58 protein-coding genes are annotated in these 52,287 nt (G+C 38.5%); 28 read left to right on the forward strand and 30 right to left on the reverse strand.

Going from position 1 to position 52,287, the window contains the following annotated elements; genetic code table 11:
• Positions 1 to 608: 608 nt before the first annotated feature.
• Genes SPI61_RS04000 through SPI61_RS04010 form a run of 3 tightly spaced genes read right to left on the reverse strand, consistent with a single transcriptional unit; the run spans position 609 to position 2,666 of the window.
• Positions 609 to 1,031 (reverse strand): hypothetical protein, encoded by a 423-nt coding sequence (locus SPI61_RS04000; protein ID WP_321136828.1) that lies wholly within the window; start codon positions 1,029 to 1,031, stop codon positions 609 to 611.
• A gap of 8 nt (positions 1,032 to 1,039) precedes the next feature.
• On the reverse strand, positions 1,040 to 1,648 hold the full coding sequence (locus SPI61_RS04005; protein WP_321136829.1) for a response regulator transcription factor: 609 nt from the start codon (positions 1,646 to 1,648) through the stop codon (positions 1,040 to 1,042).
• 1 nt (position 1,649) lies between these two features.
• Complete coding sequence (locus SPI61_RS04010) at positions 1,650 to 2,666, reverse strand: hypothetical protein (protein ID WP_321136830.1); 1,017 nt, start codon at positions 2,664 to 2,666, stop codon at positions 1,650 to 1,652.
• Positions 2,667 to 2,781: 115 nt separating this feature from the next.
• Between SPI61_RS04010 and SPI61_RS04015 the strand changes: the two genes are divergently transcribed.
• From SPI61_RS04015 to SPI61_RS04030, 4 genes are all read left to right on the forward strand, one after another.
• Positions 2,782 to 3,714 (forward strand): ABC transporter ATP-binding protein, encoded by a 933-nt coding sequence (locus tag SPI61_RS04015; RefSeq protein ID WP_321136831.1) that lies wholly within the window; start codon positions 2,782 to 2,784, stop codon positions 3,712 to 3,714.
• Positions 3,715 to 4,725, forward strand: a complete 1,011-nt coding sequence (locus tag SPI61_RS04020) for an ABC transporter permease (protein ID WP_321136832.1) — start codon at positions 3,715 to 3,717, stop codon at positions 4,723 to 4,725.
• Entirely contained in the window at positions 4,712 to 5,758 is a 1,047-nt protein-coding gene (locus tag SPI61_RS04025; RefSeq protein WP_321136833.1) for an ABC transporter permease, read from the forward strand. Before SPI61_RS04020 ends, SPI61_RS04025 begins: the two co-directional genes overlap by 14 nt.
• 1,055 nt (positions 5,759 to 6,813) lie before the next feature.
• Positions 6,814 to 7,098, forward strand: coding sequence for a hypothetical protein (locus SPI61_RS04030; RefSeq protein WP_321136834.1), 285 nt, complete (start codon positions 6,814 to 6,816; stop codon positions 7,096 to 7,098).
• Positions 7,099 to 7,241: 143 nt separating this feature from the next.
• Here SPI61_RS04030 and SPI61_RS04035 read toward each other — a convergent pair whose 3' ends face one another.
• The 6 genes from SPI61_RS04035 to SPI61_RS04060 form a co-directional block, all read right to left on the reverse strand.
• On the reverse strand, positions 7,242 to 7,472 hold the full coding sequence (locus tag SPI61_RS04035) for a Veg family protein (protein ID WP_321136835.1): 231 nt from the start codon (positions 7,470 to 7,472) through the stop codon (positions 7,242 to 7,244).
• Between the two features lie 186 nt (positions 7,473 to 7,658).
• Positions 7,659 to 7,796, reverse strand: coding sequence for a hypothetical protein (locus SPI61_RS04040; protein WP_321136836.1), 138 nt, complete (start codon positions 7,794 to 7,796; stop codon positions 7,659 to 7,661).
• A gap of 10 nt (positions 7,797 to 7,806) precedes the next feature.
• Positions 7,807 to 8,247, reverse strand: a complete 441-nt coding sequence (locus SPI61_RS04045; RefSeq protein WP_321136837.1) for a hypothetical protein — start codon at positions 8,245 to 8,247, stop codon at positions 7,807 to 7,809.
• A 10-nt stretch (positions 8,248 to 8,257) separates the two neighbouring features.
• Positions 8,258 to 9,241, reverse strand: a complete 984-nt coding sequence (gene msrB, locus SPI61_RS04050) for a peptide-methionine (R)-S-oxide reductase MsrB (protein ID WP_321136838.1) — start codon at positions 9,239 to 9,241, stop codon at positions 8,258 to 8,260.
• 620 nt (positions 9,242 to 9,861) lie between these two features.
• The gene (locus tag SPI61_RS04055) at positions 9,862 to 10,443 is read right to left on the reverse strand and encodes a chromate transporter (protein ID WP_321136839.1); all 582 of its coding nucleotides are present in this window, start codon (positions 10,441 to 10,443) and stop codon (positions 9,862 to 9,864) included.
• Entirely contained in the window at positions 10,440 to 10,949 is a 510-nt protein-coding gene (locus SPI61_RS04060) for a chromate transporter (protein WP_321136840.1), read from the reverse strand. The genes SPI61_RS04055 and SPI61_RS04060 overlap by 4 nt, the downstream gene beginning before the upstream one ends.
• Before the next feature lie 390 nt (positions 10,950 to 11,339).
• Between SPI61_RS04060 and dnaA the strand changes: the two genes are divergently transcribed.
• From dnaA to SPI61_RS04175, 23 genes are all read left to right on the forward strand, one after another.
• Entirely contained in the window at positions 11,340 to 12,668 is a 1,329-nt protein-coding gene (gene dnaA / locus SPI61_RS04065; RefSeq protein WP_321136841.1) for a chromosomal replication initiator protein DnaA, read from the forward strand.
• A 181-nt stretch (positions 12,669 to 12,849) separates the two neighbouring features.
• Positions 12,850 to 13,938 (forward strand): DNA polymerase III subunit beta, encoded by a 1,089-nt coding sequence (dnaN, locus tag SPI61_RS04070; protein ID WP_321136842.1) that lies wholly within the window; start codon positions 12,850 to 12,852, stop codon positions 13,936 to 13,938.
• The gene (locus SPI61_RS04075; protein ID WP_321136843.1) at positions 13,938 to 14,150 is read left to right on the forward strand and encodes an RNA-binding S4 domain-containing protein; all 213 of its coding nucleotides are present in this window, start codon (positions 13,938 to 13,940) and stop codon (positions 14,148 to 14,150) included. The genes dnaN and SPI61_RS04075 overlap by 1 nt, the downstream gene beginning before the upstream one ends.
• Positions 14,140 to 15,177 carry a DNA replication/repair protein RecF gene (gene recF / locus SPI61_RS04080; protein ID WP_321136844.1) on the forward strand — a complete coding sequence of 346 codons (1,038 nt, stop codon included), beginning with the start codon at positions 14,140 to 14,142 and terminating at the stop codon, positions 15,175 to 15,177. The genes SPI61_RS04075 and recF overlap by 11 nt, the downstream gene beginning before the upstream one ends.
• Positions 15,178 to 15,182: 5 nt before the next feature.
• The gene (gene gyrB, locus SPI61_RS04085; RefSeq protein WP_321136845.1) at positions 15,183 to 17,087 is read left to right on the forward strand and encodes a DNA topoisomerase (ATP-hydrolyzing) subunit B; all 1,905 of its coding nucleotides are present in this window, start codon (positions 15,183 to 15,185) and stop codon (positions 17,085 to 17,087) included.
• 9 nt (positions 17,088 to 17,096) lie between these two features.
• Positions 17,097 to 19,511 carry a DNA gyrase subunit A gene (gene gyrA / locus SPI61_RS04090; protein WP_321136846.1) on the forward strand — a complete coding sequence of 805 codons (2,415 nt, stop codon included), beginning with the start codon at positions 17,097 to 17,099 and terminating at the stop codon, positions 19,509 to 19,511.
• Position 19,512: 1 nt separating this feature from the next.
• The gene (locus SPI61_RS04095) at positions 19,513 to 19,803 is read left to right on the forward strand and encodes an STAS domain-containing protein (protein ID WP_321136847.1); all 291 of its coding nucleotides are present in this window, start codon (positions 19,513 to 19,515) and stop codon (positions 19,801 to 19,803) included.
• Positions 19,796 to 20,140, forward strand: a complete 345-nt coding sequence (locus tag SPI61_RS04100) for a hypothetical protein (RefSeq protein WP_321136848.1) — start codon at positions 19,796 to 19,798, stop codon at positions 20,138 to 20,140. The genes SPI61_RS04095 and SPI61_RS04100 overlap by 8 nt, the downstream gene beginning before the upstream one ends.
• Entirely contained in the window at positions 20,141 to 21,100 is a 960-nt protein-coding gene (locus SPI61_RS04105; RefSeq protein WP_321136849.1) for a SigB/SigF/SigG family RNA polymerase sigma factor, read from the forward strand. It begins immediately after the preceding gene.
• Positions 21,101 to 21,102: 2 nt separating this feature from the next.
• Positions 21,103 to 22,296 carry a triphosphoribosyl-dephospho-CoA synthase gene (locus SPI61_RS04110; protein ID WP_321136850.1) on the forward strand — a complete coding sequence of 398 codons (1,194 nt, stop codon included), beginning with the start codon at positions 21,103 to 21,105 and terminating at the stop codon, positions 22,294 to 22,296.
• Positions 22,297 to 22,312: 16 nt separating this feature from the next.
• Positions 22,313 to 23,110: a sulfide/dihydroorotate dehydrogenase-like FAD/NAD-binding protein gene (locus SPI61_RS04115; protein ID WP_321136851.1), complete on the forward strand. Its 798-nt coding sequence runs from the start codon at positions 22,313 to 22,315 to the stop codon at positions 23,108 to 23,110.
• Complete coding sequence (locus SPI61_RS04120) at positions 23,107 to 24,456, forward strand: NAD(P)-dependent oxidoreductase (RefSeq protein WP_321136852.1); 1,350 nt, start codon at positions 23,107 to 23,109, stop codon at positions 24,454 to 24,456. The genes SPI61_RS04115 and SPI61_RS04120 overlap by 4 nt, the downstream gene beginning before the upstream one ends.
• 42 nt (positions 24,457 to 24,498) lie before the next feature.
• Positions 24,499 to 25,041, forward strand: a complete 543-nt coding sequence (locus tag SPI61_RS04125) for a DUF5317 domain-containing protein (RefSeq protein WP_321136853.1) — start codon at positions 24,499 to 24,501, stop codon at positions 25,039 to 25,041.
• Positions 25,031 to 26,272 carry a CapA family protein gene (locus SPI61_RS04130; RefSeq protein WP_321136854.1) on the forward strand — a complete coding sequence of 414 codons (1,242 nt, stop codon included), beginning with the start codon at positions 25,031 to 25,033 and terminating at the stop codon, positions 26,270 to 26,272. The genes SPI61_RS04125 and SPI61_RS04130 overlap by 11 nt, the downstream gene beginning before the upstream one ends.
• Positions 26,247 to 27,167: an RluA family pseudouridine synthase gene (locus SPI61_RS04135; protein ID WP_321136855.1), complete on the forward strand. Its 921-nt coding sequence runs from the start codon at positions 26,247 to 26,249 to the stop codon at positions 27,165 to 27,167. Before SPI61_RS04130 ends, SPI61_RS04135 begins: the two co-directional genes overlap by 26 nt.
• Positions 27,157 to 28,080 (forward strand): diacylglycerol/lipid kinase family protein, encoded by a 924-nt coding sequence (locus SPI61_RS04140; protein ID WP_321136856.1) that lies wholly within the window; start codon positions 27,157 to 27,159, stop codon positions 28,078 to 28,080. Before SPI61_RS04135 ends, SPI61_RS04140 begins: the two co-directional genes overlap by 11 nt.
• On the forward strand, positions 28,073 to 28,636 hold the full coding sequence (locus SPI61_RS04145) for a GNAT family protein (protein WP_321136857.1): 564 nt from the start codon (positions 28,073 to 28,075) through the stop codon (positions 28,634 to 28,636). The genes SPI61_RS04140 and SPI61_RS04145 overlap by 8 nt, the downstream gene beginning before the upstream one ends.
• Before the next feature lie 24 nt (positions 28,637 to 28,660).
• Complete coding sequence (locus SPI61_RS04150; protein WP_321136858.1) at positions 28,661 to 28,912, forward strand: hypothetical protein; 252 nt, start codon at positions 28,661 to 28,663, stop codon at positions 28,910 to 28,912.
• A gap of 155 nt (positions 28,913 to 29,067) precedes the next feature.
• Complete coding sequence (mgtE, locus tag SPI61_RS04155) at positions 29,068 to 30,438, forward strand: magnesium transporter (RefSeq protein WP_321136859.1); 1,371 nt, start codon at positions 29,068 to 29,070, stop codon at positions 30,436 to 30,438.
• 57 nt (positions 30,439 to 30,495) lie between these two features.
• Positions 30,496 to 31,887: a cysteine--tRNA ligase gene (cysS, locus tag SPI61_RS04160; protein ID WP_321136860.1), complete on the forward strand. Its 1,392-nt coding sequence runs from the start codon at positions 30,496 to 30,498 to the stop codon at positions 31,885 to 31,887.
• On the forward strand, positions 31,884 to 32,273 hold the full coding sequence (locus SPI61_RS04165; protein ID WP_321136861.1) for a Mini-ribonuclease 3: 390 nt from the start codon (positions 31,884 to 31,886) through the stop codon (positions 32,271 to 32,273). The genes cysS and SPI61_RS04165 overlap by 4 nt, the downstream gene beginning before the upstream one ends.
• Positions 32,257 to 32,970 (forward strand): 23S rRNA (guanosine(2251)-2'-O)-methyltransferase RlmB, encoded by a 714-nt coding sequence (gene rlmB / locus SPI61_RS04170; protein WP_321136862.1) that lies wholly within the window; start codon positions 32,257 to 32,259, stop codon positions 32,968 to 32,970. The genes SPI61_RS04165 and rlmB overlap by 17 nt, the downstream gene beginning before the upstream one ends.
• Positions 32,942 to 33,469, forward strand: a complete 528-nt coding sequence (locus tag SPI61_RS04175; protein WP_321136863.1) for an NYN domain-containing protein — start codon at positions 32,942 to 32,944, stop codon at positions 33,467 to 33,469. The genes rlmB and SPI61_RS04175 overlap by 29 nt, the downstream gene beginning before the upstream one ends.
• Before the next feature lie 42 nt (positions 33,470 to 33,511).
• Here SPI61_RS04175 and SPI61_RS04180 read toward each other — a convergent pair whose 3' ends face one another.
• From SPI61_RS04180 to SPI61_RS04230, 11 genes are all read right to left on the reverse strand, one after another.
• Positions 33,512 to 34,042: a hypothetical protein gene (locus SPI61_RS04180; RefSeq protein WP_321136864.1), complete on the reverse strand. Its 531-nt coding sequence runs from the start codon at positions 34,040 to 34,042 to the stop codon at positions 33,512 to 33,514.
• A gap of 343 nt (positions 34,043 to 34,385) precedes the next feature.
• Entirely contained in the window at positions 34,386 to 36,347 is a 1,962-nt protein-coding gene (locus SPI61_RS04185; RefSeq protein WP_321136865.1) for a lipase/acyltransferase domain-containing protein, read from the reverse strand.
• A 520-nt stretch (positions 36,348 to 36,867) separates the two neighbouring features.
• Positions 36,868 to 38,814, reverse strand: coding sequence for a lipase/acyltransferase domain-containing protein (locus SPI61_RS04190; RefSeq protein ID WP_321136866.1), 1,947 nt, complete (start codon positions 38,812 to 38,814; stop codon positions 36,868 to 36,870).
• A 330-nt stretch (positions 38,815 to 39,144) separates the two neighbouring features.
• Positions 39,145 to 39,414, reverse strand: coding sequence for a DUF2700 domain-containing protein (locus SPI61_RS04195; protein WP_321136867.1), 270 nt, complete (start codon positions 39,412 to 39,414; stop codon positions 39,145 to 39,147).
• A gap of 13 nt (positions 39,415 to 39,427) precedes the next feature.
• Positions 39,428 to 39,949, reverse strand: a complete 522-nt coding sequence (locus SPI61_RS04200; RefSeq protein ID WP_321136868.1) for a GNAT family protein — start codon at positions 39,947 to 39,949, stop codon at positions 39,428 to 39,430.
• Between the two features lie 19 nt (positions 39,950 to 39,968).
• Entirely contained in the window at positions 39,969 to 40,811 is an 843-nt protein-coding gene (locus SPI61_RS04205; protein WP_321136869.1) for an amidohydrolase family protein, read from the reverse strand.
• 309 nt (positions 40,812 to 41,120) lie between these two features.
• Positions 41,121 to 41,678, reverse strand: coding sequence for a LemA family protein (locus tag SPI61_RS04210; protein ID WP_321136870.1), 558 nt, complete (start codon positions 41,676 to 41,678; stop codon positions 41,121 to 41,123).
• Between the two features lie 10 nt (positions 41,679 to 41,688).
• Positions 41,689 to 42,639 (reverse strand): DUF3137 domain-containing protein, encoded by a 951-nt coding sequence (locus tag SPI61_RS04215; RefSeq protein WP_321136871.1) that lies wholly within the window; start codon positions 42,637 to 42,639, stop codon positions 41,689 to 41,691.
• Between the two features lie 310 nt (positions 42,640 to 42,949).
• Positions 42,950 to 43,471, reverse strand: coding sequence for a GNAT family protein (locus tag SPI61_RS04220; protein WP_321136872.1), 522 nt, complete (start codon positions 43,469 to 43,471; stop codon positions 42,950 to 42,952).
• 10 nt (positions 43,472 to 43,481) lie between these two features.
• Complete coding sequence (locus SPI61_RS04225) at positions 43,482 to 44,102, reverse strand: class I SAM-dependent methyltransferase (protein WP_321136873.1); 621 nt, start codon at positions 44,100 to 44,102, stop codon at positions 43,482 to 43,484.
• Positions 44,103 to 44,822: 720 nt separating this feature from the next.
• Positions 44,823 to 45,581 carry an EFR1 family ferrodoxin gene (locus SPI61_RS04230; protein ID WP_321136874.1) on the reverse strand — a complete coding sequence of 253 codons (759 nt, stop codon included), beginning with the start codon at positions 45,579 to 45,581 and terminating at the stop codon, positions 44,823 to 44,825.
• A gap of 257 nt (positions 45,582 to 45,838) precedes the next feature.
• On the opposite strand from SPI61_RS04230, the gene SPI61_RS04235 reads away from it, so the two are divergent.
• Positions 45,839 to 46,036 (forward strand): hypothetical protein, encoded by a 198-nt coding sequence (locus tag SPI61_RS04235; protein WP_321136875.1) that lies wholly within the window; start codon positions 45,839 to 45,841, stop codon positions 46,034 to 46,036.
• 54 nt (positions 46,037 to 46,090) lie between these two features.
• On the opposite strand, the gene SPI61_RS04240 is transcribed toward SPI61_RS04235, so the two are convergent.
• The 10 genes from SPI61_RS04240 to SPI61_RS04285 form a co-directional block, all read right to left on the reverse strand.
• On the reverse strand, positions 46,091 to 46,822 hold the full coding sequence (locus SPI61_RS04240; RefSeq protein WP_321136876.1) for a hypothetical protein: 732 nt from the start codon (positions 46,820 to 46,822) through the stop codon (positions 46,091 to 46,093).
• Positions 46,823 to 46,831: 9 nt separating this feature from the next.
• Positions 46,832 to 47,011 carry a hypothetical protein gene (locus SPI61_RS04245; protein ID WP_321136877.1) on the reverse strand — a complete coding sequence of 60 codons (180 nt, stop codon included), beginning with the start codon at positions 47,009 to 47,011 and terminating at the stop codon, positions 46,832 to 46,834.
• Entirely contained in the window at positions 47,011 to 47,250 is a 240-nt protein-coding gene (locus tag SPI61_RS04250; protein ID WP_321136878.1) for a hypothetical protein, read from the reverse strand. The genes SPI61_RS04245 and SPI61_RS04250 overlap by 1 nt, the downstream gene beginning before the upstream one ends.
• An 11-nt stretch (positions 47,251 to 47,261) precedes the next feature.
• Complete coding sequence (locus SPI61_RS04255; protein ID WP_321136879.1) at positions 47,262 to 47,465, reverse strand: helix-turn-helix transcriptional regulator; 204 nt, start codon at positions 47,463 to 47,465, stop codon at positions 47,262 to 47,264.
• Between the two features lie 23 nt (positions 47,466 to 47,488).
• The gene (locus tag SPI61_RS04260) at positions 47,489 to 47,830 is read right to left on the reverse strand and encodes a hypothetical protein (protein WP_321136880.1); all 342 of its coding nucleotides are present in this window, start codon (positions 47,828 to 47,830) and stop codon (positions 47,489 to 47,491) included.
• A gap of 353 nt (positions 47,831 to 48,183) precedes the next feature.
• Entirely contained in the window at positions 48,184 to 49,011 is an 828-nt protein-coding gene (locus tag SPI61_RS04265) for a hypothetical protein (RefSeq protein WP_321136881.1), read from the reverse strand.
• 17 nt (positions 49,012 to 49,028) lie between these two features.
• Positions 49,029 to 49,538, reverse strand: a complete 510-nt coding sequence (locus SPI61_RS04270; RefSeq protein WP_321136882.1) for a DNA-deoxyinosine glycosylase — start codon at positions 49,536 to 49,538, stop codon at positions 49,029 to 49,031.
• 48 nt (positions 49,539 to 49,586) lie between these two features.
• The gene (locus tag SPI61_RS04275) at positions 49,587 to 50,423 is read right to left on the reverse strand and encodes a metallophosphoesterase (protein ID WP_321136883.1); all 837 of its coding nucleotides are present in this window, start codon (positions 50,421 to 50,423) and stop codon (positions 49,587 to 49,589) included.
• 212 nt (positions 50,424 to 50,635) lie between these two features.
• The gene (locus SPI61_RS04280) at positions 50,636 to 51,781 is read right to left on the reverse strand and encodes an HAD family hydrolase (RefSeq protein WP_321136884.1); all 1,146 of its coding nucleotides are present in this window, start codon (positions 51,779 to 51,781) and stop codon (positions 50,636 to 50,638) included.
• A 407-nt stretch (positions 51,782 to 52,188) separates the two neighbouring features.
• The coding region (locus SPI61_RS04285; RefSeq protein WP_321136885.1) for an IS3 family transposase at positions 52,189 to 52,287 on the reverse strand (99 nt) is incomplete at its 5' end.

Here is a 52,287-nt window from a genome sequence, read left to right on the forward strand (position 1 = left end):
AAATTATTGAATAATTTTAATTTTTGTCTAAATCGCGTCTAACGCTTGTTTCGTTTTATTCGCTCGTTGCGGTGTGCAATAGCACACCTCATTCGCGAAAAAACTGTACTGCGCGTTATACATCGATTTATCCTAAAAATTAAGAAGTATAGAGGGGAGGTTCTGCCTCCTCTTTTTCATGCTCTATAATATCTATGGGGTAGTAAAACTCTCCATTGATATTTTTATGTAAAAAAATATATCTATGCAAATATATAAGCAAAAATCTTTTCATTAAAAAATTTATGAAAAATGAGCCTTCCAATAATTCCCAATAAAAAAAGGAGATATTTCTATCTCCCCACATATCACTTAATTTTTCGATAAAATTGATGAATAACACGAAGTGCAGAATTTTTACTGCCCGAGGCGTACTGGCAAGTACGTCGAGGGTTGAAAAATTCGAACGAGTGTTAGTCGCAATTTTAGCAAAAATTAATCTATGTATAGAAAAACCCGCTTGTTATAGTAATAAATACATAACAAGCGGGAAAATCAAAAACAAAACAATAGGAGTACACTATTATTATATAATCCCGTTTCGTTTTTTTGTTTACATAAAAGTTACATTATTTGAATACAAAGTAGTCAAGGTCCGGGAAAGCGCTTTCGAGCTTGTTTAGAGCGGACTCGGAAAAAGAGTAGAGGTTTCTAAAATCATTTATTTGATAGATGTCCTCACCGTCTTTTGTGAAGATGATGTTATAGATCGGGTATTCCGAAAGGTAGCAGATGAGTTTTACTTTTTTATCGTCATCGAGTTCATCTTGCCAGATTTCCCATTTCGAAAATCCCTCATTATCTTCTCCCACTTTTTTCGCAGTTTCCGTTTTTAAAAGGTCGTAGCCGTTGTAAAATGCATCGTCGTCTTTAAACTGTTCCTCCGGAAATGCGACTTTGTAGCCGTCCGATTCCTCGACGAGAAATCTCACCATTTGACATCTCAAATCCACTTCTTCACTGATATATGTGTGTGCATAAATTTTACTCATTTCATCACCTATAGTTTTCCTTTCAAATATTTTACCGCAAGTTCGGTTCTGTCACGCGTGCCGGTCTTTAAAAGTATTTGCGACACATGGTTTCTCACCGTGCCTTCGCTTAGAAAAAGTTTTTCACCGATTTCTTTGTTGTTCATTCCGTCCGCCAAAAGCTCCAAAACGTCGAGTTCTCTTTTGGTAAGATTTTCCGGTTTTTTCTCCGCGACTACATTTATCGCAATTTTATAAACGTCGGGGTCAAACACGATTTTTCCGTTGTAAACCGCTTCGATTGCGGGTTTTAAATCCTCAATATTGTCTTTAAGTACATAGCCTTTTGCGCCTTTTTCGACTGCATTTTTTATATATTCCTCTTCGCTGAAAGTTGTGAGAAGAAGAATTTTTGCGTTTTTATCACTCTCAATTATTTTTTCCGTCGCCCAAATTCCGTCATATTCGTCCATTCTTATGTCCAAAAGAACCACGTCGGGATGAAGTCTTTTAAATTCCTCAAGTGCCTCTTTTCCGTTCGACGCTGTTCCGACAACTTCAATTCCCATTGCCCCGAGAATTGTCACAAGACTTTTCACGACGATTTTGTCGTCATCAACAACTATAACCCGCATCATATCACCTCTTTTTCGGATAGCTCATTATAATTTTAAATCCGTCTTTTGTATCTATGTCAAAATATCCGCCGCGCGCTTGCGAAAATCTCTCCATCGAGATAATTCCAAGACCCGGCGTAAATTCGCTCGGCGCCTCGCCGTCGCTGTATAAACTGATTCTAAAAAATCCGGGCTCTTCGACGATTTCGAGTCTTGCTTCCTTCGAGTCGGAGTGATTTATAATATTTGTCACGCCCTCTTTTAAAAGCTCGACAAGCTCTCTTTTTGTGGCTTTGTCCATGCTCTTTTCCGTGATTTTGTATTCGAGCGACACGCCGTTTTTTTGAAGTTCATCCTTTAAAATCTCCGCTTCATTCAAAAGGCTTATATTTTCATCCGAAAGTGTGTGGAGCGTTTTTCGAATTTCCTTTAATCCACCTTCGAGCCTTTCAATTGTGCCGTCAATTTCGTCGTAGCCGTGCTCAATTTGAAACGCCTTTAATTCCAAAATCGTGCCGGTCAAAGTGTGCCCGATGATGTGGTGAAGACTTCCCAAAAGATTCTTTCTCTCCTCGACTTTAATTCTCTCGTCGTAGATATATCTTTCTTCGCGCCTTGTCTTTTCAATGAGTCGCTTTTGAAGCGCCTCCTTGTCCTTTCTTATTTCCACATTTTTTATATATTCATCGAGTTTAAAAATTCTTTCGAATGAAACCGCCGTAAATCCCGCCGCTAAATATATAAAGAGTTCATAAAACTCCGGTTTTATAAAAAATAATATAATAAACGACAACAGCTCGAGCGGTCTTGAAAGGAAGTTCATTCCGATAAGAACGAGTGCATATGCGGAGTTGACATCGTTTTTCAAGATTAAATAAGTCGCCAAAAGAAATGCGGCACCTCTTACAATTTCTATCTTTTTATTTTTGAACGGTTTAAAAAGTGCAAATAAATATGATGCAAGAATCGCAGCTATCGAATTTAGATTTAAAAAGCACAGATAGATGCACAGTGCCGTAATTGTTCCGAAATAAATCATGAGCGCCTCCAATTAAATTATATCAAATAAAATGACATTTGTCATGGTATGAAGTGATGATATTCATAAGATTTTCATGGTCATTGTTGGTAAAATTAAATTAAGGAGGACAATTATGGAATCAGTAGTTGAAATTAGAAATTTAATTAAGAGATATAAGGAAAAACTTGCATTAAACGGTTTAAATCTGACCCTTAAAAAGGGTACAATACTAGGGCTAATCGGTCCGAACGGCAGCGGAAAGACGACGGCGATAAACTGTCTTTTGGGACTTTTAAATTACGACTCGGGCGATATAAAGGTCTTCGGTGGCGAGCTAAAAACAAACAGCTATGACAAAAAACGCCGAATCGGAGTTGTGCCGCAAGACATCGTGGTTTTTAACAAGCTCACGGTAAGAGAAAATATCAGTTATTTTTGCAGTCTTTATGTCGACGACTCTAAAATGATTAAAACTTTGACCGAAGAAGCGATGGAATTTACGGACATAAAAAAATATGAAAATTATTTTCCTAAAAAGCTCTCGGGCGGTTTAAAAAGAAGGCTTAACATCGCGTGCGGCATCGCGCATAAACCGGACTTTCTCGTGCTTGACGAACCGACTGTTGCGGTCGACGCCGAAAGCAGAAGTTTTATTTTAAATCAAATAAAAAATCTTCGTGATCAAGGTGTTTCCGTAATCTATACCACACACTATATGGAAGAGGTGGAGGAGATTGCGGACGAAATCGTAATCATAAAAGACGGTCAAAACATCGCAAGCGGCTCGCTTTACGATTTGCTTTCAATGATTGATGAAAAGGAAAAAATTCGCGTCGACTTGGGCGACAAAGGCGAGCTCAAAAATGAATTTTTAAAACTCGAAAATATAAAAAATGTCGATTTTAAAGATGCAATTTACGAGATTTCGTTCCAAAATGAAGAGAACAATATGAGAAAGATGATTGAGTATTTGGACAAAAACAATTTGGTCTACAATCATATTTACTCCGAAAAACCGCGACTCAATCAAATCTATCTCGAACTCACGGGAAAGGAGCTGGGATAAATGATGTACGGTTTAAAAAACTACTTTCGCTCTAAAGGCAATGTGTTTTGGAGTTTTGTGTTTCCGATAATTTTAATAACGATAATAAACACAATGTTCAGCCAAAAGGATGTCGCGATAAAAATAGCGAGTGAAAACCCTGAATACACTGCATTTTTTAAAGAGCTTGATCATTTTGAATTCGTCGAAACGACTGACCCCAAAAATGATATAATGGACAAAAAGCTCGACGTCTTTATCGACAAAAACGGCGAGATGATGAGTAAAAGAAAGGATATGAACACCTTCGTCACAAACTATTTTATGAGCACGTACGACAGGCTTTTGGAAGACCCGGCGGCAACGGCGGAGGTATTAAAGGGCCTCGAAAAAGTTAAAAATCCGACCGATAATTTAAGATTTATCAAGATGCAAACGCTCTTTTCAATCCTCATTATGACCGCGTTTTACTCCGCATACGGCGGACTTGACGTGTCGGGACTCTTAAATCCGATAAACAACGACATCGCACAAAGAATTTTGATGGCGGGGAAGTCGAAGGCAAAAATTCTCATGCAATTTTCGCTCTCGAACCTTTTAATCTCGGTGCTTCCGGTAATCGTGTCGACCCTCTATGCGGTCTATGTGCTTAAAATAGATTTAATAACAGAACCGCTTCTAACGATTGTTCCGATTGCGGTAATAGTGCTTTTCGGCTTTTCTTTCGGACTTTTCTTCGGCAGTTTCAACGCCGGCGACTTCACAAATGCACTCATACTTGTTTTCATGCTCGCAATGAGTTTTATGTCCGGAATGAGCGGCAACAATATAATAATCACGGTTCTTCAAAAAGTTCCGTTTCTTCTTAAAATAAACCCGCTGTTTATGGCTGTAAAAAATCTCACATTCATAAACACCGGCGTAAGAAGTTCATTAAATTTGACGGAAATGCTTGCAATTGTCGCGATTTCATTTGTTCTCATAACAATCGCCGCAATAAGACTCGGGAGGAAACGCTATGACAGTATTTAAAACAATTCTTATCCTACTGAAAAGAAATTTTATCTACGCAATTCTGTCGCTTACGTCGATATTTATAATGATTCCTTTTCTCACGGACAACTCAAACGACACACTCGGCTTGAACTTCAACTCATGCTATGTCGGAGATATTGAAAATGCGACTTATGAAGAAAAAAATCTTATAAAATATCTCGAAAAATACAATATAAAAAAGGAAAATTACGACAGCGATGAAACTTTGATTGCAAACAAAATGCGCGCCTACTCAATCATAGTCGACCTCACAAAACCCGAAGGTGAGGATAGAGTATCCGTAAACTCGAGCCTTTTAAATCTCGAAGTGCACCAATTTCTTGGCTATCTAAACTACTACAACGACTTTGACAAGGCAAACGAACTAATGAAAAAAGAAGTTCCTATGAAAATCATCGGCAAAGCGGACTCCGAAAAAAAAGAAGTCTTAAATGCATTTCTCATGTATCAAATTTCGCTATTTATAATGATGCTTTCGGGAAAAATACTCTCGCTCATATACAACGAAGATTTAAAAAAGAGACAAATAGTCTCCTCAATCACTCCGAAAAAATTCACACTAAACGTCATACTCGGAATGCTTTTGATTTTATTTGTCGCAGTTTTAATAACAATGGGAGCGTCGTCAATCTTTGTAAAATATGGCACAAAAGACTTTATGTACAGCTTTATAAACTTTATGTTCTTTGGAATTTCGATGATTTCACTTGCAAATCTCATTTCAAAAGTTTCAAAAAATACAAAAATCGCAGACAGCTTCGCAAGCTCAATAACACTCATACTTGCCTTCACATCGGGTGCTTTCATTCCACCGCAATTTGCAAATGAAAATGTTATAAAATTCGGAAAACTCTTTCCGGAATACTACGCCATCCAAAATGTCTATGAAGGAAAATGGTCGAACTTAGCTATAAAGAACATTGCAATCATGCTCCTCTTTGCAATCATATACTTTACAATTTCAATATATTATGAAAAATTCTTCCAAAAAGGCAAGAAAAATTTGTAAGAAAAAAGCACCCTCGCTAGATGGGGTGCTTTTTTCGTATTATGTTTAAAACAATAGGAGTACATTCGTGAAAAACACGAATATCATGAAAAAAAATATATAGATTATGATTAATCCATAATCCATTAACAATAGGAGTACATTATTAGTATACCTCCACTAAAGCGAAAAATAGTAACAAAATAGTTAAATTTTATATATTTTTAATCGTTTTTTCATATTCTTTTACAATTATGAGACCAAAAACTCTCTATTTCAGAAATTGATTAATAATTTAAAAATAAAACTATAAATTCAATTTTAATTTTTAAGAAATAAATACAACACGCGGATTTTTGTTACTATTTTGTAACCAATTAAAATTAATTGAAATGTAAAATAAAGCTGTACTCCTATTTGTTATGTAGAAATATTTGTCTCATAGAATATTTCGACCATAAGATTTTTTTCATGATATTGTAGGCAAACTCGCCTACAAACTGTACTCCTATTATTAAACATATTTGGAAAAAGCCATCTTTAACGAGATGGTTTTTTTCATTTTGTAAAATTGTTTTATTTTTGTAACCAAAACCGCCTCCACATATGCTAATATATAGTTGTACTCCTATTGTTTTGTTTTTGATTTTCCCGCTTGGTGGGTAGAACTTGGTTCTCCATCAAGCGGGTTTTTCTATATATAATTTCTAATTTTTGCTAAAATTGCGAATAACACTCGTTCGAATTTTTCTACCCTCGACGTACTTGCCAGTACGCCTCGGGCAGTAAAAATTCTGCACTTCGCGTTATTCATCAATTTTATCGAAAAATTAAAGTGGAGGGGAGATATTAATATCTTCTCTTTTTTGAGAGATTTATAGAATATTAATTTTCAATAAATTTTATTTTTTAGTATAATGTATTTTGTTTATTCTTTTGAGTTAATTGCATTTTTTTACATAGATACATATATCGAAGGTTTCTCCTACATAAATATCATAGGACCGCTAAAAATAATTTGCATATAATTGTATTTGGGTATATAATATATATAAGAATCAATCAGGAGGTATATTATGAAAAAGTTATTTACAACTATCGGAGTAGTTTTGGTTTCTGCGCTCTTAATTGTATTTTTAAAGAAAGGGACTTCTGTAAAAGTTGTTTCAAATGACAAGGAACAATTAAATTTAAATTCTGACATTGCATCCATTGAAACTTCGATAGACAAAGAAGAAGCTGAAGAATATGAAAAAATATCCGAAAAATTAGAAGACCAAATCAAAAAAAGCAGAAACGAATTTAAAGAGTACGAAAAAGTTTCCAAGGGTTTGGAAGAGCAAATAAAAAACAACAGATAAAGATAAAAAAAAGACTCGAATGCATGCCACTCGAGTCTTTTACTATTTTAATTATACATAATTCCTGAGTCCGATATTCTCCTAAAATTCTCACAAAAAAATCCGGGAATTTCCGGATTTTGGTAAAACTTATATAGCGAGAGTTAAAGCCCCATGATCTTTACTCTCTCACAAAGCACGTCGCTATAAGAGTAACTTATAATGCTTTGGTCTTCGTTATTTAAATAAACTTCCACTGTGAACACGCCGGGATACGCATTTACAATTTTTCCTTCTTTCTTCACGAGTTTGTTCCTTCCGTGGTCGGACTCGAGTTCAACCGTTTCCCCTACTAAAGCGGCAATCTTTTTCTTAATATTCATTATATTTTGCATAATATCCTCCCGTAAATTTATTTACTCTTATCATTTAATTGTTTTTACATATATATCTTATCACATTTTTCTATTTTTGTCAATCCTATATATCATGATTAATAAATATTATTGAATTTTAATAACACTTTTGATATAAAATATTGTAAAATTACATTAAAAAAGTGGGATATGGTTCCCACTTTTTTACCACCAGCCTTTTTTTCTGCTAGGCTTATTCTTTTTGTCATAACCGAAAATTTTTCTTGCAAGGAAGATTGAAATCAATCCCTTTATGAGTCTTACAATAAATATGTCGTTATTTTTTCTTTTTCTACCAAACATAGTTTCCTCCTTATTTCTTTTTTCTGTCTCTGAGCGGTTTGTTGTTCAGTTTCGGGTCCAAATCCTGCTCTATTTTTCCGGAGATTAATTTCGTCGTGTTCCAAATTGTCAGAAGCACAACTATCACCGTCACAAAGTCATAAATATATGACAAATCTAAATGTTTATAAACAAAAATCGATAACACAATTCCCACAATTGCCGAGATAAACGCCGTTATAGTTCCGGCATTTATAACTCTCACTCTCGTGAGCGGATTTTGAAGCGTCACTGTTTTAAAAGCGATGCCGTCGCCGTTTGTCTTTTTGAAAATCAGCCCGCCTGCAAGTATCGCCGCATATGTTAAAAGTACGAGTCCGCGTCCCTTTTCATTGTCGGTCTCGCCGAACGGAACGAATATAACCATTATAAAATAAACAACTACAAGAGCTATAAGTAATTTTTTTGCCATAATAATCGAGCTACTCCACGAGTGGAATATAATCCTCGTAACCCTCCTCTTTCATTTTTTCCAAAGGTATAAATCTTAGTGCAACGCCGTTTATACAATATCTCAAACCGCCTTTTTCAATCGGTCCGTCGTTAAAAACGTGACCCAGATGATTGTCGCCGCCGCTGCTTCTGACTTCAGTTCTTCTCATTCCGTGCGAATTGTCTCTGTTGTAATTGACATTTTTCGAAAGTATCGGCTTTGAAAAACTCGGCCAACCGCAACCTGAATCAAATTTTTCACTCGATGAGAAGAGCGGCTCTCCAGTGAGCTTGTCGACATAAATTCCTTGTCTATGTTCATCGTTTAATTCACTTGTGTTCGGATGCTCCGTTCCGTTTTCGCGCATAACTCTGTAGGATATTTCATCGATATTTTCTTTTATCTCCTCCTCGGACGGATTTTTGTAATCCGTTTCGTCCAAAGGAGTGTAAGCAAGTTCAAGATTTATATGACAATATCCTCCCGGATTTTTCGTAAGATAATCCTGGTGATATTCCTCCGCCTTTATAAAATTCTTCAAAGGAATAACCTCGACTGCGATTTCCCCGTGAATTTTTTCTTCATATGCAAAAATCTTTTTAATAATTTTTAAATCATTATCCGTAGTGTAATAAATTCCTGTTCTATACTGCCTTCCAATATCGTTTCCCTGTCTGTTCAAGCTCTTTGGGTCTATAATTCTAAAATAATGTAGTAAAATTTCTTCGAGCGACAAAAATGAAAAATCGTATAATATCTTTATCGTTTCCGCGTGATCGGTCTCTTTCACTCGTCTATAACTCGTGTCTATTGAATTTCCATTTGCATATCCGACAGTAGTTTTAATGACACCCGGAATTCTCTTAAAATAGCCTTCCATGCCCCAAAAGCAACCACCGGCAAGATATATTGTCCTATAATTATTTATGCCTGACACATATATCACCTCTCTTAATAAGTTATACCCATCCATATTTCATTTAAACGAAAAGAGTGTTTTTATGCGTTTTTATTGATTTAAAAATCAATTTTTGAATTCGTTTTTTTAAACTTCAATAGATTTTTAATTCGTTTTTCAAATTTTCAATTTATCTATAAAACGATTTTTTAATTTTTAATCTATTTAAAAATCGTTTTTTCAAATTCGTTTTTTAAAATTTTCAATCAATCTATAAAACGTTTTTTAAAATATGTATTAAAAAAAGCCACCTTCTCGCATAGGTGGCTTTTTTTAGTAGGAGTTAGGCCCATCTAGCTTGAGCCTAATATCATGAAAAAAATTTAGTGTCCGGGGTTTCCCCCGTAAACAAAATAATAGGAGTACATTTATTATTATACCCCGTGAATCGTGTTTTGTGATTACAAATACATTACACTTGCAAAACAATTATTTTAATAAATTAATGCATGAAAAAAGTCGCCCTCTCGCATAGGCGACTTAATTCAATAGGAGTTAGGTTCATCTAGCTTGAACCTAATATCATGAAAAAATTTAGTGTGGGGGTAAATCCCCCATAAACAAAACAATAGGAGTACATTTATTATTATACCCTGTGAATCGTATATTGTGATTACAAATACATTACACTTGCACTATTTTTCAATTTTTTTATTTTTCTCCTCTTTTTCGGGCTCATATTTTTTAAAGAAAAATCCAATCGTACCGACTGCAATAAGCGTTATAATCGGGTGAATCTCAAAGATTACAGTCATAACAACCGTGAGAGCCATAAGCAAAACTGTTATAAAATTCTTTTTTATATTTTTTAAAAGATCTATAAAACTCATCAAAATCAAAGCAAGAACCGCCGGCTTTGTGCCTTCCATAAATTTTAAAACATAGACATTTTCCTTATATTTATTAAAAAGCGTAGATAGAAAAAGTATCGATAGAAAACTCGGAAGCACAACTCCGACAAATGCGACAACTGCACCGATATTTCCCGCAATCTGTCCCGCCTGTGCGATTGAAAGATTTACCGCAAGCGCACCCGGAGCGGTTTGTGCGACGACAAGGCTGTCCATAAATTCCTCTTCGGTTGCGAGCTTTCTTCCGACAAGTTCGCGCTTCATGACGAGTATCATTCCATACCCGCCGCCGAAACTTATAATTCCGATTTTAAAAAACACGAGGAAAAGCTTTACCAATTTTTTGAAATCATAATTTTTCTTCATAATAAAATATTTGCTCCTCCCATCAAAAATATAACCAATATCGGATGCACTTTATCGGTCATCAAAAGAAGCATCGATACCACGAAAAAAGAAATATTTTTTAAATCGAGTGCTGATTCTTTTCCCAAAAGAAAAACTGCAGCAAGCACAAATCCCAAAACCGCAGGTTTAAGTCCGTCAAAAATTCTAACTTTTGTAGGATGGTCCTTGTATTTTGAAAGCGTTTTCATAAATATCAAAAGTATCAAAAGGCTCGGAAGTGAAACTGCGATTGTTGAAACGAGTGCTCCCAAAAATCCACCGTTGTCCTTTCCGATAAATGTCGCCGCGTTTATTGCAAAGCTGCCCGGAGTCATTTGCGAAATCGTCATAATTTCAAGAAATCTGTCGTTTGTAATTATGCCCGTCTTTATAAACTCTTTTTGAAAAAGAGGAAGCATCGCATAGCCTCCGCCGAAGCTGAAAAGTCCAATCATGAAAAACTTTTTAAATAATAACCATAGCATATAATCACCGCTTTTATTATAGTTAAATAAAAATTTTGTGTCAAATAAGAGCCTGTGGAAATGCGAATTTAAATTTCAAATTTTTTCACCAAAATATGATTTTTTGCTTGTAAAAATATACCGAATATGTTATAATCATTGTGGAATATGTTGAAGATTTATATGATTTTCGGTGGTTATCAACAAGCTTTTTGTGGAAAACTGTGGATAACTTCCCGATTTTTTGTAAAATCATTATAAATATTTAAATTTCAACTATAGTAAGCATTTTTAATCAAAAAATATATACGTGATTTACAGATTTTTAACGTGTATTTAAAACTTTAGTGAGATGGGATGTGGAAAACTTTTAACACATGTTGAAAAGTTTTCCACAGGTGTGGATAAGATATGAAAGCAAGTCAAATTTGGTATTTAGTTTTAAAGGAAATAGAGAAGAATTATTATTTGAGTAACACCAGCTATTTAAGTTTCATTCAGGTGCTTACTCCTATTTGTGTTAAGGATAATTTTTTGGTCATAATGGGTCCGAATCTTTTTACAATAAATATTGTCAATAGAAAGTACGCGGACTTTATCGATTCATGTGTCAAGGCTGTCAATCCGGAATTGTCATTTTTACTTATTTCTCCGGAAGAAGCTGAAAATTATGAAGCTGAAGAATATGAAAGAAGGCTTCCCGAAGAGAATCTTGAAAGACCGCAATTAAATCCGAAGTTCACATTTGAAAATTTCGTCGTGGGTAAATCGAATTCCTACGCGCACGCGACTGCGTTTGCGATTTCGCAAAATCCGGGCAGAGCTTTCAACCCGTTTTTTATTTACGGCAAAAGCGGCCTCGGCAAAACGCATTTGATTCAGGCGATTGCGCATGAGATTTTAAAAAATAATCCGAACTACAAACTTTGGTATGTTTCGGCGGAGCAATTTACAAATGAACTCGTCCATTCCATTAAGTCCGGAAAAAATGAAGTTTTCAGACAAAGATACAGAAATCTGGACTGTCTTATGATTGACGACATTCAATTTCTCGAGGATAAAGAAGGCATCCAAGGCGAGTTTTTCCACACATTCAATCAGCTTTTCAGTAACGGATCCCAAATCATCATCGCATCAGACAGACTTCCAAGGGAAATAAAATCCCTTTCGGACAGACTAACAACTAGATTTGAATCAGGAGTTGTAGTTGATGTTGTGATGCCCGACATCGAAACGAGAGTTGCGATTCTTCAAAGTTTGAACGAGCTCGAAAAGTATGAAATTCCTGATCATATAATCGGACTTTTGGCATCAAACGTGGACACTTCAATAAGAGAACTCGAGGGTTCTTTGAGACGTGTAAACGCATATGCGGTTTTGGGAAATGAGAAGCCGAGCGAAGAGATTGTAAACAGAGTTTTGGAGCAGATGAAACTCGAAAAAGTTAAAAATGCTCCAATTGAGCCGATTACAATAATAGAAAGAGTGGCAAAGGAGTTCGACGTGAAATCGGAGGACATAAGGGGCAGAAGAAAGACAAACGACATCACGCTTGCCCGACATGTTTCGATGTATATCACGCGCGAGCTCACAAATCTAAGCTATCCGGGAATCGGATATGAATTCGGGCGTGACCACTCATCGGTAATTTACGCCTGTGATAAAATAAAAGAACTGACAACGAAGGACAAGGCGTTAAAACGACGTATTGACAAGCTTATAAAAGAAATCAAAAAATAATTATAAACATGTTTTTTTTATTTTTTGCAAGTTATAAACATGCACTTTGTCCGTTTTATGTGGTTTGAGGTTGTTTTGCACACTATTAACAGCCCCTACTACTAATACTATTTTGTATATATATTAATAAGCCCCGAAAATCTTCGGGGAATTCTTAAATTTTTAAATCGAGGTGACAATTATGAAATTTAAGGTAAAAACAAGCGATTTGGTTGAATCCATAAGAATTGCAACCAGAGGTGTTTCAAAAGCCGCCGGCTCAAATGTTTTGGAGGGTATTTTATTTGAGGCGAAAGACAAGATTTTGACACTTTATGCAACGGATTTGAGAATTTCCATAAGAACCGTGCTTCCATGCGAGGTATATGAGGATGGAATTTTCGTTTTGAATTCGAATTTAATTTCCGAAATCGCACGAAAGATGCAAGGCGAATACTGCGACGTCACAATTGACGAAAATATTTGCGAAGTTAAAAGCGGCAGAAGCGTTTTGAAATTTGCGGCTCTTGAGTCGAAGGATTTCCCACCGTTTCCGACTCTTGCAGAAGAGGGCTCTTTAAAAGTCAAGGGAGAAGATTTTGTAGAACTTATTCAAAAGTCGAAAGTTTCAGTGTCTCTTGACGAAAACAGATTGATTTATACGGGAATAAAGTTTGAGTCGAAGGACGGATTTTTGACTGCGACCGCTCTTGACGGCTACAGAATAAGTCTTACGAGAAAAAAGACGGACGACAACACCGATATTCACTTTATCGTTCCGTCGTCAACTTTGTATGACGTTGAAAAGCTCATAACCGACGGCGATGATGTTCTCATAAGAACGAGTGAAAGCCATGCGATGATAACTTTCGGAAGAACCGACATTTACACAAGGCTTTTTGAAGGCGAATTTTTCGATTTCAAACCGCTCATTTTAACCGAAGGAAAGACCGAAGTCACAATCGACAGAAAGGCATTTTCGGACGCTTTGGATAGAGCGATGATCATCGCAAGGGGAAATATAAATATGGTTAGGCTCACAATCACCGACGGCAATATGAATCTCATGAGCAAGGGCTCAATCGGTGAAACAAACGACGATATCGAAATCGAAAAGACGGGAGACGATCTTTTGATTGCGTTTAATCCAAGATATCTTCGTGACGGAATCAATATTTTCGAAGACGACAAAATCAAATTGCTGTTTACGGAAAGCACGAATGCGGCGACGATTTATGGAGTGAAAGACGTTGTCTTTACTTATATAGTGCTTCCGGTGAGGTTGCAATAATGGATATAAAAGTAAAAGAAAACACGGAGCTTAAGAATCTTTTGAAGCTGGCAAATCTCGTTTCATCGGGCGGTGAGGCGAAATATGCCATTTTGGAAGGAGAGGTCACTTTAAACGGCGAAGTGACAAATGTTATAAGAAAGAAACTTAAAAACGGCGACATTGTCGAGTTTAACGGAGAGATTCTTAAAGTTGTAACAGATGGAAATTAAAGAGCTTGTGTTATATAATTTCAGGAATTTTCACTATGAAAAGGCAAAACTTTCTGGCGGACTCAATTTAATTCTTGGAAAAAACGGAGTCGGAAAGACGAATTTTCTCGAGGCTCTCAGTTTTATTTATTCAGGCAAGGGTTTCGGCGATCCCGCAAGCGAGGTGCTTATGCACAGCGCTGAAAAAGGCGGAGTCATGGCGGAGTTTAAGGAAGGTATACGGGATTTAAGAAAAGTTTTATATGTAGAAGAATCCGGGTTCAAAAGGGAGATGAACAACAAGCCGGTTGGCAGAATTTCAACTTTCAGAACCCACAACATAGTTCAATTTCTCCCGTATGACACGCTTTTAATTGACGGCAGCCCGGAAATCAGAAGAAGATTTTTTGATGAAATTATTTCAACGGTAAGTGCGGAGTACGAGAAAAACTTGCGCGATTATTATAAAGTTTTGAAATTTCGAAATAATTATCTCAAAACTTATTCAAACCCGTTTAAATTTTTGGATGCACAGGATGAAGTTTTCGTGGATTTAAACAAAAAGATTGACGAGACGAGAAAGAAATACATCGAACTCATTTTAAAACGCGCAAAGGTTCATCTTTATGAAATTGAAAATTCGTGGGATTTGAATTTGAATGTGGAAAATTCTTGGGATATAAATGAGCCGATGAAATTTAGAGAGAGTGTAAAAAATGAAGATTTGAGACGCCATGTCACCACTTGGGGCGTTTCAAAGGACGACATCTTGATAGATTTCAACGGAAAATATGCAAAATATACGGCAAGTCGCGGACAAAAAAGAGCAGTTGTGATTGCTCTGAAGCTCGCAAGTTTAGATTTATACAACAAGCTTTCAAAAAAGGAGACGATTCTTCTTTTGGACGATTTGTTGTATGAGTTTGATTTTAAAAGGGATAAAAGCGTGGCGGAAAAAATAAGAGATTATCGCGCTTTTGTGACTTCAACAAAGGAAGTCGAATCGGATAATGTTATTTTAATAGAAAAAGGAAAGGTAATTGGTTAAAATTTATGGCGAATAGTGAATATAAAGCGGAATCCATCCAGGTTCTGGAAGGTCTTGAACCGGTACGTTTAAGACCGGGCATGTATATTGGTTCCACTTCTGAAAGAGGTCTTCATCATTTGGTTTATGAAGTTGTCGACAACTCAATCGATGAAGCGCTCGCAGGAAGATGTGACGAAATAAAGGTTACTTTAAATAAAGACGGTTCAGTTACAGTCGTTGACGACGGTAGCGGTATACCTACGGAAATTCACCCGAAAACCGGAAAGAGCACGGTTGAAACGGTTCTTACAATTTTGCATGCGGGAGGAAAATTTAACAACGACGCATACAAAGTTTCCGGCGGACTTCACGGAGTCGGGGTCAGTGTTGTAAACGCTTTGAGTGAATGGCTCATTGCGACTGTTAAACGTCACGGCAAAATTCATGAACAACGTTTTGCAAGGGGCAAGGCGATAAGTGAACTTGAAATTTTAGGAGATACCGAAGAAACGGGAACTACAATTCAGTTTTTACCGGACAAGGATATTTTCGACACGGTAGAATTCGACTTCGACACTCTTGAAGACAGAATGAGAGAAATGGCATTTTTAAACAAGGGAGTTAAACTTGTTTTAAGAGATGAGCGCGGCGACAAGGAAAGGGAAAAGGTTTTTAAATACGACGGCGGAATTATTGAAATGGTCAAGTATTTAAACAAATCAAAGAACCCGATTGTCGAAGATATAATTTATATTGACGAAGAAAAAGACGGTCAGGAAGTTGAAATTGCGCTTCAATACACCGACGGATACAGCGAAAATATTATTTCTTTCGCAAATAATATCCACACTCCTGAAGGCGGAACGCACCTTTCGGGTTTCAGAACTGCGCTTACGAGAATCGTAAATGATTACGGCAGAAAAAATAAAATTTTAAAGGACAATGAGCCGAATCTTTCCGGAGACGATGCGAGAGAAGGTTTGACCGGAGTTATAAGTGTAAAACTTCCGCAACCGCAATTTGAAGGACAAACAAAGGCGAAACTCGGAAACAGCGAAACATCCGGAATTGTGAATGCAGTTGTCGGAGAAAAGCTCGCGCAATATTTCGAAGAAAATCCAAGAGTTGCAAAACTCATTTTGGACAAAGCGGTAAAGAGCCAAAGGGCGAGAGAAGCCGCAAGAAAGGCGAGAGAAGTTTCAAGAAACAGGTCGATTCTCGAGTCGACTGCTCTTCCGGGAAAACTTGCCGAATGTCAATCGAATGACAACAGCATAACGGAAATCTTCATAGTCGAAGGGGACTCCGCAGGCGGTAGTGCAAAGCAAGGTAGGGACAAACACTATCAAGCGATTTTGCCGCTCAGGGGAAAAATCATGAACGTTGAAAAGGCGAGACTTGACAAAGTTTTGGGATATCAGGAAATTAAATCCATGATCACCGCTTTCGGAACGGGTATCGGTGAAGACTTCGACATTGAAAAGTTGAGATATGGAAAAATCATCATCATGACGGATGCTGATGTCGACGGTGCGCACATCAGAACTCTTCTTCTCACATTCTTCTTCAGATATATGCCTGAACTTATAACCGGTGGACACGTTTATATTGCACAACCGCCGCTATATAAGGTTACAAAAGGAAGAAACGAAAAATATTGTTACTCGGACAAAGAGCTCGATGAATATTTGGATGAAATCGGACGTGAAGGAATTACTCTCCAACGCTACAAAGGTTTGGGGGAAATGAACTTCGACCAACTTTGGGACACCACAATGGACCCTGAAAAGAGAGTTCTTTTGAGAGCAAATATTGAAGATATGGGATACAGCGACGAAGTTTTTTCTATGCTGATGGGGGACAAAGTTCAACCTAGACGCGAATTTATAGAAGAAAACGCCAGATATGTAAGCAATTTGGACGTTTAGGAGATAGATATGAAGAATGTTATTGATGTAAAAGTTGAAAAGGAGATGAAAAAGAGTTATCTCGAATATGCGATGAGTGTTATTGTCGCAAGGGCACTGCCTGATGTTCGAGATGGCTTGAAACCTGTTCACAGACGTATTTTGTACTCTATGGAAGAACTCGGTGTCACAAATGACAAGCCGTACAGAAAGAGTGCGAGAGTTGTCGGGGATGTACTCGGTAAGTACCATCCTCACTCAGATACAGCGGTCTATGATGCAATGGTTCGTCTTGCACAGGATTTTAATACGAGATATTTGCTTGTTGACGGTCACGGAAACTTCGGCTCCGTAGACGGCGACGGCGCTGCTGCAATGCGTTATACGGAAGTGCGTATGACAAAACTCACGCATGAAATGATAAGGGATATTGAAAAGGAAACTGTCGATTTCAGTCCGAACTTCGATGAAAGTTTGAAAGAACCTGACGTGCTTCCTTCGCGTTTCCCGAATCTTTTGGTAAACGGCTCTTCGGGTATTGCGGTCGGTATGGCGACAAACCTTCCGCCGCACAATCTTTCGGAAGTGATTGACGGACTCGATTATATGATCGACAATCCGGACTGTACACTTGAAGATTTGATGCAATTTATAAAGGGACCGGATTTTCCGACGGGTGCGACAATTATGGGAAAAGGCGGCATAAAGGACGCTTATTCAACAGGAAGAGGGCTCATCACACTTCGTGCAAAAGCGGAAATCGAAACCACTTCGAGGGGAAGAAACAGAATTGTCGTCAAGGAAATTCCTTATCAAGTAAACAAGTCGAAACTCATTCAAAAGATTGCTGAACTTGTAAGAAATAAAGAAATTGACGGCATCACGGATATCAGAGACGAGTCCGACAGACAAGGCATGAGAATTGTCATCGAACTCAGAAAAGATGCAAATCCGAAAGTCACATTAAATCTTCTTTACAAGAGAACGCAAATGCAAACCACATTCGGCGTTATAAATCTTGCGCTTGTAGACGGCGAGCCGAAAACGCTCACTTTAAAAGAATTGATGTACTATTATTTGGAACATCAAAAGGAAATCGTCACAAGAAGAACCATATTCGACCTCAAAAAAGCGGAAGCACGAGCACACATCGTCGAAGGTCTTTTGAAAGCGCTCGATTATATCGATGAAATTATTAAACTCATCAGAGCTTCAAAGGATGACGCTGAAGCGAGAAGCGGTCTTATGAGCAAGTTTGAATTTACTGAAATTCAAGCAAATGCAATTCTTTCAATGCAACTTCGTCGTTTGACGGGTCTTGAAAAGGACAAGCTCACGGCGGAATATGAAGATTTAATCAAGAGAATCAACAGATTCAATGAAATTTTATCTTCGGAAAGAATTCTTTTGGGAATCATCAAAGATGAATTAAATGAAATTAAAGAAAAATACGGCGACGAAAGAAGAACCGACATCGTTCTTAACGAAGGCGAAATCGACGTTCTAAATCTTATCGCCGACGAATCGGTTGTAATTACAATAACCGACAGAGGATATATAAAGAGAGTGAACGAAAACACTTACAAGGCTCAAAAGAGGGGCGGCAAAGGCGTCAAGGGACTCACGACAAATGTCGAAGATGTTGTTGACGATTTATACACTCTCACAACCCACGACGAGGTTTATTTCTTCACAAATCTCGGCAAGGTTTACAGTCTTCGTGCATACGAAATTCCGGAAAGCGGCAGAACTGCAAAGGGCACTGCAATTGTAAATCTTCTTCAAATTTCGGGCGGCGAAAAAATCACGCAAATAATTCCGATAAAGAAAAATGAAGAAAGAGAATTTATGACATTTGTCACAAAGAACGGAATTATAAAGAAGACTGAACTCGCGCAATACGAAAACATAAGACAAAGCGGACTCATCGCGATAAATCTCGATGAAGACGACGATTTGATAAGCGTTTATTTGACAAATGAAGAAGACGAAATCATTTCCACAACGAGAAAAGGAAAGGCGATAAGAATTAACGGCAAGGACGTGCGCCCGACGGGCAGATCCACAAGAGGAGTTAAACTTATTACGCTTGAAGACGGCGACAGTGTCGTTTCGTCGCAAGTTGTAGGAAAGGGTGCAAAGCTTCTCACAATCACCGAAAAAGGCTACGGCAAAATGACCTCAGAGGAAGAGTACACAACTCAATCAAGGGGCGGCAAGGGAATTTTGACCCACAGAATAAACGAAAAGACCGGCGCACTTGTGACGGCACTTGTGGTTTATGATGAAAAAGATTTACTATTGATTTCATCGAGCGGTGTCATTATAAGAATTTCCGCAAAGGAAATCGCAAAGTCTTCTCGTGCGACAATCGGTGTAAAACTTATGGACATCGGCGAAGAAAAGATTGTTTCTGCAATTCAAACCGATGAAACGGAGGAATAAAATGGAAGTTTTAAAAAAGGACGGCATATTTTATCTGAGCGGGGAATTTGATATTTTCCACGCCGGCAATGTAGAAAGCAAAATCATGGAAGATTATGACGGTAAATCCGATTTGATTCTCGATTTCGGTGGGGTCACATTTATGGACTCAACCGGGCTCGGCATTCTTATTTCAATGCTCAAGGAGCTTGAAGAAGACGGAAATATGATTCTTGTAAAGAATGCAACTGACAGAATCAAGAAGGTTTTTGAAATTACAGAATTGGATAAGGTGTTTGGAATCAATGATTAATCAAGGAAAAGAAATTTGTCTCAGTGTACCGGCGGAACCGGAGTTTGTTATGAGTCTCAGACTCTTTTTCTCCGGGCTCGGCACAGTTGCCGGATTCGACGTCGAAGAACTCGAAGCGATGAAACTTGTCATAAGTGAAATGCTCGTTATGTCGGTTAAAGATGAACAGGAAACGGTCGATTTTAAATTTGAACTTGGGAACGGGGAACTTTCCCTTCGCGCAAATGTTACTTTCGACGATAGGGACGATTTGAGCTTGAAGATTATGGAAGCTTTGAGCGAAGAACTTACAACGGACGATGTGGAGACGGTAGTTAAATTTATAAAGGAGGCTTAGATGGCGGAAGAAAAAAAGACTGATAAGAAAAATAAAATAGATGTCGATAAGTCCGAAACCATCAAGCAAAATGAAAAAAAATCTTCAAAAAAAACAAGCGAAAAAAATGAAGATGTGAAGGATACAACTCTTTCAGAATCAAGCGATGAAAAAATTGATAAAAAGAATGAGAAGAAAAGAAAAAAGCAGGAAGAGATAAAAGAAAAATTTATCGAATACCAAAAGACAAAGGACAAGGCGCTCAGAGATGAACTCATCGAGGAACATATGTATCTTGCCGAAATTCTTGCAAAGAAATACACTGGCAGGGGAATCGATTACGAGGACATTTTTCAAGTCGCAAGTGTCGGACTCATTCTTGCGGTCGACCGCTTCGACCCGTCAAAGGGTTATGTTTTTTCAAGCTATGCCACTCCGACGATTATAGGAGAGATAAAGAGACACTTCAGGGACAAGGGCTGGACTATAAAAGTGCCGCGCCGCATCCAGGAGCTCTCGAAAAAAATCAGCGTTGCAAAAAATGTACTCGCCGGCGAACTCGGAAGAATTCCGACGGCGGAAGACATCGCCGACTATTTGGACGTGAGCTACGACCAAGTCATCGAAGCGATGGAAGCGTCGAAAGTTTATCAACCGGGGAGCATTGACTCCACGATTGATTCTTCGGACGACGGAAACGACCTTCAAATTTCGGACATAATAGGCGACGACGACCCGACTTATGAAAGAGTTGAAAATCTTGACTATCTCGTTCGCGAGCTCAAAAAACTTCCGAAGATTGAAAGAACAATTTTGATTGAAAGATATATCAACAGAAAAACTCAAATTGCAATTGCGGAAGAGCTCGGAATCAGCCAAATGACTGTTTCAAGAATCGAGAAAAAAGTCATTCGCTCCCTTCGCGCTGATGCGGAAAAGAGAATGGGCATCGACCACAAAAAGGAAAGCAAAAAATCGTAGTTATGATTGAAAAGATTATAGAAAATTTTGCGATTGACGCAAGTTTTGAGGAATTAAATCTCGATCCGAAGCCGGGGCTTGTGACTCCGACTTCGAAAGGCAGTCACGCGGATATGGACTATGAAATAATGAAAGCCGGAATAGAATCTCTCGTGGGATACTATTCCGAAGCTTTTTCATACGGTTTTTTGGGCGAAAGTTTTAATTCTTTACGAAAATTGGGAATGCTTTTCGAAAAGAAAATGTATAAAAACACTTCGGGCGTAAATACGCATCTCGGCTCAATTTTTTCGCTTGGAATTCTTGTGTTTCTGGTTGGGCGCATAAAGAGAAAATGTCTCGAAATTGACTCGGACAATTTTCACGAGCTCATAAAAAAGGAACTCGAGAGCGACGAATTTGCCGTGCTTTTAAAAGAGGGGAATTTCGGAGCGAGAGCGGAAGTGATTTCGGGATATGAAAACTCGTTTAATTATTTGGATTTCGATTTAACGAAGAGACTTTTATATTTGATTTATAATGTTACGGACACAAATGTTATAAGGCGTGGCGGAGAAAAAAACGCCGAAGAATTTAAAAAGCTTGCAGCTCAAGCAATAAGTTCCGGCGATTTAGAGGAGATTTCGAAATTTGCAATCGAAAAAAACATTTCTCCGGGTGGTGCTGCGGACATTTTGATAAACTCGATTTTTATCGAAAAAGTTTTGAACTTCGAAAAAGAGCGACGTGAAAATTATAGGGATGAAAAACTTTCTCACAACGACCGGATGTTTGAAAAAATAAATAACCGAAGTGTTGTGGTTTTAAGTTTAGTTGTTCCGGGAATCGAAAAGGACATGAAATTTTTTCGAAAATTTTTCGAAAGCGAGTATGAAAAGCTAAGAAGTTTTTTAAATCTCGAAGCGAAGGAAAAAATTTTTTCGAAATTCGGCTATTATGCAATTTTTCCGATTTGTAAAAGTAAAAAAGAGCTAGAGGAATTAAAGGGAAAGACCGTCGAAATCGAAAAGACGGGTCTTATTGACATAGACATATATTTTGAGGGAAAGCCGATTTCAAGGCGTGATATCGGTAGCCCGGAAAGAAGATGCCTCATTTGCGAAAACAAGGCGAAGGACTGTTACGTTTCAAACGCACACAAAAAAAGTGAGCTTTTGGACATGGCGGTTGCGATTATGAAAAATAATCAAATTTGATAGATTAGAGGGAATTATGGTAGCGATTTTAAATAAAAAGAAATTGTCAGACGATATATACGAAATAATGATTGATGCGCCGAATGTAAGCGAAAACGCAAAGCCGGGGCAATTTTTCATGCTTCAGGCAACTCCGGAAGCGGAAAGAGTTGCGCTTTCGATTTCCGATTGGGACGCTGAAAAAAAGACGGTCACATTTGTAATTATGAAAGTGGGAGAAAGCTCCGGTGCAATCGTCGAAAAAAATGTTGGCGAAGAATATTATCACGTGTGCGGACCTCTTGGAAATCCGAGCGATTTGTGTGATATGACAGACGCGGAACTTTCAAATGAGAAAGTTGTATTTTTGGCGGGCGGAGTTGGAGCGGCGCCGGTTTATCCACAGGCGAAGTTTTTGCATGAAAAAGGTTTTACTCCAACGGTTATTTTGGCTGCCAGAAACGAAAGTTTAATTCTCTACGAAGAAAAGCTTAGAAGTGTCGCTGATGTACATATTGCGACGGATGACGGAAGCCGAGGATTTCACGGTCTTGTGACGGATGCGCTTCAAGACCTTGTGGACAAGGGGATGAAATTCACAAGAGCGGTTGCAATCGGACCGATGATAATGATGAAGTTTGCGGTTATAAAAGCGGAAGCGCTCGGCATCACGTCTGTCGTAAGTTTAAATCCGATTATGCTTGACGGAACCGGGATGTGCGGTTGCTGCAGATGCAAAGTGGGCGGCGAAACGAAATATGCATGTGTCGACGGTCCGGAATTTTTCGGAAAAGATGTCGATTTTGACGAAGCTTTGAGGAGACTTAGACGATGATGGAAGATAGAAAAAAATTTTTAAATGATGAGCGAGCTCTTCGCCCGACAAAGAGGGACAGAATTTCACCTATGCAAAGGGACAGCGCCGAAAGAAATAAGGACTTCGAAGAAGTGAGTCTCGGTTTTACCGAAGAAGAAGCGGTTCTCGAAGCGGAAAGATGTTTGAATTGTAAAAATCCGACTTGCATTTCGGGTTGTCCGGTTGAAATCGACATTCCGAAATTTATCATGGCGATAAGAGGCGGAAATATAAAAGGCGCGAAGGAAATCATCGACAACTCGCACGCTTTTCCGGGAATTACCGGAAGGGTTTGTCCGCAAGAGACGCAGTGCGAATCCGTTTGCGTGCTTGAAAAAGTTGGAAAGCCGGTCAATATCGGAAAGCTCGAGAGATATGTCGGAGATTTTATGCGAAAACAAAATGAAAATTCGAGAAAAAATTCCGAGAAAAAGTTCGAGCACTCCGTCGGAATCGTGGGAAGCGGTCCGTCGGCGATGAGTCTTTCTTACGACCTTTTAAAGGCGGGTATAAAACCGGTCATATATGAAGCGTTCGACAAAGTGGGCGGAGTTTTGACATACGGTATTCCGTCTTTCAGACTTCCGCGTGAGGTCATCGGCTATGAAATCGAAAAACTGAAAGCCCAAGGACTTGAAATAAAACTTGGGACAATTGTCGGAAAAAGCATCTCGATTGACGAACTTTTAAAAAAGCACGACTTTGTATTTTTGGGAAACGGCGCAGGCCTTCCGAGACTTCCGGAAATTCCCGGAACGGACTCGAACAATGTCTTTACCGCGAATGAATTTTTGACAAGAATAAATCTGTGCCAGGCAAATCTTGACGGATATAAAACTCCGCTTCCGAAGGGCGAAACTGTCGCAGTTATCGGCGGCGGTAATGTTGCGATGGATGCTGCGAGATCCGCAAAAAGGCTCTATAAATCTTCGGAAATATTCTATAGAAGAGGCGAAGAAAAACTCTCCGCAAGAATCGAAGAAATAGAGCACGCGAAAGAAGAGGGCGTCGTTATAAACACAAATTACAATCCAGTCGCCGTGAATGAAGATGAAATAACATTTATGGTAAACGGCGAAGAGATAAAAAGAAAATTTGACATTATAATTTTTGCAATCGGAACAGAGCCGAACAAGCTCATGAACTTCGATAAAGAAGGCATAAAAACCGCAAACGGACTCGTCGAAATCGACGAATATTTCGAAACGTCGAGGGACAGAGTGTATGCGGGAGGCGACGTTGTGAGCGGCGCGGCGACTGTTATACGCGCGATGGAATCGGGCAAAATCGTTGCAAGAAATATTATAAAAAGACTTGGAGAATAACAATTGATAGCTGAGAGCATTTTGTTTGTATTGATTTTTTCAATGATAAAAAAATACAATTTTTCAAATACTGAATTTTTTCCGAAGAAATACATTACATTTCCACTTGTATTTGTCGTGATTAATGTCGGTTTATTTGTTGCGGCGAAAACCGGCGCATCGCCTGTGCAGATTCGAATTTTGCACATGTTGAGTTTTGTATTTTTCTATCCTTATATGATAAAAAATCACAAATACACGGGAATGCTCTTTTTGATTGCAGGTGTGAGTTTAAATCTTCTCGTGATGTATTTAAACGATTTTCGAATGCCGATTGACCCGTACTATTACGGAAAAATCGCATCTCAAAACGACTACGTGCTCACAAAAGCGGGCTACAATCTGTATCACTCGCTGATGGACGAGCACACGGTTTTATATGTTTTGGGAGACACGATCCCGCTTATGAAGCCGTATCCGTTTCCGAAAGTTGTTTCAATCGGAGACATTTTAATCGGCATCGGTTTCAGCGCCCTCTCAATTACAGCACTGAGGGGCGACTACAACGAAAAGAATGAGGAAGGAGAGATTTCGGATGAGAAATAGAAATTTAATATTGCTGTTTATTGTAATCTCACTCTTTATTTTCGGTTGCAAGAAAACAGATGAAAAGATTTTGGATACAAAGGTTGAAGCGAAAGTCGAAGAAAAGAGCGATGAGGCACTTCGCTCGAGATATGAAAAGATGTACAGCTCATTTTATGAAGCGTACAACTTTAGCAAAAAAACGGAGCTCGAAAAAAAGAACAGGGGCTTTAAACTCTATGTTGCGGGAGACATTATGTTTCACAGTCCGCAACTCGACGCGGCTAAAAAAGACGGTGCGTACGATTTTTTGGACAGCTTTAAATATATAGGCGGAGTGATTGAGGACGGACTTTCGATTGCGAATTTCGAAACGACAATTGCCGAATCGGGATTTATGGGCTATCCGCTTTTCAGAACTCCGAAAATCGCCGTAAAAAATCTTAAAGACGTCGGTTTTGATATTTTGGCGCTTGCGAACAACCACTCACTCGACGGCAAAAAAGACGGTATAAGGCGAACAAAAGAGGCGGTTTTGGAAAACGAAATCACACCGCTAGGAACATATTTTTCGGACGAAAAAAATGACCCGATCATACTTGATGTCGAGGGTCGAAAGATTGCATTTTTAAATTACACATACGGCTTAAACGGCCTTGACGGTTGGCTCGAAGGCGAAACAAATCTAATAAATGTGCTCGACGAAGAAAAAGTGCTTCATGATATAAATTATGCGAAGGAAAATGCGAACGGCATTATCGTCATGGTGCATTGGGGCACGGAATATATCATAAACGGCAACGACAAGATGCAGGAGAAGTGGCTGAACTTTTTTGCGGAAAACGGAGTCGACATTGTGCTCGGAAGCCATCCGCACGTGATTGAGCCTGACGGTTTCATCGAAAAAGACGGACATAGAATGTATTATATTTTCAGTCTCGGCAATTTTCTTTCGAACCAAAGGCGCGAATATATGGACCAACCATATGGCGAGGACGGCGTGATTCTTGAAATGAATATAAAGCCGTACGACGACAAAAGAATTTATGCCGCCGACGTTTTTTATCATCCGACCTGGGTTAAGCGCACGAAAACTCCGCTCAAATATGAAATTGTTCCGGTCTATGAGGGACTAAGCGGCAGCTTGGACGGAATAAATGAAGCTGACAAGGCGAAACTCGCGGAGTCGAAGGACAGAACGCTTTCGATTTTAAAAGCGGGGAAATATGTTGGAGACAAAGTCGATGAATAAATATGAGCAATTCATTGAAATAGAGGCAAGTGAAGACGCTAAGAAGCTCAATGATGCTTTGAAGCGCCTTTATATTTCACACAGAACCTTTAAACGATACTATTACCGCGACCTCATTCGCGTTGACGGCAAGTGGGTGAAGCACATTGACCCCGTGAAGAAGGGGAGCAAAATAAGTTTCAGAATTCCGGGGAGCTACACGCCAATCGGTCTTCCCGCCGAAGCGCCGGAAGTGCTCTACGAAGACGATATGATTTTTCTTTTGAATAAACCGGCGGGGATTCTTACGCATGAATCCAGAAATCATTTCGGAGTGAATTTGAAGGACATGGTTTCGACGCTTTTTAACGAGAGGGAAATTTTCGAGCCGGTCAGATTCATAAATCGACTCGACATGGACACATCGGGCATAATTATGATTGCAAAACACGACATTGCGCAAGGCTATTATCAAAAACTGCACGAAGCGGGAAAGATAAAAAAAGAGTATATTATGATTGCGAAATCCGATGCGCCGCTTACGAAAAAAACGACGGTCACGACGAGAATCGGTCGCGACGAAATCGGCATAAAGCGAAAAGCGGTCGGAGAAAATGAGGAAGGACTCGACGCAAAGACGATTTTCACGCCGCTCTATTTTAAAAACGGCTACGAAATTTTGAAGGCGGAAATAAAAACGGGAAGGACGCACCAAATTCGTGTGCACTTGGGGACGATGGAAAAAGTGCTATTGGGAGACGAGCTTTACGGCGGCGACAAAACGCTGATCTCAAGGCAGGCGCTCCACAGCTACAGACTGCGGACTTTTGATTTAAATGGAAATAAGATTGACATATTTTCGGAAATGCCCGAAGATATGAAGACGGTTATAAGGAAGATTAGAGATGAGTTTTAAAAAATTTCTGTTCATACTTTCGAAAGAGGCGGCGGGCGGAAGAAATCTCCCGACTGCGGAGGAGATAAGAGAGTATGTGAATCCGAATCTCGACGTCGAGATTGTAAAAACCGAATACAAAAACCACACGACGGAGCTTGCACGTGAGTTCGGGCAAAAAAATCCGGGAGCAGTCATCGTTGCTTGCGGCGGCGACGGCACACTTCGTGAAGTTGCAAAGGGCGTCTACGGCACCGACAGTTATTTTTCGTTTCTTCCCTGCGGAACGGGAAATGATTTTAACAGAAGCGTTTCGGGCGAGGTCGACAAGATTAAGCTTTTAAAAAACATTCACAATTTGGAGCCGGATGTGCTCGATTTAATTGAAATCGGCGGGGACATCTGTCTCAACGTTTGGTCTTTCGGGTTTGACGCGGACCTTCTTGTTGAAGCGAAAAAAATTCAAAAAAAATATCCGAAAATTATGGAGAGCTCGTATCTTTTTGCGGCGCTTAAAACTGTTTTCGGAAAAATTTCCTCGAAAATAGAATACGAAGTCGAAACGGTTTCGGGAGAAATCAAAAAGGGAAAAGGCGATTATATTCTTGGAAATATTGCGAACGGAAAATATTACGGCGGCGGCTTTAATCCTGCGCCGCATGCGGACGTCTCGGACGGCATTTTAAATCTAATGCTCGTCGACAAAATGAGCGTTGTTGAACTCGTGTCTTTAATCAGCAAATATAAAAAGGGAAAACACACTTCTCTAAAAAAGGTTCACATGTTCGAGGTGACGAGGGGAAAAATACGCTCGCTTGAAGGTGAACTCATCGGAAATTTCGACGGCGACATCATTCCATTTCACGAAGCGGAATTTCGAGTTTTAAAACACGCGCTGAAATTCGCAAGATTTAGGGAGAATATTTATGGATAATATAAAAATTGAAACGGAAAGACTAATAATAAGACCGATTTCTATGTTTGACGCGAAGGATATGTTAGAATATGCAAAAGACCCGGAAATGACGAGATTTCTGGGATGGGATGCGCACGAGAAAATCGAGGACACTCTTGCCATTCTAAAAACTATGGTTGAGCGCGAGGACAATTATCCTACATTTGCAATTGTTTTAAAGGAAAACAAAAAAATGATCGGCACAATCGACGCCATAATTTTTGGGAAAGGCAAAGCTTTGAAAGCGGAAATCGGATATGCACTTTCGCGTGAGTATTGGAGCAAGGGCATTATGACCGAAGCGGCGATAGGAGTTGTCGGGCATCTTTTTACAAATTATGGCGTTCACAGAGTTCAGGCGAAGCACGACTTAAAGAACCCCGCGTCCGGTAAAGTCATGGAGCATATCGGAATGAAAAAAGAGGGGACTCTCAGGGACTATCTCTATGTAAAGGGCGAATATGCGACGATGAATCTGTATTCGATACTTCGAGATGAGTGGGATGTTTTATACGGCGACAAGTCGGGTAAATAGATAGTAGTTGAAAGGAGGAGAAATATGGAAAGAGCAGCATCACTTCAAAAATTTTTATTAGGTGTTCAAATTGCAGACTTAATTTTAAAAGTGTGCCTTTTTGTTGCGCTTATAGTTTTAGTGATTATTGCAATCTCTTATTTGAAACAAAGAAAGAGAATCGAACTTGAATATCACAAGAAAAAAATGAGCGAAGAAAAAACACATGTGGATGTTTTTAAAAAGGAAATTGACGACACGCTTTTTGCAAAAGCAGACGAAGACGATTTGGAATAAAAATTTTAATTAAGCCGAAGGACTCGGCTTTTTTTATTGCAAAAATTTAATAATATTTTTTTAACCGCAATTTTGTGTGTTTTGTAACATTTCTATCTTGAATAGAAAGGCTCCATATGTTATAATTACTGTATATCTGAAAAGGAGGGATAGAGATGGATTACGCAGATAAAAGACTTCTTGAGCTCGAAGAACTTGAAGAACAGTTTAAAGAATTAATAAAAAATAAGCAGCTCAAAGAAGCAAAGGCATTGATTGAAAATTTAAATGAAGTCGACGTTGCGTTTTTGATAGACGAACTAGATCCGACGACCGGTACGGTAGTCTTCAGAATGCTTCCGAAGGACATTGCGGCGGATGTTTTCGCAAACTTTGACAGCGAGCAGCAACAGGCGATTATTCGATCTTCAACGGATGCCGAAATAAAGGCGATTATGGACGAACTTTATTTCGACGATAAGGTCGATATGTTGGAAGAAATGCCGTCAAATGTGGTAAATTCTCTTTTAAAGTACTCCGCTCCTGAAGAAAGAAATTTGATTAATCAGTTTTTAAAATACCCGGAAAATTCAGCCGGCTCTCTTATGACTATCGAATATGTTTCCCTCAAAAAGGAAATGACAATCGAAGAGAGTTTCCGAAAGATTAAACGCGAAGGTATTGATAAAGAAACTATTTATACACTTTATGTCACCGACGACTACAGAAGACTCATCGGGATTTTGTCTTTGAGGGAACTTATTGTTGCACCTGCTGAAACAAAAATCAGCGAGCTTATGCGCTCCGAAGTTGTTTATGTGCACACCCACGACGACCAGGAAGACGTCGCAAATCTATTTAGAAAGTATGGATTCGAAGCAATTCCGGTCGTAGACAACGAAAAGCGTATAGTCGGAATTATCACATACGACGATATTATCGATATCATTGAAGCGGAAACAAACGAAGACTTCCAAGTCATGGCCGCTATCACGCCGTCGGAAGACGAGTACTTGGAAACAAGCGTTTTGAGTCTTGCAAAGCACAGAATTATGTGGCTTATGGTTCTCATGATTTCAAGCACCATCACACAAAGAATTATTGCAGGCTATGAATCGTATCTTTACAGCGTTGCGGGGCTTTCAACATTCATCCCGATGCTCATGGACACGGGCGGTAACAGCGGAAGCCAAAGTAGTACACTTGTCATTCGCGGACTTGCAACGGGCGATATAAAGCCGAAAGACTGGTACAAAGTCATGTGGAAGGAATTTAGAATTGCAATGGTTGTCGGTATCGTTCTTTCAATAATCAGCTATTTTAAAATTATTTATTTTGATAAAATGCCGAACAACATCGCGCTCACAGTAAGCATAACGCTTATTTTTGCGGTTATGACGGCAAAGGTTGTCGGCGGTGCTTTGCCGATTGCCGCACACAAACTGAAACTCGACCCGGCGATTATGGCTTCGCCTTTAATCACGACAATTGCCGATGCCACATCACTAATAGTTTACTTCATTTTAGCACAAAGCATTATCGGTTAATTATGGCGGCGAATAGACGAAAAGTCTATGCCGCCTTTTGTATAGGAAAGGATTTTTATGAAATTATATAATAGTTTGACAAATAAAAAAGAGGAGTTCCGCCCGATTGAGGGAGGAAAAGTTTCAATTTACGCATGCGGACCGACAGTCTACAACGACATGCACGTCGGAAACGTGAGACCGCAAGTTGTATTTGATGTTTTGAGAAGATTTTTCATCTATCTCGGCTATGACGTGAAATATGTTTCAAATTTCACAGACGTTGATGACAAAATTATAAACAAGGCGAATGAAGAAAACACGACAATCGACGTGATTTCAAAGAGATATATCGAAAGTGTAGAGGACGACTTGAAGGCGCTTCACGTCTATGATTATCCTATTATTCATCCGACTTGCACCGAGCATATGGACGACATAATAGAGTTCATTGACGGGCTTATTAAGAAGGATTTTGCATATGAATCAAACGGCGATGTTTATTTCAGAGTGAGAAAACTTAAAGACTACGGCAAACTGTCAAACAGAAATATCGAAGACCTCGAAGTGGGCGCACGAATTGAAAAAAATGAAATTAAAGAAGACCCTCTCGACTTTACACTCTGGAAAAAGAAAAAGGAAGGCGAAGTTTATTGGGATTCGCCGTGGAGCGAAGGACGTCCGGGCTGGCACATCGAATGCTCGACAATGATTAAGTCGATTTTCGGCGGCACGATTGACATCCACTGCGGCGGCGAAGATTTGAAATTCCCACACCACGAAAACGAAATTGCGCAATCCGAAGCGCTGATGGATAAACCGCTCGCACACTATTGGCTGCACAACGGCATGATCAATATAGAAAATGTGAAGATGAGTAAAAGTCTCGGCAATTTTCTGTACGCAAAGGATTTTCTCGAAAAAGAATCCGGCGAAGTTCTGAGATTCTTCATTTTGAATGCGCACTACAGAAAACCTTTAAACTTTAATGCCGAAGCGATTGAAGCGGCAAAGACATCTTTGAGGCGACTTAAAAATTCGAAAAAAAGGCTTGCGGAACTTTTGGAAACTGCGGAAGATGCTCCTGCGACAGAAGAAATTTCGAAAAAAATCGGAGAAATAAGAGAGTCATTTAAGGCGCATATGGGCGACGACTTGAACACGCCGGACGCTTTTTCGGATATGTTCGCACTTTCGAAATTTGCAAACTCGGAATTGGGTGAAAATTCAACAAAGGGCTCGCTTGAAGAAGCTCTGAAACTTTTCGGAGAATTTACAGAGGTGCTCGGAGTTTTGCAAGATGACGAAGACGCGGGACTCGACTCCGAAGTGAAAGAACTTATGAGACAAAGGGATGAAGCGAGAAAAAACAAGGACTATAAACTCTCCGACGAAATCAGAGACCGTTTGACGGAAATGGGCTACATCGTCAAGGACACGCCGAACGGCACAGAGGTGGAGAAGAAATGATAACCGACGAAGTCTATCAAATGGACGTTTTAAATCTCGCATTTTTGGGCGACGCCGTGTATGAGCTTTTGGTTCGGGAAATGATTTCCACAAAAAACACGCGCGTGAACGAGCTCCACAAAGAGGCGGTGCACTTTGTTTCCGCAAACAGCCAATGCGAAGATTTGGACGTAATCTGGGAAGACTTGGATGAGCGTGAACAGACAATCGTGAAGCGTGCGAGAAACAAAAGACTGCACGCACCGAAACATACAAAGCCGCAGGTTTACACTCTTGCAACCGGTTTTGAGGCGCTTTTCGGAGCGCTATATCTGAGCGGCGAGAAAGAGAGAATAGCCGGACTTTTCGAGAAGATAAAGGAGAATAAGTATGGAAATAATCGGTAGACAAGGCGTATATGTTGCGCTTGAGGACGACAGAATTGAAAAAATTCGCCTCGTTGTCATGGACAGAAACAATGAGCGCATAAAAGATATCATTGAACTTGCCGAAAAAAAGAATATAAAAATAAGCGAAGACAGAAATTTCTTTAACAAATTTAAACGCTCACACCAAGGAGTTGCGCTCGTGATTCCGGAGTTTAAATATATGGAGCTCGACGAAATGTTTAAACTGCCGCAAGAGGAAAGGGAAGTCGTGGTTGCGCTCGACTCGATTGAAGACGTGAATAATCTCGGCTCAATCATAAGAAGTGCGAGCGTGTTCGGCGTTTCGAAAATTATAATTCCGAAGGACAGAGCGGCGGATGTGACGCCGGCGGTCATAAAAACTTCGCAAGGCGGCATTGCGGACGTCGACATAATAAAAGTCACAAATCTTTCGAGAGCGCTCAAAGATGCGAAGAGCAAGGGTTACTTTGTCATCGGTTGCCACATGGAAGGGGAGCCGATGGAAAATTTCGTTTCACCGCCGGTCATAATTGTTGTCGGCAACGAACACAAAGGAATCCGACCGGGCGTTTTGAAAGAATGCGACAAAGTGCACACAATTCCAATGTCAAAAAATTCAAGTGTCGGCTCGCTTAACGCCGGCATTGCGGGTTCGATTATGCTCTATGAATATTTTAAGGCATTCGGAGTATAGCGACCTCATCCTGGTTGACGGGTACAATCTTCTCTTTGCGGACAAAACGCTGAAAGAGCTTTCGGAGACGAGCCTCGAGGAAGCAAGACTTCGGCTTGAAAGCCTGCTGTCGGGTTACTCACTTTATGTAAAAAAACAAATCGTCGTCATCTACGACGGACATTTTGTGAAGGACAATCGCGGCGACGAATTTATGCGGGACAATTTGGGAATTGTCTTTACGAGAGAGAACGAAACTGCGGATTCGAGAATTGAATCGCTCTCGTTTTCACTTTCGGAGCGGTTCAATCTTACGGTTGTCACAAGCGACTTCGCTGAGCAAACACTTGTTCTTATGAACCAAATTGAAAGAATGGGCTCGAGGGAGTTTCTAAATCGATTGAAGGACAGCTACAAGCTCGAAAAGAAGATGCACAGAAGAAAGAATCTCGCTACCGAAAAAAATACTTCCGACTGGAAGGAGATTTTAAAGGAGATTCGAGAAAATCTGGAGGAATAAAATAAAGCTGATTTCCGTTTCGGAAGTCAGCTTTTTTGTGTATTATTCTCCGGCTTTAAATTCCATGATTGCGTTCATCACGTCGTTTATATTTGCGATGAGCCATTTGTCACCCTCTTTTTTAAGGAACACGCTCTTTTCGAGTTCGACCATATTAATCCCGTCGACATCGACGTCTTTGATTTGTGGGGCACCCCCTTCGAGCATGGGGTTATTTAGCCCGACCTTGTTTACATATTCGCCCATATTCATCGATTCAAACTCGTACATAAGGGAGCCTTCGGTTTTGTCTTTTTCAATTTCTCCCGAAATATATTTAGATGAAATTTTCGAAAGATATGTTTCCATAAACTCCCTTTCGAAATCGTCGTGCCATTCGGTGTTTCGCATTTGCTCCTGTTCTTCGCCCGAGACAAAGTCGGCGGCGGTTTTAAAATCAGCATCCTTTAGAGCGGCGAAAAAACTGTCAACTGTTTCCTTTGCCTTTTCGGTTTCACTTGAAGTCTTGCTTTTGCAACCGCATAGCGATGAAAAAGCTAAAACTGCGGCAATAATATATAAAATCCTCTTCATATTTTCCTCCAATATATTTTCGAGTTCAAGCGCTGTTTTTCGAAAAATTGTCTATTGATTTTCGGGAAAGCTCGAGTGGTGTTCGAAAAATGTTCAAGCAATTCTCGAAAAAATTTCAGGAAAAATTCATGAGTGCTCGGATAATGTTCGAAAATTTTCACTCGCTTTTCGAAAGCGAATTTTCCTTCGCCGAAAATCAAAAAGCGGTCAAGTAATTTTTTTAAAAAACCCGCTATTTTCGCTTAAATTCGTATTCTATAACAATTACATTATACTATAATTTTTGTAAAAAGCAAAAAAAACACCCAATCGCAACCGATTGAGTGCTTAAATGGTATTTTGTTTATCTTCCGTTCAAGAAGTCGCACATTGCTCTTAAGTTTCCTAAATCTAAAAGCATTCCGAGGTGGTCGCCGTTAACTTCTTTAAACTTAGCTCTGACTTCCGGTGTCATTTCGTCGAATGTCATACCCATCGTTGCTGAGTAGAGCGGAACCATTCCGTCTCCTTCCGGAGTGCTGATTGCGTAAACATTGCTCAAAATGTCTTGGTTTCCAGGGAAATATCCTGAAACAACTGTAGGGTGATTGTTTCCTACAAAGAACATTGAGTTCGGACGGTGCATAAGAATAACTTCGCCGTCTCTTTCGCCGTTCACTCTGTAAAGTTTTGAGTTTTCGACAAATTGGGAATATCTGTCGCCTTCTGCTGCAACAGACATTCCATAGTCAACAGTTTCCAAATCTGCAATTTCAGAAACATTTGCATCTGTAGCTGCTCTTAAAATTTCGTCGTAATTTCTATATGAGTTGTTTAAAATTCTGTTGAAACTATTTAGATTTTCGTTGTAAACATGTTGATATGGATATTTTTCAAGCATTCTTTGTGTAGGAAGAAGTTCAATCATTCCTACAAAACTGTTGCAGATGTCAGCTTTAATTCCGACGAATTTTTCAATCAAAACATCTGCAAATCCGCCTGCGAGACTTCTACTTGACAATGTGTTGTATGCAGAAGGTGCTCCTTCATAAGGTGTGCCGAATGAGAGATATTTGTCGACTTTTTCGTCGTGATTTCTTAAATAGTGTGCTGAAACAAGTCCGCCCATGCTGTGTGCGATGATGTCAACTTTAACTTTTCCGCCGTCTGTAATTTGGTCGATGAAAGCGTCCAATTTTTCAGCTGTTTCAACATTTGATTTTCTCCAGTCATATGAGAAGAGATAAACCGGTCTGTCCGGGAAATTGCTCATAAGTTGTCCGAAAAGTGAAGCGTACATTGCAACCGGTCCGGTGTGTCTTTGGAACACAGGAACTTTTCTTAAATCGCCTTGTTGAAGGCCGTATAAATTCGGGTTTGAGTCTAAATTTAAATCTTCATTTGCTTTTGATGCGTCATATCCGATTGGAACCCAAATTCTTTTTGCAGATTTTTCTTTGTCGCCTGAAATCATTCCTGTAGCTCTTTCTTCAGGAGTTACAAGGCTGTCGTCGATATTGAAGAGTTCAGAACCTGCTATGCCCGGAATGAAAATGATAGGCTTTTTGCCTGTGTTTCTTTCGTGAATTTCATCGCCCAAAATATAATCTTTTAAAGAACCGATGAGTTCTTCGCTGTTCATTTTGTCAGCTTCAAAATATTTGTCGGAGTTTTCTTCAAAAAGTCTTTTTGAGAAAGCGTAATCTCTGTTTCTCATTTTTGAGAAATCAGTTACCGAGATAAGTCTTGTGTTTTCTGCGAGATTGTCGGCAGCATTTTTGTAGCTGTTTGCATTTCTGAAATAGAAATGGTCTCTTTGTGTGTACGGTCCATTTTTTGTGATAGGTCCGATGTTCGGATATGTGCTTGTGAAAAGAACGATGTCCTTTTTATCTTCAAATCCAAGTCCGTTTGCTATTTCAAGTGCTGCTGTCGGGTTTGAAAAACCGAAAGGTCTGATATATCTGAATGCATTTTCGATTCTTTTCAAGTCCTTTGATTTTCTTGCATAAGTTGTTGAATTGCCGTTAAAAGCAATAAGCGTGATTGAGATGTCTCCTGTTTCGATGAGTTCGTTGGAGAGTGTAACCACTTGATTTTTAATTTCGTCGAGAGCATTTTGGCTTGTGTACATGCTTCTGTCAACTAAAAATACAACTTCTTTTGCACTGTTGTCTTCCGGAATCGGGTCCGGAACGATTGTGTCGTCCGTGGTGTCTTCTACGGCGTTCGGTAAATCATTTTGAGCGAAGATTGCCCCTGTGTTAAAAATGAGTCCGAGAACCATAAAGAGCGCCAACATAATTGATGTTTGTCTTGTCTTCATAAAATCCTCCTTAAATTAAGATTAAATTAATAATCTTTTTCGTTAGCAATTATATTATATCATATTTTACATTAAAATGGGCTATAAAAATAAAAAAAATAAAGAAAAATAGAAAATTATTGGTAAATAAATATTTTTTTTACAATTTATAATGATGAAATATCAACTGTCAGCCGAATGGTAAAATTAATTAATTGTAGAAATATGCCGAGAATTTTTAATAATTATTTGTTTTGCAGGCATTTATAACAACATTTTATAAAAAATTACAGTTTATTAATATATTTGTCGTAGCGTAAATTTAAATTCTTAAATTTCAAAATCGATTTATCAGATTAAATCAACTCAATTGGAATTGATTTTCATTATCAAAACCGCTAAAATTTTTTTGATGGGAAATATAATTTAATAAATGCTTTTAAACGCTTTTTATAAATTCATAAAAATATCTGTGAGTTTTTTACCCACAGATATTCTCGCACAAAAAAACACCCAATCATAAGATCGGATGTTTTAAAAACTATCTGACTTCTCTTCCGTTCAAAAAGTCGCACATCATTTCAAAATTGTGGCGATCGGAGAGCATGCCCATGTGGTCGCCGTTCACAACTCTGAATTTCGCCCTTATTTCCGGAGGCATTTCTTCGAATGTCATACCCATCATTGCGGAGTAGAGCGGAACAACGCCGTCACCTTCAGGAGTCATAATATTTTCAACTCTTTTCATCGATTCGCCTTCTTCGCCCATGAAATATCCGGCGACAACTGTCGGGTGGTTGTTGCCGGCAAAGAACATCGAGTTCGGACGGTGCATGAGAAATATGTCGCCGTCTCTTTTGCCGTTTTCTCTAAACATAGAAACGACATCCAGGAATTTTTGATATCTGTCGCCCTTTGCAGCGCGTGTCAACGCGAGGTCTTCGGTTTCGAGGTCCAAAGATTTGCTGATATTGTTTTCGCTCAAATATTGAACCAATTCTTCGTAAGTTTTATTCTTTCCTCTGATTGCGCGGAGAAATTCCTTTTGATTTTTTTCATCGAGTCCAACATATTGCATTGGATATTTTTCGAGCATTTTCTTTGCAGGGAAGAGCTCAACCATTGATGTAAAGCTCGAAACAACCTTTGGGTCGAATCCCGTGAAGGCTTTAATAGCACCGTCGACAAATTCATTTACAAGAATTGAGTTTGCAACATAATGGTGCGTTGTCGGCGCGCCTTCATAAGGAGTGCCGAACGAGAGATATTTGTCGACTCTTTCGTCGTTGTCCTTCAAATAAAGAGCGGAGATTATGCCGCCCATGCTGTGAGCGATTATATCAACTTTAACTTTTCCGCCGTCCGTAATCTCATCTAAGAAATTGCCAAGCTTTTCTGCGGATTCGACATTCGATTTTCTCCAGTCATATGAGAAGAGATAGACCGGTCTGTCCGGAAAATTCTTCATGAGATTTCCAAGAAGCGGAGTGTATTGCGAGAACGGTCCGGTGTGTCTTTCGAGCAAAGGCACATTTCTCAAATCGCCTTGTTGCAGCGCATAGAGAGTGTCGTTTGTGTCAAGACCCAAATCTTCAGTGACTTTTTTCGGATCATATCCGATCGGCGGATAAATCAACTTCATATTTTTTTCATTGTGTCTTCCAAGCATGCCCGTCGCTTTTTCAGCGTCGCTCACGAAACCCGGCTCGATGTTAAAAAGTTCGGAGCCTGCAATTCCCGGCACAAAAACTATAGGTTTTTTGTCGGTATTTATTTCGTGAACTTCGTCGCCCAAAATAAACTCCTTCATTGAATCTACGAGTTCGATTTCGTTCATCTTTTCAGATTCAAAATATCTGTCCGAATTTTCTTCGAAAACTCTTTTTGCAAATCCGTAATCCCTATTTTTTAGAGCGGATAAATTTGAAACCGTGATAAGTCTCGTGTTTTCTGCGAGACTGTCGAAAGCTTTTTTGTAGCTGTTTCCATTTCTTAAATAGAAATGATCTTTTTGCGCATACGGACCGTCATTTGTGACGGAGCCGATGTTCGGATAAATGCTTGTGAAAAGAACGATGTCCTTCGTTTCGGCAAATTCAATACTATTTGCGATTTCGAGTGCTAAAGTAGGGTTTGAAAAGCCGAAAGGTGTGATATATCTGAAAGCATTTTCAATTTTTTCCACATCATTCGTCTTCTTTGCGAGAGTGTTTGCATTGCCGTTAAATGCAATGAGCGTGATTGAAACGTCACCCGATTTAATGAGTTCGCTCGAAAGGGCGGTCACTTGATTTTTAACATCTGCGAGAGTTTTACTATACATACTCCTGTCAATTAAAAATACAACTTCTTTTGCGCTCGTCGGAACGTCCGTCGTGTCTTTTGTGGCGTCCGGTAAATCATTTTGAGCGAGTATTGCTCCTGTGTTCAAAATGAGACCGAGAACCATAAAGACTGCCAATAAAATTGTGGTTTTTCTTGTCTTCATAAAATCCTCCTTTAAATTGATAAAAATTAAAATTTTATCATTACATTATTCATTATACCATACTACTGCGAAAATTATTCATAAATTTATGAAAATTTACAAAAATCTAAAAGAATTAATAAATAAAAATATTTTTGACAATTTTAAGCTTCGTAATATCGTCAATATGTAGTAGAAAAATTTATAAAACAAATTCAACAGTTTCGATTATATAAACGCATTGAAAGAGAAGATATTAAGTTTTTGAAATATTTAAAAGTTCTACGAATAGATTAAAACAAAAAAATCTTTGAATAAACCGCTATGATTCATACAAAGATTTCTATAAAACTATTTTCTTTTCGGTTTTTTAATATTCATTCCAAAAACCATTCCAAACATCATTCCAATACCTATGCCGACCGCCATCTCGTCTGCGAAAATAGAGCCGAGAGCCGCACCCAAGCACATACCGATGGACATGCCTTCCGGCATATAATTGTCTTCTGTATCTTCATTTTTGTTGTCGTGCTTTTTTGCGGAGTAAATCGCAACATAAGCCGCACCCGCGATGAGCACAAGCGGAATAATGATTTTCGACATATCTTCTAAAAAATCCATAAAACCTCCAAGACTATTTGTAACTTACAAAATTTTCTTTTGTCAAATCATAGAAGACGGTGGATTGCAGTTCACCACGTTGGTCCTTCCACGAGTCATATTGGATTTCCCTCACTTTAAATCCAAGTTTCTCATAAACATGTTGCGCACGTTTGTTTTTTAGATTGGTCGTGAGAAAAATAAGATTTGCCCCCATACTAAAAAGCTCCTCGATAAAAAGGCTCAAAACAACTCTCCCGATGCCGCGCTCCTGATAATCGCTTTCGCAAATTTTTATTCCGATTTCGCATTTTTTATCGTCCGACATCTCGTAATTCATCTCGCCGATCGGAATATCCTTGTACTCGATAATGAGTGTTCGTTTTTTGTCCGTATAATTTTCGATTTGCTTTCGGATTCTCTCAGCATTTGTGTGAACACCGTCGGGAAAACCTGCATGCGCCATAACACTGCCGTCGTTCCACCACGTTTCGAGTTGTTTTGCATCGGATTCGATAGCATTTCGAATCAAAATATCTTTATAATTTATATTCATCTATTTATTTCCTTTCATTTTAAATTTCAATTTTAAGAATTTCGCAAATATTTTTGTATGCGATTTTTTCCATTTCGTCAGCGCTGAAATTCATCTCGTCCAATATATCGCAGTATCTGTTGTAGACATCTTCAGCTTTTGTCTTGTAAACTTGCGGGAAATCCGTTCCGAAAATGAGCCTGTCGGCACCGAAACTTTTTAGAATGCGCTCCGTCATACCGGCACCGTAAATCTCGTAGAGCTTAGGGAGAATATATGAAATGTCCGCAAAAGTCGTCCCGCTTAGCGCATCTTGCCACTTCATGCCGCCGAGATGCGACGTGATAAAAGTGACGTCCGGAAAAACTTGAATCATCTTATTTATTCTGTCGGGTGCGCAGTCGTCGTGAAAACCGACCATTGTCGGATTTGAATGCACCATGACGGGAATTTCAAGAGCCGCCGCCTTTCGAAGGATAGGAACCATTCTGAGATCGTCGAACGGAATATTGAGGTTGTTCGGGTGAATTTTGAGTCCCGAAAGACCGTCTTTTTTTATTGCATCCTCGAGCTGTTCGACTGCAACGTCGAGCATATAAGCCCCGACATTTTGAACATCGGCAAATGCAAGAAAAAGTCCGTCCGAATTTTTCACGACCTCGCCGAGCCAACTGTTGTTCTTTGTGGTCTCCTGATACATAAAAGGATCGTTCGTCGGTTGCAAAATAAACTTCTTCACATTATATTTTTTAGCAATCTCAATAAAATATTCCTTTTTTGAATAAGTCCACTCGCATCCCGGGTCACCTTCGAAATACTCTCTGAACTCGTCTGTCACCAAATGCGCATGTGCATCGACCTTTGGAATCTCTCTCCACTTCATAAAATCACCTCTTTAATAATATTATAACATAAAAGCGGGTGGTGGGGGAGGGCGAGAAATTTTTGGGAGAAATCATTAATTGTATTTGTTAATGTACGCGACGTAGCGGGACGGCACTGTGAGTCCTCCCGCGGTTATGACTTACGTTAAATTTGGAACATCACCAACAACGCTGAGATAATAAAATACAGTAACAAAAAACCCCCAAACCAATTTTCGCAATGTGTGTTTTAAACACGTCTTCATTTCTTTTTCCAAATTTGCGGCGATACGCTTTTTTACGCGTTCGGTGTGACAATTCAGACTCTATTAAACATCATAATCAAAATGCTCAATCGATTTTTTTCCTGCGACATCGTCTTCAACAAGAAAATCCATTTTCGTCATTCCGTTTGACTTCGCAATGATTGACGTTGGGAATGAAACAACCTGCTGATTAAAGATGCTGATGTTGTTGTTTACAATTCTCTTTGCTGCGGCGAGTTGTTCATTTTCGTCGTCGATTTGATCCTGGAGATTCAAAAATTGCTCTGAAGATTTGAGCTCCGGATAGGACTCCGCCAAAGCATAAATTCTCTCGATGGCTTCGTTTTGGTTCTTAATTGCTTGATTCGACTCCGAGATGCTTCCGGATTGTCTTAGTTTAATAATATTTGCGAAAGTTTCCGCTTCGTGCTTTGCATATGACTTTGCAACCTTTATCATTTCGGAAATCGTGTCGTATCTTTTTGTGAGTGCGATGTCCACATTTCTCTTCGATTCATCAATGACAACTCTGTATCTTTTCAGTCTGTTCGATGCGCTGATATACCAAATCAAAACAATTGCAATCAGCGGCAGTAAAATATAAATAAATAAATTTTCCATATAATCTCCTTTAGAATTTTTCTCCGATAATATCTATCAATGCATAAAAATCTGCGAGTTTCGTCCGCACTTTTTCATACTCTCCGGCGAGTGAAAGATTGTCGACAAAATTTTTTGTGTGCGGAGCCGCAAACAGAAAATGCTTCGATTCAAATGCAACTGAAATATATTTTTCATTCATATAAATCGCAACATCCATATTTTTCTTCATATTATTTAAAAGCTCTATGATATTTGCATCGAGAATCAACCGCGTATAAAAATCGTCGGTTGAAAAGATTGAATATGAATTGTTGAACTCAATCGACTCTGTCTGAATTTCTTTTTCGTCTTTTCTTTTGTTGCCGTAGGGCCAGTGATTTATGCCGAAAATTCCTTTTTTATAAACCGGAACAACTCTGATGTGGCCGCTTATATTTGTCTCGAACTTTGCACATAGAACCTGCCCCGTGAAATCGGTGTGCCGGACTTCGTGGTCGTCTTTGTCGGTTGTGTAGTGGTAAGACTCAAGATTGCAAAACTCCGTTCGATAATCATCGCCGAATATTATGTGACAATTCGAATAATATTTTTCGGAGTCACGCACCAAATTGCTCAGAATTTTCAAATCTATTCTGCCGAAATAGTCCACCTCGGTGTCGGGAAGAATTTCCGTTAAGACCGGTTTCAAAAAATGCTCCACATACAAATCGGCGATATCTGTTCTGCTTTTCTTTATATACTTCGAGCAGAACTGCCATATGAAAAAAATCGGTATTATGGCATATTCATTGAAAAATAAAAATGCAACAATTGAAATAAATACTCCGATGGCTCCGATGTAAAACGGCTCCGTCACCTTGCTCTTCAAACTTGTTCGCACTCGCTCGAGCCGGCTCTTGGTATCTGGAGCGTTTTCCAGCACTTCAATTTTTTTTGAAACTTCCGGGTCCAAAAACCTTTCTCTATACTTCTTTCTCAAATAGCTGACGTTTCCTTTCCATAATTCTCTAATATAAATTTACCCGATAATCCATTGCAATTATCGAAAAGCCGGGAAATTTTACACGGATTTTACATTGCCTTGAAATTTTTATTTAAGGCGTTTTAGAAGGGGATATTTTAATGAATGAGACGGAGCGGGATGGTTCTTCGAATACTTCTGCCCAATTTTGTGTAGGGAATATGTATCAATATAAACAACGCTGTGTCCATAAAATATCTCGCCCAACCCCCATCGCAAATAAAAAGACGGTTGTGTTTTCACACTCGTCTCTTTGCTTTCCAAACAATTATCTCTCCACTTTCAAAAAATCTTCCTTTGTTATTCTATACATTAGCATTTTTATTTTCTCGCCCGTGAAGCAGTCTTTTTCGATTGTGTCGGCAGCGGGAGAATGCTTGAATCCTATTCGCTCCAATATTTTTTTGCTGTATTTATTGCGTTCAAAACATCCTGCCGTGATTGCCTCAAATGAATAATTTTCGAAGATGTACTCAAGGGCGAGGAGCATTCCGTTTTTGCCGTAGCCCATATTTCTGTATTCCGGAAAAACCCAAACTGCAAGGTCAGGGTCAATTTCGTCGGGACTTAGTCTTAGAACACCGACTTTTTCATTTGTTTTTATGTCGCGCACGGTCACCCAAAATTTAAATCTCTCGATTTCTATTTTCACAAAATCCGAAAGACTGTCGTCAAATTTGTAGTTGTAGCCTTTTTGAGTGTCGATGTCTTTCCAACATCTGTAAAAATCCGCCACATCGTCCGGCTTGTACGGCGCAAGGGCAATTGTGTCATTTTTTATTAGATACATCTTGTCACCTTTAATTCTTTTTTATAACTATAACTCCGGAGCAAAAAGAGATTTTTTGAAATTCCAAATCCGGAAAAGCTCTTTTCATTTTGTCAATTATAAAATATATTTCGTCGTGATCCCAAGAGTCGTGAAAATCAGTTTTGCATTTTTCAAGTTCATTTTCATTTTCAAACATAACGTCGCCGATAATAATTTTACCGCCGTCATTTAATCGCAAGACGAGTTCGTTTAAAAAATTTATTTTTGCATCGTCATCGAGATGGTGCAGGGAATAGGTTGCGACGATAAAGTCGTATTGTTCTTTTTCCAATTCTTTATTTAAGCCGTGTGAAAAATCTCCTACAAAAAGTTTTGCATTCGGCATTTTTTCTTTTGCAATTTTAACCATTGTTCCCGAAAAGTCTTGACCGTAGATTGTGCAGCCATTTTCGTAGAGCTTTTTTGTGAGGACTCCGGTTCCAAATCCAATGTCGAGAACAGTCGGTTTATTTTTTTCTGAAACAATCGCGAGAATTCTCGAAAGAACACTTTTGTATCCGGCAAACGGATATGAATTTTCATTGTTTGAAATTTCGACATCGATGTCGTATTCATCTGCCCACATGTCGAATCCTTTTTTATCAAGCATATTTTCTCCTTTTTATTAATTATATTTTTCTTTTTTCTATTGCGGCGATACGCTTTTCTCCGCTCAATGACGAAATTATAGATTTCTATTTCGCCCGCAAAAAACCGGTCGCCGTTACGGGTGGCGTGTGCGAGTCGATACAATTGTATATGCATCTATACGCGACGTAGCGGGACGGCATACGTTGTGACGTAAGGAACAACGATGTCCTCCCGCCATATATCAAACCTATACAATTTGGAACATCATCAACAACGCTGAGCTAGTAAAATATAGTAACAAAAACCCCAAACCAATTTTCGCAATGCGTGTTTTCAAAAACTTGTTCCATTCATTATCCCTCTTGGCGGCGATACACCTTTTTATCTCCTCTCACGACGAAATCATAGATTTCTGTTCTATGGATAAAAAAACTGGTCGCCGTTACGTGCGGCGTAAACAACACCAAACAATCAATAAGAATCTTACAACCCCCGCCGTATTTGCAAGGAATTTTCGATGAGAAACGCTTAGATGAAAGATTTTAGGAGCGAGACGTACAATACATCTATAGCCATAAGATATTTCATCCAAACTCATCCATAACCTAAATTTACGATGATATTTTGATGAGATGCGACGTAAACTCAATTTTTGATTGCGCAGGTGTGCTCATTTGCACTCCGAGCAATCAAAAATTGAAGTTTGCAAGCAGGTCGCAAAATATCACGCAAATAAAAACTACTTACTAATGATTTTAGACAGCAAATATCTCTCTTTTCCTACCGTCTTCTTCCCATATTCAATCGCTCCTACCGGACATTTCGCAATGCAGGCGCAGCAATGTGTGCAGTCGCCGTTCCATACCGGGTGACCGTCTTTGTATGTGATGTTATTGAGTACGCACACTTGTGCGCAAAAGCCGCACTTGATACATTTGTCGCTGTAGTAAAATTTTTTGTCCTTTGTGATAAATTTAAAGAAAAAGCTGTTCACGAGACCGGACTCAATTTTTCCAATCAAGTTCACCGATTTTTCAGGAATTTCTTTTCCGCTCTTAATATATTCGCCCGCTTTTATGATTTCGGCTTTTGCCGCTTCGACAATTTTTCGATTGGTTTCGTCGGAATCCAATTCAAAAAGCATCAGATAATTTTCGGGCATTTTTATCCCGTAGAGACCCTTGAAGTTGAGTCCGAGTTTTTCGGTGTTCGCCTTTATATATTTTATCGCATTTCCGAAAGAGTCGCCGTAGTTCATGACGACATAGATGTCGCGTGTTCCCTTAAATTCGCATTTTTGCAAATACTCCGACAAAAATCTCGGCACGCGCCAGCTGTATGTCGGGCAAACGAGCACAAAAGGTTTTTCAGATTTAAAAGTTTGCTTTTCGCCGTTTTTGATGAAGTGAAAGAGGTCGACCGCATCGTCCACCAAAATTTTTCTTAAATTATTCGCAATATATTCGCTGTTTTCGGTTCCTGAAAAATATAAAATCATAATTAGCTCCTTAATTTTATTCTTTCATATTATATACCCAATTTTAGGACAAGAGCATTGTGTGCAAGAGCCATAAGTAGGCAATGAACGTGCGTTCACATTGACTTTTTCGCTTTTATCTGTCATACTATATTCAGATAATAAATTTTGGGTGGTAGGAGGGGTATATTGAACATATTTTTAAAAATCAGTATTGTAATTTTATTCGGTGTCATCGGTGCAAAGATAGCTCGGCGCTCAGCAAATCGAACTTGCCGATGTTCGGCGGATTTTTAAGAACGGTACTCGACAACAACAGACCGTTAAACAAAGTCGTCTTCTCGGTTGTGAAAGACGAAGAGGTTCTAAATGACGCAATCGCTGCGGTAGAAGACATACTCGGTGACATGAGTAAACCGGGAGTCGGGCTGATGTTTGTCATGCCGGTTGACAGAGTTGTGGGCTGGACAAAATAAAGATGTAAAAAAAGAAGCGCTCACGAGGTGTGGGAGCTTTTTGTGTGCCGAAAACTATTTTCCAAAATTTACTTCGAACAGTTCTTCAATGCTGTCGTAGTTGTCGTTGTAGATTGTCTTTAATTCATTATTAAATTCGCCGTTTGAGTCGATTATAATTTCTTTTTTCATAGGGTCGAGCTCATATTTGAATGAGAAAATATTTTTCAGGTAATTTATATCAAAGTAAAGAGCGCCGTCAATAATTTTGGCTTCGCCCGGATAATGTTTTTTGTATTGAACTTCCGAAAAATCTTCGCCGGACAAAACGGCATAATAACTAATATTGTAAATCTGATTGTAAGTCATATAAAAATCCTGCGATTCAGGAAATGCACCGTAGAGAATTTCGTCGTCGCTGATTTTCTTTGTATAGTCCGTGATGAAGTCCAGCGCCTTGTCCGCCTTGTATTTGCCTTCTTTCCAAAACTTTACATATGATTTGTTAAGCTCGTCAATATTAAAAAGCCTTCCGTCTGGTGAGTGCACCGTTCCATATTCATTGCCGTCAATTGTGATTTTGTAATCACCTTCAGGATTCACTTCTTCTTTAACGTCTTCCGGCTCTTTTTCATCTTTTTGTTCGTCGATATCTTTAGTGTCTTTATCTTCAGCTACGTCATTTTTTGATTCATCGGTTGACGTCGTGTCTTCTACTTTGTTTTCGTTAGTTTTTTCGTAGCCCGGGTTTTTACATGCCACAAAAAGCAGCGAAAAAACAATCAGTATTATAATAGATTTTTTCATATAGACCTCCTAATCGATTCGGTTAAAATTTTTGCCAAGCAAATTTTTGAGCATATTTTTATTCTTCTTTGTCATAGCGCCGGAGAACGGAACTTCGTAAAGTAACTTCTTGCCGAGGTGAGAAAAAGCAAGATTCGCCTTGTTATTTTTTATGTCAATGACGAAATCCTCGACTTCATTCCAGGGCATTAGCACGAAATTGCCTTCAAAGTATTTGATATCTCCTTTTCATTTATACCCTTTTCGTTGAAATATAAAATAAAAGACCGCGCACTGTCCATGGTGTAATACAATTTGCTCAAAATGAGCTTGAACAAACCGGTCTTGACGTCGTTATTTTTTAGCGCAAACAGATAATTTTCATCGTCTTTAAAATTGTCCTTGACCTTTTCGGCGACTTCGTTTGCAGTGTTCATTAATAAACCCATAATAATCCTCCTTATTTAAAAATAAAAACTTCCGTTATATCTCTCCCCAGAACCTTGCAAATCTTGTATGCGGTTTCAAGGGTCGGGCTGATTGTGCCCGCCTCATAAGCCATGATTGACCTGCGCTTCAAATCCACCGCTTGAGCGAGCTTGTGCTGAGAAAGTCCGAGCTCTTTTCGAAATTCAGCAATTCTATTTTCAATCACAACATCCATATCAACAACCCCTTAAAATAAATTTATTCTGCATCTCTTAATTTTAATCTTTCTATAAAAATCTCATTCACAAATACACTCAAAAGCGCATACAATTTAAATATTGTATAACTCAAAATCTCCGTTGTATCAACGCCCACAACTCCGGACTGAAGCATTCCGAGTGCGATTATAATGAAACCGGAAACCAAAGAAGCCAAGACAAATGAAGAAACGGTGTGTTTAAGCTGTTTGTTTTTTAAAAGCTCGATTAAAATAAAAATCAAAACGAAAATTCCCACAACGATCGGCAGATAACTCGGCACTTCCACAAAAAACATAAGCACAAGTAAAATATAATAAAAAAATGCAGCTGCGTAAAACATATTTCACCTTCATTAAAAATTCATTCATCAAATGTTACATTTATAGTACATGTGATGTTACATTTATAGTACCATAAGTGAAATCCGGTGTCAATAGTTTTAATAAAAAAGCGACTTAAAAATTTTAAGTCACTTTAGATTTTTTTGTTAAAAACAAATGCAATTTTTAAAATTTTAAGAAATCGAGTTTATAATAAAAGCACGAATTGAAAACGAAAGTTTTGAGGGTGGTGCATTTATGCGCCACCCGTTTTTTTATATAATTTCGGTTTAGTTTACTCAACACTACTTGAGCTTATTCAACTCAATCTTATTTTAGAAAATTTCATTTTGGAAATAATTAAAATTAGCATTTATTTTCTATATTCATACTCATCAAAATTCTTTTTCATAAGGAGTTTCCATTCATCCAGCACATCCGCCAAGTCTGATATATCCATCTCTTCTTCAAGTACAAGCCTTTCTTTGCCTTCTTTGATTACAGTTATGAATTTTTTTTGAATCGCCTTGGTTCTCTCTAGAAGAGCATCTTCTCCAAGTAGTTCGAACATAGCTACCGAGTCAAGTATGGCTGCTCTGAATAGTGTATTCATAGATTCTCTGAGCTCCAACCGGGTAATTTCTTTTTTTGAAAAACTATTTATATCTTCTTTAAGCGAGTTAAGATTTTTTATTGATGAAAACAAAATTTCTTTCAAGTCCAATTTTTTTGCGGATATTTTTTCAATATGTGCAAGATGAGTCTCTTCATCAAGCCGCTCCTTCAGCTCCTCAGCTCTCCAAGTGAAGCAGTCGGGCTCATCGCTTTCTTCATACTTATTGTTTATAAAATTAAAACACTCGTTTTTATACTCAAGAAAGATAATCGCATGCTTATTGACTTTAGAAATATTGGCACCAAGCATATAGTTCTCGTCCGATGCTTTAAGTGTCTTAAGAACATCGTCCTTAGTGCATTTCTCTTCAACAAACTCGTAGCCAATGCTATTTAAGTAGATATCAAATATTTCTTTTGACTGCAGCATAGGACCTACTAAGTAAGTGCCTCCATCTTTAAGCAAGATATAAGGCAAGTTAATTGTCTTTGCAATCATGTAATCTTCAGTGTCAATGCCTTTTAAATACAAAAGATTTGCAATCGATGCGTAAGAGCAGGACGAATTAAAATGCATGTATTTCATAATGTCTCCTTTTCTAATTAATCCAAATACTTCAGTATTTCTTTCCACTCATTCACTAAATCATCGAGTCTATATCTCGCATTTGCGGGACTTGTCGATGGCAGCTTCACGCCTTCGAGTCCTAGATTCTTCTCGTGATACTTTTTATAATATTTATACGAAGTGCCTCCATTTAAAAATACTTCTTTAATATCTGCGCTTTCAATAATTTTGCTTAAATCCGATGCCACCACATTTTTTATGCTTGCATCGCTCGAGCCTATTATATCGCATTGATAGATGGAGTCATAGAGCGCAATTTTGTGCCTCGTTAAAAAGTCTTTGCGCTCATCAATATCACCGCTTAACTCTTCTTTAAACAGAACTTCCATAACGCGCCAAAATCTGTTTTGCGGATGACCGTAAAAGAAACCGTATTCACGAGTCTTGACTGATGGAAATGAGCCAAGAATCAAAATTTTTGAATCCTTTGTAAAGCATGGTTCAAGCGGATGAATTATGGTTTTGTAATTGTCTTTTTTATGCAAAAAATCACGTCCAATTGTAATATATAAAATTCATTGATATGGTTTAAATTATTGACGAACCACATCCACAATAACTAGTTCCGGTCTATTAAAAATCCGTGGCACCCTTGTGGATTCACGGGCAAGACCGCGGCTCACGATCATTTGTCCGTTCGGGAAGTCGTATTTGCCGCCGGCGTATTTCGGAAGCCAACCTTCGTCGGGAGCAAACACGCCGTTTAAAAAGGGAGGAAGTCTCCATTGACCGCCGTGTGCATGACCGCAAAGCACGAGATCGAAGCCGTATTTCAGGTAGCTTTCAATATAAGAAGGGCGGTGGGCGAGAAGGACTCTAAATAAATTGTCGTCTTTTTCTCTTTGAATTTCGTCAAGCTCCGAATAAAAATCTCCGCTTTTTCCGGTGAAGCGCTCCTTGTCGGGGTCGTTAATGCCGCTCAAGCTGATTTTTTGATTTCCGATCTCGACATCCACACTTTCTCCGTCAAGCACATAGATATTGTTTGCCCTTAGCCACGCGATCATTTCGTCTGAGTGGCGGCTCCAATATTCGTGGTTTCCGGTCACATAGTAGCACGGATATTTAGGTGCAACGGCTTTTAGAAATATTTTTGTGTTTGTGTCGGGAATAATGTCATCAAAAATATCTCCGCCCAAAAGAATTATGTCCGGTTTTTCTTTGTTCACCGCATCGATGAGCGTCTTTTGATTTTCGCCGTATTTGCAGGAGTGCAGATCCGTAACGAGCGCAATGCGAACGGGGGAGTCGATTTTATTTGATTCAATTTTATATCTCACAATTTTCAGCCGCACGTCAAATGCGGATAGCACGAGGACTAATAAGATGAGAAGGGCGGCGATTAATTTGTATTTTTTCTTTATTTTCATATATTGCTCCGATTCTATTTCAGAATATTTCCATAGTGGAACTATTTCTAAATAGGTTTATTTTTTAGAGTTTAATAAAACTGAATAATTTAATTATATAATTGTATTCCATATAATATATGGAGAAATTATAAGCGGTAATATATTAAATCATTAAGTAATGTTTTAATGATTACATTTTAATGAAATTTTATCAAATTGATTTAAAATATCTAAATTTCTATTTCTAAAATATCTAAAACATCATTTGGAATTACATCTATATATTTTTTATCATATATTTTTAAATAGAACTTCTTTATATCTGTATCATTTAAAATATATTTAACTTGACCGTTCGATGAAGCGATTTTAAAAATCTTTTCTATTTGATTGTCTTCCCAATTGCCTATATGGTTCATTGATTTTATTATTTCATGAGTTTGGGCAAATGATGAACTTTCATTTAGTTTATCTATCAAGTCTTCTTTTAAAATAAATTGTTCATCTTTATTTTTTCGCTCACTCTTCATTTCTTGCATGCATTCGGTGCTTTTTATTTCTAATATTTCATTTGCAGCAGTCCTTTTTATTATATTTTTTACTAAGACTTCTAAGTCAGAGCCCTCACTGTAATCAGCCTCTGCGAAATATTTAATTCTGTGTTCTTCCATCATCTTGAATACTTTGTTCTTCGAATTTGCGCCATACACGCCTATTGAGAAGCCACCATTAATAGAAACAAGTTTCATACATGGAATATCTGTGTCGCTATCTCCTATATAAACCATATTCCTGAACGGAACTCTTACTTCATCTTCGCTTATAAAATCATTTACTGTTGCATCATTTACGTTCAGAGCACCTTTTTTGATTCGAAACAAATATTGTGTTTTATTGGTATAATTTACGCATTGTGCCGGCCATACAGCTACACCGTCTTCATCATAATAAAATGAGCTGGCATAGATTTTTTTAAAATGTTTAGCAACTGTTGTTCCTTCAATCATCTCTTTTAATCCTGAGGAAATAATATAGTGTTCAACCAAAACGTCGTTTTTTTCACCATAATTATTAATTCTGTCAAACCATGTTTCCACTCCCGGATATAATTTCACCTCAGAGCCATATTCCATCAATGTATTTTTATTAAAAACATGTTTTCCTCTTGATTCTTTAGCCATTTTATACATCCAAGCTAAATTTTGGTCCATATCGTTTTCACGGGCTAATCCGTTAGATTCATTCCAAAAATTTTCAACTTCTTTCTTTAATGATTGTATGAAGCCTTGAGCTTGCATATCGTCAGGGGAAAGAGTTTTGTCGAAGTCATAGCAAATTGCTAAAACTGTTTTCTTGTCGATTATATTATTTGTCATTTAAATATCCTTTCTGTTTTGATAATTTGATTTTATATTAATGTAGACATTAGAATGTGTATTTATAATCAAGTCAAATTTTTTGATTATATTTATTAAATAAGGTTATTACATTATTTTGTAGTAATATTTTTTATATGCTAATAAATATTGATTATATTATTTGTCTACTATAATTATTATAACATATTTTTTTAATTTAAAAAAAGAAAAATATAGTATAGTTTGCCTTCTGATATAAAACTTAGTTAATCAATAAACTTATAAATTCAGAAGTACGATATATATTTGTGTATTGATTTATAAAATAAAATATAATAACTTGGAATGTCGGTTAAAATTTAAACACCTATAAAAGGTGCTACAATGACATGCACCCACAAACCCGGACAAAATAACCGCGTTTACTACACGGCTTGTAACCTGTACTCAACAGGTGACAGGCCGTGTAATTTTGTCTTTATTCTCTTGTTATTATACCAGTCAATATATTCTCTAATAGCACT

The sequence above is a fragment of the Ezakiella sp. genome (assembly GCF_034180565.1).
Lineage (GTDB): Bacteria > Bacillota > Clostridia > Tissierellales > Peptoniphilaceae > Ezakiella.

Coding starts and splice junctions, on each gene's coding strand:
- SPI61_RS04010 (WP_321136830.1), bottom strand. CDS start 2,666: ATGATTTATTTCGGAACAATTACGGCACTGTGCATCTATCTGTGCTTT.
- SPI61_RS04100 (WP_321136848.1), top strand. CDS start 19,796: ATGATTAATCAAGGAAAAGAAATTTGTCTCAGTGTACCGGCGGAACCG.
- SPI61_RS04125 (WP_321136853.1), top strand. CDS start 24,499: ATGATAAAAAAATACAATTTTTCAAATACTGAATTTTTTCCGAAGAAA.
- SPI61_RS04015 (WP_321136831.1), top strand. CDS start 2,782: ATGGAATCAGTAGTTGAAATTAGAAATTTAATTAAGAGATATAAGGAA.
- SPI61_RS04185 (WP_321136865.1), bottom strand. CDS start 36,347: ATGAAGACAAGACAAACATCAATTATGTTGGCGCTCTTTATGGTTCTC.
- SPI61_RS04260 (WP_321136880.1), bottom strand. CDS start 47,830: ATGTTTTACGCAGCTGCATTTTTTTATTATATTTTACTTGTGCTTATG.
- SPI61_RS04140 (WP_321136856.1), top strand. CDS start 27,157: ATGAGTTTTAAAAAATTTCTGTTCATACTTTCGAAAGAGGCGGCGGGC.
- SPI61_RS04165 (WP_321136861.1), top strand. CDS start 31,884: ATGATAACCGACGAAGTCTATCAAATGGACGTTTTAAATCTCGCATTT.
- SPI61_RS04060 (WP_321136840.1), bottom strand. CDS start 10,949: ATGCTATGGTTATTATTTAAAAAGTTTTTCATGATTGGACTTTTCAGC.
- SPI61_RS04230 (WP_321136874.1), bottom strand. CDS start 45,581: ATGATTTTATATTTTTCAGGAACCGAAAACAGCGAATATATTGCGAAT.
- SPI61_RS04035 (WP_321136835.1), bottom strand. CDS start 7,472: ATGCAAAATATAATGAATATTAAGAAAAAGATTGCCGCTTTAGTAGGG.
- cysS (WP_321136860.1), top strand. CDS start 30,496: ATGAAATTATATAATAGTTTGACAAATAAAAAAGAGGAGTTCCGCCCG.
- SPI61_RS04175 (WP_321136863.1), top strand. CDS start 32,942: ATGAATATTTTAAGGCATTCGGAGTATAGCGACCTCATCCTGGTTGAC.
- SPI61_RS04250 (WP_321136878.1), bottom strand. CDS start 47,250: ATGGGTTTATTAATGAACACTGCAAACGAAGTCGCCGAAAAGGTCAAG.
- SPI61_RS04040 (WP_321136836.1), bottom strand. CDS start 7,796: ATGTTTGGTAGAAAAAGAAAAAATAACGACATATTTATTGTAAGACTC.
- SPI61_RS04105 (WP_321136849.1), top strand. CDS start 20,141: ATGGCGGAAGAAAAAAAGACTGATAAGAAAAATAAAATAGATGTCGAT.
- SPI61_RS04265 (WP_321136881.1), bottom strand. CDS start 49,011: ATGAAATACATGCATTTTAATTCGTCCTGCTCTTACGCATCGATTGCA.
- SPI61_RS04180 (WP_321136864.1), bottom strand. CDS start 34,042: ATGAAGAGGATTTTATATATTATTGCCGCAGTTTTAGCTTTTTCATCG.
- SPI61_RS04255 (WP_321136879.1), bottom strand. CDS start 47,465: ATGGATGTTGTGATTGAAAATAGAATTGCTGAATTTCGAAAAGAGCTC.
- SPI61_RS04220 (WP_321136872.1), bottom strand. CDS start 43,471: ATGTATCTAATAAAAAATGACACAATTGCCCTTGCGCCGTACAAGCCG.
- SPI61_RS04115 (WP_321136851.1), top strand. CDS start 22,313: ATGGTAGCGATTTTAAATAAAAAGAAATTGTCAGACGATATATACGAA.
- SPI61_RS04095 (WP_321136847.1), top strand. CDS start 19,513: ATGGAAGTTTTAAAAAAGGACGGCATATTTTATCTGAGCGGGGAATTT.
- SPI61_RS04235 (WP_321136875.1), top strand. CDS start 45,839: ATGTTCGGCGGATTTTTAAGAACGGTACTCGACAACAACAGACCGTTA.
- rlmB (WP_321136862.1), top strand. CDS start 32,257: ATGGAAATAATCGGTAGACAAGGCGTATATGTTGCGCTTGAGGACGAC.
- SPI61_RS04135 (WP_321136855.1), top strand. CDS start 26,247: ATGTTGGAGACAAAGTCGATGAATAAATATGAGCAATTCATTGAAATA.
- SPI61_RS04245 (WP_321136877.1), bottom strand. CDS start 47,011: ATGCCCTGGAATGAAGTCGAGGATTTCGTCATTGACATAAAAAATAAC.
- SPI61_RS04240 (WP_321136876.1), bottom strand. CDS start 46,822: ATGAAAAAATCTATTATAATACTGATTGTTTTTTCGCTGCTTTTTGTG.
- msrB (WP_321136838.1), bottom strand. CDS start 9,241: ATGGATGGGTATAACTTATTAAGAGAGGTGATATATGTGTCAGGCATA.
- SPI61_RS04075 (WP_321136843.1), top strand. CDS start 13,938: ATGGATATAAAAGTAAAAGAAAACACGGAGCTTAAGAATCTTTTGAAG.
- SPI61_RS04150 (WP_321136858.1), top strand. CDS start 28,661: ATGGAAAGAGCAGCATCACTTCAAAAATTTTTATTAGGTGTTCAAATT.
- SPI61_RS04120 (WP_321136852.1), top strand. CDS start 23,107: ATGATGGAAGATAGAAAAAAATTTTTAAATGATGAGCGAGCTCTTCGC.
- SPI61_RS04275 (WP_321136883.1), bottom strand. CDS start 50,423: ATGAAAATAAAGAAAAAATACAAATTAATCGCCGCCCTTCTCATCTTA.
- dnaA (WP_321136841.1), top strand. CDS start 11,340: ATGAAAGCAAGTCAAATTTGGTATTTAGTTTTAAAGGAAATAGAGAAG.
- SPI61_RS04205 (WP_321136869.1), bottom strand. CDS start 40,811: ATGAAGTGGAGAGAGATTCCAAAGGTCGATGCACATGCGCATTTGGTG.
- dnaN (WP_321136842.1), top strand. CDS start 12,850: ATGAAATTTAAGGTAAAAACAAGCGATTTGGTTGAATCCATAAGAATT.
- SPI61_RS04190 (WP_321136866.1), bottom strand. CDS start 38,814: ATGAAGACAAGAAAAACCACAATTTTATTGGCAGTCTTTATGGTTCTC.
- SPI61_RS04195 (WP_321136867.1), bottom strand. CDS start 39,414: ATGGATTTTTTAGAAGATATGTCGAAAATCATTATTCCGCTTGTGCTC.
- SPI61_RS04210 (WP_321136870.1), bottom strand. CDS start 41,678: ATGGAAAATTTATTTATTTATATTTTACTGCCGCTGATTGCAATTGTT.
- gyrA (WP_321136846.1), top strand. CDS start 17,097: ATGAAGAATGTTATTGATGTAAAAGTTGAAAAGGAGATGAAAAAGAGT.
- SPI61_RS04005 (WP_321136829.1), bottom strand. CDS start 1,648: ATGATGCGGGTTATAGTTGTTGATGACGACAAAATCGTCGTGAAAAGT.
- SPI61_RS04055 (WP_321136839.1), bottom strand. CDS start 10,443: ATGAAGAAAAATTATGATTTCAAAAAATTGGTAAAGCTTTTCCTCGTG.
- mgtE (WP_321136859.1), top strand. CDS start 29,068: ATGGATTACGCAGATAAAAGACTTCTTGAGCTCGAAGAACTTGAAGAA.
- SPI61_RS04110 (WP_321136850.1), top strand. CDS start 21,103: ATGATTGAAAAGATTATAGAAAATTTTGCGATTGACGCAAGTTTTGAG.
- SPI61_RS04200 (WP_321136868.1), bottom strand. CDS start 39,949: ATGAATATAAATTATAAAGATATTTTGATTCGAAATGCTATCGAATCC.
- gyrB (WP_321136845.1), top strand. CDS start 15,183: ATGGCGAATAGTGAATATAAAGCGGAATCCATCCAGGTTCTGGAAGGT.
- SPI61_RS04145 (WP_321136857.1), top strand. CDS start 28,073: ATGGATAATATAAAAATTGAAACGGAAAGACTAATAATAAGACCGATT.
- recF (WP_321136844.1), top strand. CDS start 14,140: ATGGAAATTAAAGAGCTTGTGTTATATAATTTCAGGAATTTTCACTAT.
- SPI61_RS04225 (WP_321136873.1), bottom strand. CDS start 44,102: ATGCTTGATAAAAAAGGATTCGACATGTGGGCAGATGAATACGACATC.
- SPI61_RS04020 (WP_321136832.1), top strand. CDS start 3,715: ATGATGTACGGTTTAAAAAACTACTTTCGCTCTAAAGGCAATGTGTTT.
- SPI61_RS04045 (WP_321136837.1), bottom strand. CDS start 8,247: ATGGCAAAAAAATTACTTATAGCTCTTGTAGTTGTTTATTTTATAATG.
- SPI61_RS04130 (WP_321136854.1), top strand. CDS start 25,031: ATGAGAAATAGAAATTTAATATTGCTGTTTATTGTAATCTCACTCTTT.
- SPI61_RS04280 (WP_321136884.1), bottom strand. CDS start 51,781: ATGACAAATAATATAATCGACAAGAAAACAGTTTTAGCAATTTGCTAT.
- SPI61_RS04025 (WP_321136833.1), top strand. CDS start 4,712: ATGACAGTATTTAAAACAATTCTTATCCTACTGAAAAGAAATTTTATC.
- SPI61_RS04000 (WP_321136828.1), bottom strand. CDS start 1,031: ATGAGTAAAATTTATGCACACACATATATCAGTGAAGAAGTGGATTTG.
- SPI61_RS04030 (WP_321136834.1), top strand. CDS start 6,814: ATGAAAAAGTTATTTACAACTATCGGAGTAGTTTTGGTTTCTGCGCTC.